At 38.1% G+C, this 57671-nt stretch carries 48 protein-coding genes (1 of these 48 running past the window's edge); 36 read left to right on the top strand and 12 right to left on the bottom strand.

The genetic code is table 11. The features are described 5' to 3' along the window. The 4 genes from BM000_RS16675 to BM000_RS12570 all read right to left on the bottom strand — a co-directional run. The coding region (locus tag BM000_RS16675; protein ID WP_177178300.1) for an NTTRR-F1 domain at positions 1-641 on the bottom strand (641 nt) is incomplete at its 3' end. Between the two features lie 160 nt (positions 642-801). Next, positions 802-1497: an N-acetyltransferase gene (locus BM000_RS12560; RefSeq protein WP_091498994.1), complete on the bottom strand. Its 696-nt coding sequence runs from the start codon at positions 1495-1497 to the stop codon at positions 802-804. 41 nt (positions 1498-1538) lie between these two features. Then, complete coding sequence (locus tag BM000_RS12565; protein ID WP_091498998.1) at positions 1539-2567, bottom strand: Gfo/Idh/MocA family protein; 1029 nt, start codon at positions 2565-2567, stop codon at positions 1539-1541. Beyond that, positions 2564-3667: a DegT/DnrJ/EryC1/StrS family aminotransferase gene (locus BM000_RS12570; RefSeq protein WP_091499001.1), complete on the bottom strand. Its 1104-nt coding sequence runs from the start codon at positions 3665-3667 to the stop codon at positions 2564-2566. The genes BM000_RS12565 and BM000_RS12570 overlap by 4 nt, the downstream gene beginning before the upstream one ends. 200 nt (positions 3668-3867) lie before the next feature. Between BM000_RS12570 and BM000_RS12575 the strand changes: the two genes are divergently transcribed. Both BM000_RS12575 and BM000_RS12580 read left to right on the top strand, forming a co-directional pair. Beyond that, positions 3868-5166 (top strand): nucleotide sugar dehydrogenase, encoded by a 1299-nt coding sequence (locus BM000_RS12575; RefSeq protein WP_091499002.1) that lies wholly within the window; start codon positions 3868-3870, stop codon positions 5164-5166. Positions 5167-5390: 224 nt separating this feature from the next. Continuing rightward, positions 5391-6857 (top strand): glutamate--cysteine ligase, encoded by a 1467-nt coding sequence (locus tag BM000_RS12580; protein WP_091499003.1) that lies wholly within the window; start codon positions 5391-5393, stop codon positions 6855-6857. Between the two features lie 82 nt (positions 6858-6939). Here the strand turns inward: BM000_RS12580 and BM000_RS12585 are convergent, their stop codons facing one another. From BM000_RS12585 to BM000_RS12595, 3 genes are all read right to left on the bottom strand, one after another. After that, positions 6940-8457 (bottom strand): ABC transporter permease/substrate-binding protein, encoded by a 1518-nt coding sequence (locus BM000_RS12585; RefSeq protein ID WP_091499005.1) that lies wholly within the window; start codon positions 8455-8457, stop codon positions 6940-6942. Position 8458: 1 nt separating this feature from the next. Further along, positions 8459-9406, bottom strand: a complete 948-nt coding sequence (locus BM000_RS12590) for an ABC transporter ATP-binding protein (RefSeq protein WP_091499008.1) — start codon at positions 9404-9406, stop codon at positions 8459-8461. Between the two features lie 262 nt (positions 9407-9668). Beyond that, positions 9669-10301: an FMN-dependent NADH-azoreductase gene (locus tag BM000_RS12595; protein WP_091499011.1), complete on the bottom strand. Its 633-nt coding sequence runs from the start codon at positions 10299-10301 to the stop codon at positions 9669-9671. A gap of 191 nt (positions 10302-10492) precedes the next feature. Between BM000_RS12595 and BM000_RS12600 the strand changes: the two genes are divergently transcribed. Further along, complete coding sequence (locus tag BM000_RS12600) at positions 10493-11068, top strand: TetR/AcrR family transcriptional regulator (protein ID WP_091499013.1); 576 nt, start codon at positions 10493-10495, stop codon at positions 11066-11068. A 166-nt stretch (positions 11069-11234) separates the two neighbouring features. On the opposite strand, the gene BM000_RS12605 is transcribed toward BM000_RS12600, so the two are convergent. Together BM000_RS12605 and BM000_RS12610 are read right to left on the bottom strand one after the other, a co-directional pair. Next, positions 11235-12131: a manganese catalase family protein gene (locus BM000_RS12605; protein ID WP_091499019.1), complete on the bottom strand. Its 897-nt coding sequence runs from the start codon at positions 12129-12131 to the stop codon at positions 11235-11237. A 15-nt stretch (positions 12132-12146) separates the two neighbouring features. Beyond that, positions 12147-12365, bottom strand: coding sequence for a YuzF family protein (locus tag BM000_RS12610; RefSeq protein WP_091499022.1), 219 nt, complete (start codon positions 12363-12365; stop codon positions 12147-12149). A gap of 611 nt (positions 12366-12976) precedes the next feature. Here BM000_RS12610 and BM000_RS12615 point away from each other — a divergent pair. The 16 genes from BM000_RS12615 (at position 12977) to BM000_RS16680 (ending at position 32405) form a co-directional block, all read left to right on the top strand. Further along, the gene (locus tag BM000_RS12615) at positions 12977-13999 is read left to right on the top strand and encodes a dienelactone hydrolase family protein (RefSeq protein WP_091499024.1); all 1023 of its coding nucleotides are present in this window, start codon (positions 12977-12979) and stop codon (positions 13997-13999) included. Between the two features lie 35 nt (positions 14000-14034). Next, positions 14035-16122: a glycoside hydrolase family 31 protein gene (locus BM000_RS12620; RefSeq protein ID WP_091499026.1), complete on the top strand. Its 2088-nt coding sequence runs from the start codon at positions 14035-14037 to the stop codon at positions 16120-16122. A gap of 68 nt (positions 16123-16190) precedes the next feature. After that, positions 16191-17345: a glycoside hydrolase family protein gene (locus tag BM000_RS12625; RefSeq protein WP_091499027.1), complete on the top strand. Its 1155-nt coding sequence runs from the start codon at positions 16191-16193 to the stop codon at positions 17343-17345. A 30-nt stretch (positions 17346-17375) separates the two neighbouring features. Next, positions 17376-18959 (top strand): glycoside hydrolase family 43 protein, encoded by a 1584-nt coding sequence (locus BM000_RS12630; RefSeq protein ID WP_091499035.1) that lies wholly within the window; start codon positions 17376-17378, stop codon positions 18957-18959. 5 nt (positions 18960-18964) lie between these two features. Next, positions 18965-19762, top strand: a complete 798-nt coding sequence (locus BM000_RS12635) for a hypothetical protein (RefSeq protein WP_245751666.1) — start codon at positions 18965-18967, stop codon at positions 19760-19762. 51 nt (positions 19763-19813) lie between these two features. After that, complete coding sequence (locus BM000_RS12640) at positions 19814-20683, top strand: ROK family protein (RefSeq protein WP_091499041.1); 870 nt, start codon at positions 19814-19816, stop codon at positions 20681-20683. Positions 20684-20814: 131 nt separating this feature from the next. Further along, a complete protein-coding gene (locus BM000_RS12645) occupies positions 20815-22182 on the top strand; it encodes a glycoside hydrolase family 28 protein (protein ID WP_091499043.1) in 1368 nt (455 codons plus the stop codon). A 143-nt stretch (positions 22183-22325) separates the two neighbouring features. Next, positions 22326-23111, top strand: coding sequence for a sugar phosphate isomerase/epimerase family protein (locus BM000_RS12650; RefSeq protein WP_091499050.1), 786 nt, complete (start codon positions 22326-22328; stop codon positions 23109-23111). Between the two features lie 120 nt (positions 23112-23231). Continuing rightward, positions 23232-24833 (top strand): response regulator transcription factor, encoded by a 1602-nt coding sequence (locus BM000_RS12655; RefSeq protein WP_091499054.1) that lies wholly within the window; start codon positions 23232-23234, stop codon positions 24831-24833. A gap of 301 nt (positions 24834-25134) precedes the next feature. After that, positions 25135-26478, top strand: a complete 1344-nt coding sequence (locus tag BM000_RS12660) for an ABC transporter substrate-binding protein (protein ID WP_091499057.1) — start codon at positions 25135-25137, stop codon at positions 26476-26478. 61 nt (positions 26479-26539) lie between these two features. Next, complete coding sequence (locus tag BM000_RS12665; RefSeq protein WP_091499059.1) at positions 26540-27439, top strand: carbohydrate ABC transporter permease; 900 nt, start codon at positions 26540-26542, stop codon at positions 27437-27439. After that, positions 27439-28269 (top strand): carbohydrate ABC transporter permease, encoded by an 831-nt coding sequence (locus tag BM000_RS12670; protein WP_091499063.1) that lies wholly within the window; start codon positions 27439-27441, stop codon positions 28267-28269. Before BM000_RS12665 ends, BM000_RS12670 begins: the two co-directional genes overlap by 1 nt. Positions 28270-28369: 100 nt before the next feature. Further along, complete coding sequence (locus BM000_RS12675; RefSeq protein ID WP_091499066.1) at positions 28370-29029, top strand: DUF624 domain-containing protein; 660 nt, start codon at positions 28370-28372, stop codon at positions 29027-29029. A gap of 60 nt (positions 29030-29089) precedes the next feature. Continuing rightward, positions 29090-30865: a sensor histidine kinase gene (locus tag BM000_RS12680; RefSeq protein WP_091499077.1), complete on the top strand. Its 1776-nt coding sequence runs from the start codon at positions 29090-29092 to the stop codon at positions 30863-30865. Positions 30866-31072: 207 nt separating this feature from the next. Continuing rightward, a complete protein-coding gene (locus tag BM000_RS12685) occupies positions 31073-32032 on the top strand; it encodes a glycoside hydrolase family 28 protein (protein ID WP_091499086.1) in 960 nt (319 codons plus the stop codon). After that, positions 31998-32405, top strand: coding sequence for a hypothetical protein (locus BM000_RS16680; RefSeq protein WP_143063943.1), 408 nt, complete (start codon positions 31998-32000; stop codon positions 32403-32405). Before BM000_RS12685 ends, BM000_RS16680 begins: the two co-directional genes overlap by 35 nt. Positions 32406-32470: 65 nt before the next feature. Here BM000_RS16680 and BM000_RS12695 read toward each other — a convergent pair whose 3' ends face one another. Further along, on the bottom strand, positions 32471-33304 hold the full coding sequence (locus tag BM000_RS12695; protein WP_091499090.1) for an AraC family transcriptional regulator: 834 nt from the start codon (positions 33302-33304) through the stop codon (positions 32471-32473). A 165-nt stretch (positions 33305-33469) separates the two neighbouring features. Here BM000_RS12695 and BM000_RS12700 point away from each other — a divergent pair, with 165 nt between their 5' ends. The 12 genes from BM000_RS12700 (at position 33470) to BM000_RS12755 (ending at position 50024) form a co-directional block, all read left to right on the top strand. After that, entirely contained in the window at positions 33470-34846 is a 1377-nt protein-coding gene (locus BM000_RS12700) for a family 4 glycosyl hydrolase (protein WP_091499092.1), read from the top strand. Positions 34847-35363: 517 nt separating this feature from the next. Further along, positions 35364-38477, top strand: a complete 3114-nt coding sequence (lacZ, locus tag BM000_RS12705) for a beta-galactosidase, LacZ type (RefSeq protein WP_091499095.1) — start codon at positions 35364-35366, stop codon at positions 38475-38477. Between the two features lie 131 nt (positions 38478-38608). After that, complete coding sequence (locus tag BM000_RS12710; protein WP_091499097.1) at positions 38609-39487, top strand: patatin-like phospholipase family protein; 879 nt, start codon at positions 38609-38611, stop codon at positions 39485-39487. A gap of 217 nt (positions 39488-39704) precedes the next feature. Continuing rightward, on the top strand, positions 39705-41153 hold the full coding sequence (locus BM000_RS12715) for a menaquinone biosynthesis decarboxylase (RefSeq protein ID WP_091499099.1): 1449 nt from the start codon (positions 39705-39707) through the stop codon (positions 41151-41153). Beyond that, on the top strand, positions 41140-42009 hold the full coding sequence (locus tag BM000_RS12720) for a UbiA-like polyprenyltransferase (protein ID WP_091499102.1): 870 nt from the start codon (positions 41140-41142) through the stop codon (positions 42007-42009). The genes BM000_RS12715 and BM000_RS12720 overlap by 14 nt, the downstream gene beginning before the upstream one ends. A 22-nt stretch (positions 42010-42031) precedes the next feature. After that, positions 42032-42610: a UbiX family flavin prenyltransferase gene (locus tag BM000_RS12725; RefSeq protein WP_091499105.1), complete on the top strand. Its 579-nt coding sequence runs from the start codon at positions 42032-42034 to the stop codon at positions 42608-42610. After that, complete coding sequence (locus BM000_RS12730; RefSeq protein WP_091499108.1) at positions 42610-43536, top strand: ABC transporter substrate-binding protein; 927 nt, start codon at positions 42610-42612, stop codon at positions 43534-43536. The genes BM000_RS12725 and BM000_RS12730 overlap by 1 nt, the downstream gene beginning before the upstream one ends. 115 nt (positions 43537-43651) lie before the next feature. After that, positions 43652-44743 (top strand): M50 family metallopeptidase, encoded by a 1092-nt coding sequence (locus tag BM000_RS12735; protein ID WP_091499110.1) that lies wholly within the window; start codon positions 43652-43654, stop codon positions 44741-44743. A gap of 12 nt (positions 44744-44755) precedes the next feature. Further along, complete coding sequence (locus BM000_RS12740) at positions 44756-45610, top strand: S66 peptidase family protein (RefSeq protein ID WP_091499113.1); 855 nt, start codon at positions 44756-44758, stop codon at positions 45608-45610. A 286-nt stretch (positions 45611-45896) separates the two neighbouring features. Next, the gene (locus BM000_RS12745; RefSeq protein ID WP_091499114.1) at positions 45897-46328 is read left to right on the top strand and encodes a MarR family winged helix-turn-helix transcriptional regulator; all 432 of its coding nucleotides are present in this window, start codon (positions 45897-45899) and stop codon (positions 46326-46328) included. A 41-nt stretch (positions 46329-46369) separates the two neighbouring features. Beyond that, positions 46370-48109, top strand: coding sequence for an ABC transporter ATP-binding protein (locus tag BM000_RS12750; RefSeq protein WP_091499116.1), 1740 nt, complete (start codon positions 46370-46372; stop codon positions 48107-48109). Beyond that, positions 48102-50024, top strand: coding sequence for an ABC transporter ATP-binding protein (locus BM000_RS12755; RefSeq protein WP_091499117.1), 1923 nt, complete (start codon positions 48102-48104; stop codon positions 50022-50024). The genes BM000_RS12750 and BM000_RS12755 overlap by 8 nt, the downstream gene beginning before the upstream one ends. A gap of 204 nt (positions 50025-50228) precedes the next feature. On the opposite strand, the gene BM000_RS12760 is transcribed toward BM000_RS12755, so the two are convergent. Both BM000_RS12760 and BM000_RS12765 read right to left on the bottom strand, forming a co-directional pair. After that, positions 50229-51476 carry an L-lactate MFS transporter gene (locus tag BM000_RS12760; RefSeq protein ID WP_091499119.1) on the bottom strand — a complete coding sequence of 416 codons (1248 nt, stop codon included), beginning with the start codon at positions 51474-51476 and terminating at the stop codon, positions 50229-50231. A gap of 287 nt (positions 51477-51763) precedes the next feature. Further along, the gene (locus BM000_RS12765; protein ID WP_091499126.1) at positions 51764-52279 is read right to left on the bottom strand and encodes a DUF3221 domain-containing protein; all 516 of its coding nucleotides are present in this window, start codon (positions 52277-52279) and stop codon (positions 51764-51766) included. A 540-nt stretch (positions 52280-52819) separates the two neighbouring features. Here BM000_RS12765 and BM000_RS12770 point away from each other — a divergent pair. The 5 genes in view from BM000_RS12770 to BM000_RS12790 are tightly spaced (at most 19 nt apart) and all read left to right on the top strand, a layout consistent with a single transcriptional unit that may run on beyond the window. Then, a complete protein-coding gene (locus BM000_RS12770) occupies positions 52820-53737 on the top strand; it encodes a hypothetical protein (protein WP_091499129.1) in 918 nt (305 codons plus the stop codon). A gap of 19 nt (positions 53738-53756) precedes the next feature. Then, complete coding sequence (locus BM000_RS12775; protein ID WP_091499132.1) at positions 53757-54386, top strand: hypothetical protein; 630 nt, start codon at positions 53757-53759, stop codon at positions 54384-54386. Further along, the gene (locus BM000_RS12780) at positions 54386-55522 is read left to right on the top strand and encodes a DUF4350 domain-containing protein (protein WP_091499134.1); all 1137 of its coding nucleotides are present in this window, start codon (positions 54386-54388) and stop codon (positions 55520-55522) included. Before BM000_RS12775 ends, BM000_RS12780 begins: the two co-directional genes overlap by 1 nt. Beyond that, the gene (locus tag BM000_RS12785) at positions 55519-56448 is read left to right on the top strand and encodes an AAA family ATPase (RefSeq protein WP_091499135.1); all 930 of its coding nucleotides are present in this window, start codon (positions 55519-55521) and stop codon (positions 56446-56448) included. Before BM000_RS12780 ends, BM000_RS12785 begins: the two co-directional genes overlap by 4 nt. Continuing rightward, a protein-coding gene (locus tag BM000_RS12790; RefSeq protein ID WP_091499137.1) for a DUF58 domain-containing protein crosses the window boundary here: on the top strand, positions 56402-57671 show its 5' portion. Its footprint extends 86 nt past the window's final position; 1270 of the gene's 1356 nt are visible here — the first part of the coding sequence; it begins with the start codon at positions 56402-56404; the stop codon falls past the right edge of the window. Before BM000_RS12785 ends, BM000_RS12790 begins: the two co-directional genes overlap by 47 nt.

Genomic DNA, 57671 nt, shown 5'->3' on the forward strand with positions numbered 1-57671 from the left:
GTAACCCCAGTTGCCCCAGTTGCGCCCGTCGGTCCAGTCGCCCCAGTTGCCCCGGTCGGTCCAGTGACGCCAATGCCCGTCGGTCCAGTCGGTCCTGTAGGTCCAGTCGGCCCTGTAGGTCCAGTCGGCCCTGTTGCACCAGTCGATCCAGTAGCCCCACCTCCTCCGTCTGCGCTTAATAGAGCCACATCGTCAATGAATATAAATGGAGTGTTAAGTGCACTACTTGGTTTACGAATGGTAAGCTGAGCTTGAGTCGTACCTGTAGGTGCAGCTGTAGTTGTTTGATAAATTTCGTTCCAATTATCATCGACAACAAGTGGTAGGGTATCATACTGAATAATGAAATCCAATCCAGTACCAATTACGTTATCGGCTGCATCTAAATATAATAATTCAATTTCGATAATTGGACTAGGTGGTGTAGTGAATTTAGCAAAAGATGCGATAAATTCAAAGCTGTCTCCTGGGCTAGCTTCGACCGTTTGCGAAATAAAAGCCGGAACAGTACTGTTTGCAAACCTTGCAGAGTAGAGCCCCGAATGTGATTGGGTAGCAAGTACGTTTGTGTTAACAAACGTCCAGCCAGTTAGATCACCTGTTTCAAATCCGCCGTTTACGATCAAGTTTTGTATAGACATGATCGACTTTCCTCCTCTCATATAGTTGAGCTAGAACTAGATTTACTAGAATGCTAGCTCAACATATACTATGTGGAAGTGAATGTTTGGAAAAGGCGATTATCTGAGAAGCTTAGTCCATTTTTGAAAAATATGTGAACGTACTGTAAAGGCGGAATCATTATTTATCAAGTAATTTACCCGCAACGCCAATTATTGTTTCGCGTGCGTTAACATCTTTTACGACAATAGCTCCAGCGCCAATAATTGCAAACTCTCCAATTGTAATATTAGGGAGCAAAGTTGCATGATTGCCAAGTTTAGCTCCTTTTTTTATAATTGGCCCTTTTAAGTTCTTACCGCCAGATTTCATATATTTATCATTCGAAGTAGAACAACAAGGACCAATAAACACCTCATCTTCAATAATCATATTAGCAGTAATATAGCTACCTGTTTGAATGGTAACCTGTTTACCAATTTGAGTTTGGTTTTCGATAATGGCTTGTCGTCCAATTACACTGTTCTTTCCCACCACAACTTGTTCACGAATACTTGCTAAATCACCAATAAAGACCTGATTGTTAATAATAGTACTATGATAAAGAACGCAATGATCGCTAATGATGACTTCATTACCAATCGTTAGTGGAAAGATTTCTTCATCTTTATTTGAAATCATATTTGCATTTCTTGCGGTTGATTTTCCAAGCTTGACATGGCTACCGATTAAGCAATTATCGCCAATAATCGTACCTGTTTCTATTATTGAATAATGACCAATTTTTACGTTATTACCAATAATAGCATCATGCTCAATAATGACTCCCTTTCCAAAGGTTACATTTTCACCTATTTGAGCTTGACTGCTAATCATTTTCCTCATCCTTTTTTCACTATTTTTTTTGGGGGAATTAATTAAGAGAATTTTAGTATTTGATTCGCTTGATCAGATTGATAAAAGCCGTTAATAACGTCTATTACCTTCTTAGCACCTTGCAAATCAATAACTGATTGATGACGATCATCTGTTAGTGATTGGTAGAAATCTTGATACATGTAATAACGATCGTCAAGATCATTAACAAGCGCATCTAATTTAGAAGAAGTAAAGGGTTGATTTTCTATAAAAAAATGATCCAATTGATTTAAGGCGTTACCACTGATTGAAAAGGTGGCATGACTATAAATTAAGTCTAGTCGATAGCCGATGTTGTGTGGCTTTGTCTGGATAGTAGCTGCCAAATTCCCCACGGCCCCGTTGTTGAATTTCATCATACCTAACGCTACATCATCAGTTTCCTTCCAAGGCGTGCAATTGACTGATTTACCATAAATCCAATCTAGATCACCAAAAAGCCAGATTAATAAATCAATGACATGAAGCCCTTGATTAATAAGCATCCCTCCGTCATAGAGCCAGGTGCCTTTCCAAGCTGCTTGATCATAATAGCTTTTTGGTCGGTTAATTAATATGGAAGCAGATGCCATTAATGGTTTACCTAAAATTTGCTCATTACGGGTTAAATTTTTTAGTTTGCGGAACAGTGGTCGATAACGCATTTGATGACAAACTAAAACCTTTTTGCTTTTTTTCAAAGCGCCTTCACTTATTAAAGCTATTTCCTTTGAAGAGAGTGCTAATGGCTTCTCGACCATAACATGCTTGCCAGCCTCGATTGCATCAAGCGCCATCTGTCCATGTAAAAATGATGGCGTCGTAATTAGCACAATGTCTATATCTTCTGTATTTAACATATCATTATAATCTTGATAGAGGAGAACGCCTTCTTGATCTGCTAATAATTGTTTAGCATTCTCAAGTTTTAAGGTATCGTGATCGACTAATGCCTGTATCTCAAAAGAGTCCGAGAGCCGATTTAGCGTTTCAATATGCTTCTGAGCTATAAATCCACAACCAACAATAGCTATTTTTAATGCTTTCATTTCTTTACCGACTTACGAAGAGCATGTAAAATAACATTTTGTTCTTTTGTTGTTAGGAAGGGGTGCAGAGGAATCGAAAAGATTTCATTAGATAATTGCTCAGCATTTGGGAAATGACCGACTTGATGACCGAGATATTTGAAAGCAGGCTGAAGATGTAGGCAACAAGGGTAGTATACGGCTGTGCGAATACCACTTTCAGCCAAGAATTGCATGATGTGATTGCGTTGTTTGCTTCTTATACTGAACAGATGGTATACATGCTTCCGATCCTCCTTTTCAATGATTGCATCTATTTGCTCAATCTTGTCAATTGCTTCTATATAATTGCTAGCAAGGTCTCTACGGGTTTTGTTCCAGCTGTCAATGTGCTGAAGAGATACTAGAATGATAGCAGCTTGAACAGCATCAAGTCGGCTGTTAAAGCCCAATTCATCATGAAAATACTTTTTTGCACTACCGTGTACTCTTAATACACGAATTTTTTTTGCTAACGCTTGATCATTGGTTGTAATGATGCCGCCGTCACCAATTCCACCGAGATTCTTAGTAGGAAAAAAGGAAAAACAGCCGGCATTTGCTAAGTTCCCGGCATACTTATTAACATATGTGGCACCGAATGCTTGGCAGGCATCCTCTATAACAACAAGGTTATGTGTTGTTGCAATGTGATTAATTTCATCCATATCAGCTGGCTGGCCAAAGATATGCACGGGTATAATAGCCTTTGTCCGCTCAGTAATGGCTTGCTCAATTTTCGACACATCGATCAGTCCAGTAGTTGGATCAATATCAACAAATATTGGAGTAGCACCAACTTGGGCAATTGCTTCTGCTGTTGCAATGAACGTAAAAGGTGTGGTAATAACCTCATCGCCAGCTCCAATGTTATAAGCTGAAAGTGTTAAGATAAGTGCGTCAGTTCCACTGGCAACCCCGATAGCTTCTTTAACACCAATTTTTTTGGCAATTTCTAGTTCTAACTGCTGAACATAAGGGCCTAGAATATATTGGCCGCTTTTTAGTACATTTGTAAAGCTGTCAATTAGTTCACCTTCAATTGTGGCGTATTGCTTTTGTAAATTTAGTAATTCAATCATTTACTTATGTGCTCCTTCCTTAATAAATCTCTCATTAACATATGTGCATGGTTCAATATCAGATACGGCTTGTATCTTGGTCCTGTCGCCTTGTTACGTAAAGATAATGGAAATGCCTTTTTTATAGTGGTTAGCGAACACCATAATGCTGCTACACATATAAAATAATAGATTTAATAATTAGGAAGGGAACTAGGGTAATGGGCGATAGAGATAAGTTACAAGATAGTAGACCAGTTGTGGGAATGGTAGGGCTGGGCTATGTTGGTTTACCAGCAATCATAGCTTTTGCAGAGAAGTATCAAGCGATTGGTTATGATTGTAACCCGCAAAAAATTGCTAGTCTAAAGAATGGGATTGATTATACCAATGAGGTAGGTGATGAGGCTGTTATCCAGACATCCTGTCAGTTTGTAAACTCACCAGCTTTACTAAATAGGTGTGACTATATAATTATTGCAGTCCCTACTCCAATAAATGCAGCACAACAGCCAGATCTTAACTATCTAGAAGAAGCTTCAATTGAAGTCGGGAAACACATGAAGCGTGGTGCAATTGTCATCTACGAATCAACCGTTTTCCCTGGCGCAACAGAAGAAATTTGCTTACCATTGTTAGAAAAAAATTCAGGGCTTGAGGTAGGTAAGGCCTTTTCAATTGGATACTCCCCAGAACGGATTAATCCCGGCGATAAAGAAAATACGTTTAAGACAATTAGCAAAATTGTCTCAGGCTATGATCTTGCTACTGCTCAGGCAGTTGAAGCACTATACCAAAGTGTTTTGGATGCTCCAGTATTTGTTGCCAATTCGATTAAAGTAGCTGAGGCTGCAAAGGTTGTTGAAAATACGCAGCGCGATATTAATATTGCCTATATGAATGAACTTTCGCAAATTTTTCAGCATTTAGGTATTGATACTCAGGAGGTTATCGAGGCGGCAAGTACTAAATGGAATTTTATTTCATTAAACCCGGGTTTAGTTGGTGGTCATTGTATTAGTGTAGATCCTTACTATTTAATTTGGAAAGCAGAGCAGGTAGGGTACAATCCCTATTTAATAAAAAAAGCAAGACAAATTAATGAATACATGGTTACCATTGTTGCTAATCAGGTTTTTTCCTTTGCGGCAAACAATCAAATTGAATTAAGTGACCTTCACGTAAATATTCTTGGTGTTGCCTTTAAAGAAAATGTAGGTGACCTTAGAAACGCTAAAGCGATTGAAGTTATCAAGAAACTTCAGGAACGCAATGTAAGACTCTCCATTTGTGATCCGTTGATTGATGATCAAGAACTGGAAAAATTAACAGGTGAACGAAATCAAACAGTTGCTTCACTCCCTGCTGCTGACATAGTTATGTTAATCTCGCCACATCAACAGTTAGTCAGCGCAATAGAAGAGAGCTTTCAATCATTGTGTAAAAATGAGCATACTTTGTTTATTGATTTAAAAGGGTGCATGAAACAGTTTGCGAGTCAGCAATACTGGACATTATAATTAACGAAAGAAACCTTGCTCTACTACTGAATAGGGTTTCTTTTGTTTTAGGTTTGTAAAAAAAGGGTATTTCACCATTAGTGATAAAGTTCCGTTTGTTCACGCCTAAAGTGGTTTTTGACTATTAAAATGATTTGCATTTAAAATGAGACAAGTAGCCTTTACATAAACTATAAAAAAGTATAAGTGAATACTGAGCATGTTGTTCGGTGAGGAGGAATGAAATGACTTGCTTAAATGAGCACCAGCTAATAAAGCAGTTTCCAGATCGACGTTCAAAACAGTTATTATTAAAGGGTCTGTGGGGAATTGAGCGAGAAACACAGCGGACCACTGAGATAGGTTATATATCAGAATTGCCCCATCCGATCTCTTTTGGTAATAAATTAACCAACAAGCAAATTACCGTTGATTTTTCCGAGAATCAGCTTGAGTTTGTTACAGCGCCTCATCCGTCACCAGAACTTGCCCTAAGGGAGCTAGCTGAAATTCAAGCTTATGCTGAAACTGAAATAGGCGACGAACTGCTTTGGCCATTTAGTATGCCACCTAGATTGCCAGATGAGGAAGATATTCCAATCGCAGTTTTCCCCGAGACTGACGAAGGGATCCAGAAAGAGATATATCGGCGTGGATTAGCTTTAAGATATGGGAAAAGGCTACAAATGATCTCAGGCATTCATTATAATTTTTCGTTTAGTCAAGAGCTGATTCAATACCTTTACTTAAGGTCAGGAGCGTCGTCGAGCTTTGTAACGTTTAGTAATAATCTTTATCTTCGGGTTAGCCGACAATTTATTAAACACAGGTGGTTATTGATTTACTTATTTGGTGCTTCACCAGTAGCGGATTCCAGCTACGACAGTGAGATGCAAAAGAAGCTTAATTATCAATGTGATTTAAAAGTTGAGAAGGAAAAGTTTAATAAATATGCGACGTCGTTGCGGGCAAGTCGATATGGTTATTCAAATGAAGTTGAGGCGTGCTATCAGGTCTCATACAATCACTTAGCCGATTATCAGAAAGATGTTAAGCGTTTATTAGCAACCCCATCAGCGCATTTTGCTAAGCTTGGTATGATGAGGAATGGGAAACAAGTCCAGCTTAATTATAATATCATTCAGAATGAGAGTGAGTTTTATGCACCGATTCGAATAAAGCAAAAGGTTAAAGGTGGGAAAACACAGCTTGATGCTATTATGAAAAGAGGGATAGGATATTTAGAGATCCGTACCCTAGATATTGATCCGTTTGATAGATATGGAATCCAGCGTGACACGATTCACTTTGTCCATCTATTTCTGCTTTATTGCCTATTAATTAATGATGAACAGCTAACAGAAAAGCAGCAATCATTGGCTAATGAAAACCATGAATATATTGCTCTATTTGGTCGGAAGCCTACCCTAAAGCTTACGCTAGCTAATAATTCTGCAATATTAGCGCAGGATTGGGCTAAGCAAATCCTTAATGAAATGTTTAAGTTAGCTGACTTTCTTGATACCGAAGCAGGTTTTTATCAATCAATTGTTCGAGGGCAATTGGAGAAGGTAGTTAATTACTCACTTCTACCTTCTCAAAGAATTGCAGATGAATTAGCAGCCTATCCCAATAGCTATCTTGAATTTGGTATCGACTTAGCTAAATTACATCAAACGGGGCACAGTGGTTGGTGCCGAGAGATTCAATAATAAATAGACGAAAAAAGAAGGGTGCTGATTTGCATCCTTCTTTTCATGGTGTTATTTATTGTATGATTTGAAGTTAACCTCATTAATCTAGTAAGCCTTCTTCACGTAAGAAGGTTTTTGCTACCTCTTCAGCACTAACACCTTCTTCGGCAACCTGATAGTTCATTTCTCTCATTTCATCATCTGAGATTAATCCACTAAGTTGATTTAAGATGTCAACGAGTTCCGGATACGCTTCCGCTGTTTCTTGCCGCATTAGTGGCGCTCCTTGATATGGCGGGAAGAGTTCTAAATCATCTTCTAGCACAAACAGGTCAAAGCGTTCAATTTCACTGTCTGTCGAATAGGCATCAATTAAGTTAATATCACCTTGCTCGACTGCTGTATAGCGTAAGCTTGGTTCCATGGTTTGCATATTCGGAAACTCAAGCTCATACAATGATTGAATGCCAAGATAACCATCTTCGCGATCGGAGAATTCAAGCGTAAAGCCAGCAGAAATGTCGCTTACGACCCGCTCTAAATCAGAAATTAACTCTAGCTCACGTTCCTCAGCAAATGAATTAGGCACTGCTAAAGCATAGGTGTTATTAAATTGCATAGGTTCCAGCAGGGCTAAATTAAATTGTTCTAACAATCCATCCCGTGCTTGACTATAAACCTCGTCACGATCATTGCTTACTGCGGTTTCGTTTAAGAACTCACTAATAACAGTTCCAGTAAACTCTGGATAAATATCAATATCTTCATTTTCTAGAGCGCTAAAAAGAAAGGATGTTCGACCAAGACCTGGTCTTACTTCAACAACGAAATCCGAATCTTGTTCAATTAATTCTTTATACATGTGAACAAGAATTTCTGGCTCTGTACCTAACTTGCCCCCAATAACAAGTGTATTTTGCTGGCTTCGGATAATGGCAGGAATAATAGCAATTACAATGGCAATCACTACTATACCGCCGATTGTCATTAGCGACTGCTTATAATTTAATTTCTCCAACTGTCTTAGTAAAAAATCAAAGAATAATGCCAGTAATGCAGCTGGAATGGCACCTAAAATAATTAAGGCGGTGTTGTTCCGGTCAATTCCTAACAAAATAATATCGCCAAGTCCTCCGGCTCCGATTAAAGCTGCTAGTGTGGCTGTTCCAACAATTAAAACCATGGCTGTTCGAATACCAGCCATAATGACTGGCATGGCAAGGGGAAGCTCGACTTTTAACAAACGCTTTCGTGTATTCATTCCCATAGCCATAGCGGCTTCCTTAAGTGAGGGATCAACCTCTTTAATACCTGTGTAAGTATTCCGTAGTATTGGGAGCAGAGCGTAAATAACCAGTGCAATAACAGCTGGCAAGGTTCCGATCCCAAAAAGTGGAATGAATAAGCCAAGTAAAGCTAGTGAAGGGATGGTTTGCATTACAGCGCTTAAGCCAATAATACCTTCAGCCAGCTTTTGTTTTCTTGTTAAATAAATACCCAATGGAATTGAGATAAGCACAGCAAACAACAGGGCTGTAAATGAAATCTGAATATGTTCAAACAGTGCTTGATATAATTGACTCTGTCTCTGTTGAAAAGCGGTTAAAAGTTCATTCATGTTAAACGTCCTCCGTTACATATTGAGCAGATAAAGCATCCATTAAAGTGACACGCTCAATTTTGCCAAATACATTGTCTTCCTCTTTAACGACAATGGCCTTGTGCTCAGCTAAAATTGAAATAATTGTTGCCAGTGGTGTGTCCGGGGCGTAGCTTGGAAAGCGATCTATTTCATTCATATCAATAGGTTTTATTAATTGCTCAATGCTAATTTCCTCACGTTGCTTAACACTACTAATAAAATCTTCAACAAAATCGTCTACTGGATTTTCAATAATTTCAGTTGGTGTACCCAATTGGACAATTTCACCATTTTTCATTAGACACATGCGATCAGCTAATTTAATGGCTTCATTCATATCATGGGTAACAAAGACAATCGTCTTGTTAATTTCTTTCTGTAGTTTTACCAAATCATCTTGAATTTTCTCACGACTAATTGGATCAAGCGCACTAAATGGTTCATCCATTAGGATAATATCAGGATCGGCAGCTAGTGCTCTAATAACACCAATTCTTTGCTGCTCGCCACCTGATAGTTCATGAGGCTTCCGATTCCTGTATGTATCTGGATCAAGCCCGACCATTTCCAACAATTCAGTAATACGATTGCTAATTTTTGTTGTTGACCATTTTTTTAATTCAGGCACAATTGCTATATTTTCTTCAATTGTCATATGAGGAAATAGCGCAATCTGTTGCAGGACATAACCAATGTTCCACCGCAATTCATTAATATTGTAACTACTTATTTTCTTTCCATCGATCAGAATGGTCCCACCACTAATGGGAATTAGCCGATTAATTGTTTTAAGTGTTGTCGTCTTTCCACAACCACTAGGACCAATTAGTACAAAGAATTCCCCTTTATTTATCGTAAGATTAAGCGATTTTATCGCTTCTGTTCCATCTTTATACTTTTTTTGAACATCATTAAATTGAAGCACTGTTTTTTCCTCCTTAGCTTGGATAATAATGAGTACCCTATTTTTGACGTTTAGAAACCTGCCGAGCAATTGCAAGATCACTGCCTAACTCACGTAAGGGTATCTGTAGTATTGTATTTAGAGAGAAAAAGATGTATTAATAAATAATGATTCGTTTAGAAGTTTATAACGTAGAGTATAAGAGAACGCTAATAAACGCAAAAAAAAGCAAGCATAGTGATCGATACATTCACCATGCTTGCTTTACCATGCCTATAGTTAATTAGTTGCCAAGCTTCTTCGCAACTGATTTGACCTTTTCAATACCTTCAGCGATAATTTCAGCAGCTTTATCTGGCTGTGAATTATGTCCTTCAATAATGACTTCATCAATGATTTCCATACCAAGTACACCATTAAATGATGTGCGCATGTAATTTACAGCCATTTCCATTGGTGCTAATTCTGGGGCAGAGTATACGCCACCACGCGCATTCAATAGAATAATTTTTTTCTCTGGCATTAATTGAACCATATTTCCTTCTGTGTCATACTTGAATGTATAACCAGCAGAGAAGACATAATCAACAAATGTTTGTAATTTAGCTGGAATGGTTAAATTCCATAATGGGAAAACGAAGGCAACTGCATCAGCATTAGTGAATAGATCACGCGCTTTCTGAACAGCATCAAACAATTGTTGTTCTTCGTCTGTTAATTGTTCATGAGCCTCTAATTTGAAAGCACCGGTAAACAACTCTTGGCCAATATAAGGAGTGTTTTCTTCATATACATCGTATGTTGTTACATTCACATTATTATTTGCAGTAACTTCCTCAATGAATGCTTCATACATCTTCGAGCTAACTGCTTGATCAGCAGGTCGGTTGTTTGCTTTAACAACTAATAAATTCATGTGTAAGTCCCCCAGAAATATTATTTTTTTACAGGTTACTTGTCTATTATTGAGCATATTAATTCAATTGTTAGTCAAGTATTGTATAATTTGTAGTGTAATAATATTTTTAATTCAAGACAACCAATAATTTTAGATATGTATCGGATAAACAACAGATTAACTAATATGTCGAAAAAGAGGTTAGTAAATTGAAAAGAAAAACAGACCCGAGAATTATTCGTACACGCAAATTAATTATGAATGCATTTGCTGAATTATCTGCCACTAAGTCTTTTAATTCGATTACGATTAAAAACATTACTGAACGTGCGACCATAAATCGTGCGACTTTTTATTATCATTTTAAAGATAAATATGACTTAATTGAACAGGCTCTTGAAGAGGACTTGATGCTGCACGTCATTAATCGGTTTACACAATATCAAGCATTAAATGAAGCGAGCTTAAAAGACGTGTTTCTATCTATTATCCATTTTCATGAAGAATTAGCTAAACAATGCAAAAAAAATTTCGATATTCATTACTCTTCAATTGAGACAACAGTTAAGCGCGAGCTATCAAACCAATTTTATCAGCTGTTACAAAAAGATAACCCGGATTTACCTGCTGAAAAGCTTAAACTGGCTACGGTAATGGTGAGTTGGGCTTTATATGGTGTGGTGGATGAGTGGAAAAAGAGTAAATCAATTCATGCGGAAACGCTTATCGAAACAGCATTACCCGTGTTACTGAATGGCTTAAGCAGTGTGATGAACAAAGGCTGAAGCACCCGATAAACAATGAAGCGACTGGAACGAAGCAACTGAGATAAAGGAATCACGCCACGGCAACGAGGTAATAACGTTAAATTGTTAGCTAGTGGAATATTACCACTAATTTCTTAGCTAATTAAAAAAGCGAACGACTAAGTGCGTTCGCTCAGTGGCAATTCTACATGTTTTCCATTAACCGTCTCGCAATGCGCTCATAATCGTCCCGATCTATTCCTGGAGCAAATTCCTCTGGCAAATCATCTAAGTTTGGGATGGGCGCGCCTTTTGGTGTTCCTTGTTGTACAAACAGCTGCTCACCGTTCTCAGGATTGTTTCCTTTCCAGATTTGCTTAATATCTGTGTAATCACCAACATCATTCCATGTATAGAGAACATTGTTAAGACCTTGTTCTTCAAATTTCCGAGCGTGATCAAACTTACTATTTGATAGATCAGGGATTGGGATCATTTTTTTGACATCAACACCAGTGGCGATTTCAAGTGCTTTTGCATAGGCAAGCACATGTGTTCCACCTCTTACTAATAAGTAGCCGATCATTTCTCGGGCAGTTTCGTGTTCTGTCATTTCGTAAACACGCATTTTATGGGTTCTTGCTCCAACTTCTAAAAAGAAATTGTGGAGGAGATCAAGGACTAAGTTTCCGCTATTAAATACATAATCACCTCGCCAAGGATTGCCCATTGAATCGCCAGCTAAAGCAGTTTGCGCTGTCGCAATAAATTGGTACGTATTGCGACTATCTTTCCCTGCTCTTAATGGCGTTACATCAGGATCGCCCGTATCAAAAGTATTGCCTCGAGAAAGTAAGTTTATTGCAGTTGAGACGAGCTCAACATGACCAAACTCCTCTGCGGTTATGCTAGCTACCAAATCATAAAATGGTTTAAGCTTATCCTTTCTTCTAAAATTGAAAGATTGATACATATAATTATTTAATGTTGACATTTCGCCAAATTTTCCGCCTAGCAATTCTTGAACTGCAGCCGCTGCATTTGGATCACCATGTTCAGGAATGGGTAAGGCAATTAACAGCTTATTCTCTCGCTTAAACACAATAAAGTCGCCCCCTTAAGACTGTGGAATAATCCAAACAATTTGTTGAATACGAATATAAAAAGGTGAGCCACCTGACTCTACAACAATGTGATCAGGCATAACTGCTTGAAGCTGTCCAGTTACTGATCCTTGTGTAGTTTGAACAATAACTGATGCGCACTCAAGTGATTGAAGCGTTTGATAGACATAAGTATCAATCGTACTTACTAAAGTTGGTGATTGCTCATTCATGTCATTACTCCTTTCATTTTTTATAACAATTATACATATGAATAAACCGGAAAAAACATGACACAATGCTTGAGGCTGGGGAGTGACTTAAGGTAAAGTAGTTAAAAGAAGACCTGTCAGGAGAAAAATAGATAACAGTTTTTTGAAAGCGTGTTCATAATATTTTATTGCATATATACACTTTAAGCTAGCTCTATTTCATGTCTTTGACTTGAATTTCCACGGTCAACCAGTAATTCAAACACAATTGACTGTTACTCAACCAATTAATCACGTCCGAGTAAATAGTGAACCGCTTGACCAGTTTAATTTAACAAACGGAATCTTAACGTTTACTTGCCATACGCATTCAGAAGGACATCCAGGTTAAAGAACTAAAAATCCTGCACATAACGCTTAAAAAACGACATTGAAATGCATTTGTTATTCGATTATGTTGAATGGAGAGCGATCTGAGTGTAGATAACGTAAGAATCAATCAGTGGGGTTTACTTTATCATCCACTAGGTGTTAGCACCGCAGCCATGCATTTAAAGGTATAACCAAAGTACGGCCTCTGAACGAATTGTGCCTTTAACTAACTATTAATCTGTAATAAAGGGTGGGTGAAAATGGACAATGCACTAAATCAATTTCTTGAAATACTTTATGCCGAGAAGGTAGCTCTGTATAAAAATAAGTCAGCTTCTCACCGAACAAAGGAGCAGCTGATAAAAGGGTTGCAGCAACGGTTAGGCTTCCTACCTAAAGAGCTAATCAATCAACCAGAGTTACTAACAGATTGTGAGGAAGAACAGAACTTTAATGGCTTTTCTCGAAAGCGAATACGCTATTTAACTGCAAATGCACTTGAGGCAAATGCATACATCTTAACACCTGACAACGCTCTGGATAGTGAACAGCTCCCGACTGTGATCGCCTTGCATGGCCACGGTTATGGCAATAAAGAGGTGGTTGGTTTAACGGCTGAAGGATATGAGGACGACACCAATGGAGGGATTCATAATCAATTTGCTATTAAATTAGTTAACCAAGGTTTTAAAGTAATTGCTCCTGAATTAATTGGAATTGGTGGGCGAATGCTCAAGCAGGATCTAACTGAACAGCGCTCATCTTCGTGTGATAAGCTGACACGAGCGCTCATGCTCAGTGGTATTACGCTAGCGGGTTTGCGTGTTTATGAGATTACTCGATTGCTTGACATTATCAAGCAGTTTAATGACGTTGATCAAAGTCGAATTGGCATAATGGGCTTTTCTGGAGGTGGGCTAGTTGCTGGTTATAGTTCTATTTTAGATAAACGTATTCAAGCCACCGTATTAACGGGTTTTACCAATACCTTTAAAGGCAGCATCTTGGCTTCGCAGCACTGTATTGATAATTATCTGCCCGATATTTTAGCCGTGGGTGAATTACCAGAACTTCTTAGTTGTATAGCTCCACGCCCATTATTTATTGAGAGCGGTATCAATGATCCTATTTTTCCAATCGCAAGTACAAAAGAAGCGGTTGCTTTTCTTGAAAATGTTTACCGCCAAGAGGTGGAGCAAGCAAGTTTTGCTTATGAATTTTTTGAGGGGCGACATGAGGTCAAAGGGGACACTGCTATCATGTGGTTAAAAGAGAACCTATAAATATCTGAATCTTAACAGCTGAACGGAGGGTGCTTATGCATCAAGTGGTAAAAGGAGTATGGCGTTATTGCCATGGTGAAACAGAGCTACATACTCCAATAAAAATGCGGAACAAACCAATAAGTGAGAATATAGAAAATTTAGCATCAGCGAATCAGGCGCCAATTAATCAAGCTGACATTAAAGTGGCGCAAACATCCAGAGGATTAAAAGTCGAATTACCGTTACAAGCAGATGAACAGATTTACGGATTTGGCTTGCAGCTACATCGGATGAATCACACTGGTCGCAAAAAGCATATTCGTGTAAATAGTGACCCAATTGCGGATACAGGTGATAGTCATGCACCAGTACCATTTTACGTTTCCAATGCTGGGTACGGTGTGTTAGTCGATACGCTGCGGTACTGTACATTTTATACCGGTACAAATCTAAAAAAAGGTGAGTCAGAAGGGCGGGCAAATGAGGTTCATAAAGTAGGGACGTCAGAAATTGAGTTATATGGATACGAAAAAACAGAGGGGGATCGCCAAGTATTAGTTGATATTCCAGCTGCTAAGGGGATTGATATCTACATATTCGAGGGTCCGGACCTATTAAGTGCAGTGAAGCGCTACAACCTGTTTTCTGGAGGTGGAACGTTACCACCTCTCTGGGGGTTAGGGATGTGGTATCGAGCCTACAGTGCTGCTAACAGTAAGGATATTAAGCGTTTAGCTGAAGAACTGCGGCAAAGTGAAATGCCGGTTGATGTATTTGGCTTTGAACCGGGCTGGCAAACAAAAGCCTATTCGGCGTCATTTGTATGGGATAATAATCGTTATCCGAATTATCAAAGCATGATTGATACGTTAACTAAGCAACATTATAAGGTGAATCTGTGGGAGCACATTTTTGTCCATCCTACTTCACCGATGTACCAAGGACTTAAACCTTTCTCTGGTGATTTTGAAGTTTGGCAAGGACTAGTTCCGGATTTAGCAGTGGAAGAAGCAAAAAATCAGTTTGCAAATTATCATCTGAAAACATTTGTTAATAAAGGGATTTCTGGATTTAAGCTAGATGAATGCGATAGCTCTGATTTTGTTCATTCTAACTGGTCATTCCCTGATCTTAGCTACTTTCCATCTGGGTTAGATGGGGAGCAAATGCATAACCAGATTGGGTTACTTTATCAAGATACAATTGAACGCCCCTTTGAACAAATAGGAAAAAGAACATGGTCACAGGTCAGAGCATCGGGCGCTTTAGCAAGCCCATACCCATTTGTACTCTATAGTGACTTGTATAACCATCGTGATTTTATTAGGGGCGTTGTTAATTCCGGGTTCTCCGGTTTACTTTGGACTCCTGAGGTACGAGATGCCTCCTCGCCAGAGGATTTAATAAGACGGATTGAAGCGGTTATTTTATCGCCAATGGCATTATTAAATTGTTGGCGCTTACCCAATCTGCCTTGGCTACAGGTAGATCTTGAGAAGAACGTCAACGGTGAATTTGACAAAGGATATGAAGAAACACGGGCTATCTGTAAACACTTGTTTAAATTTAGAATGTCGTTAATTCCATACTTGTATGCCGCTTTTTCTAGCTACTATGAAGAAGGAACACCGCCATTCCGAGCTTTAGTTATGGATTATCCGGATGATCCGCAGACATTCACAGTGGATGACCAATATATGATGGGCGCTAATCTACTTATTGCCCCGCTTATATCAGATCAAACGAAAAGAGAAGTCTATTTACCTACAGGTAGCTGGTACGATTTCTGGACTAATGAGCTACTTGAAGGCAATCAAACACTAACGATTAAGCCAAAGCTCGGTCAGCCGCCTATCTATGTGAAAGAAAATACACTGCTACCATTAGCCAAGCCGGTTCAATATGTTACAGACCAAACAGTATTTGAATTGGTTGTAAACGTTTATGGCGCTCAGGCGCAACCTTTTTCTTTACATGAAGATGACGGCGAAAGCTTAGCGTATAAAAATAAGCAAAGCAATCAAGTTATTTTGCATTGGAATGCTAATTCGGGTGGGCAATTAGAAAGAGCTGGACAGTTTGAATCAGAGCGTTATCTTGTAACTAAGTGGCGAGTTGTGCATACAGAAAAAAATACTTAGATAAATGAATTTCAGAAATGATGACAGAAGTTCCAAATACAAAACTTAAGAAAAAGGATGCTGATAACATGTTGAAAAATCAAGATAAAGCATGGCAAGAAAGTGTTAAGCAAAAGATTGTTGACAAAATGTCATGGGTTAGTGAGAAGTCGAAAAAGAAAATACCCTATACAACTATTGATGGTGAGCATGATAATCGCATTGTCGATAATCCAAACGGATCACCAGATGATGGCATAAACTGGTGGACTAATGGGTTCTGGGGCGGCATGATGTGGCAGCTTTATCACCTCACCAAGGATGAGAAATATAAAGGCGTTGCTGAATTCTCAGAGCAGCAATTAGATAGTTGTTTTGAAAAATTTCATGGCTTACATCACGATGTGGGTTTTATGTGGCTTCCAACTAGTGTGGCAAATTATCGTTTAACAGGGAATAAGACCTCAAGAAAACGTGCGTTACATGCTGCCAACTTACTTGCAGGGCGCTATAATCCTGTAGGCGAATTTATTAGAGCTTGGGATAACCATGATAACCATGATACGAGAGGATGGGGCATTATTGATTGTATGCTTAATTTACCATTACTGTATTGGGCATCTGAAGAAACAGGTGATCCTCGCTTCAAGCAAATTGCCATCAAACACGCTGACACTGCAATCCCGGCTTTTATCAGACCAGATGGCTCAGTTAATCATATTGTCGAGTTCGATCCTTTTGTTGGTGGTGTTGTTACGACTCATGGTGGGCAAGGTTATGAGCAAGGTTCATCATGGTCGAGAGGACAAACATGGGCAATGTATGGCTTTATTATGAGCTATATTCATACTAAAGATGAACGTTACTTAAATGCTGCTAAACAAACAGCCCATTATTTTATGGCTAACCTACCCGAAACGGGGCTTATTCCGGTTGATTTTAGACAACCAAAAGAGCCTCTTATTGAAGACAGTACAGCTGCGGCAATTGCTTCATGTGCCTTGCTAGAACTAGTCAGGCATGTTCCCGACTTTGAGCAAGCTATGTATTACAATGCTGCGATCAAGTTATTAAAGACTTTAGACCAACAACGAACAGATTGGACTAAAGCTAATGATTGCATGGTTACCCATGGGACAGCAGCCTATCATGCATCCGAACATCATACGTCAATCATCTATGGTGATTACTTTTTTATCGAAGCTATTCTTAAATTAAGCAATGAAGACTTATATATTTGGTAAAGTACTTTTCCATAGAGAAGGATGATTATTATGTTAGATAATCCAATTATTCGCGGATTTAACCCAGATCCCTCATTCATTCGAGTTGGAGACGATTATTACATTGCTACCTCTACCTTTGAATGGTATCCGGGGGTGCAAATTCATCATTCTACCGATCTAGTTAATTGGCGAATTTGTGCGAATGTTCTAGACAGACAGTCACAATTAGATTTACGGGGAACAGTTAGCTCGGGCGGAGTCTGGGCTCCTAATCTTAGTTATGATCAAGGAACTTTTTATTTGGTTTATACTGATGTGAAGAATAGAAAAGGTGTCTATAAGGATACCCATAATTATCTCGTCACAGCACAGGAAATTACTGGACCATGGTCTGAACCAACCTATCTTAATAGTAGTGGCTTTGATCCAGCCTTATTTCATGATGATGACGGCCGTAAATGGCTAATTAATATGTGCTGGAACTTTAGGCGACCAAATCGAAAGTTTGATGGCATACTCTTACAGGAATTTAATGAGGAAAAAGGTAAGCTTATTGGCCCAATTAAGAAAATTATTGAGGGGAAAGATAATTGGGTTACTGAAGGTTCAAATCTATATAAGTATAATGGCTATTACTATATGTTGTTGGCTGAAGGTGGAACTGGTTTTAATCATTCTGTCACAGTTGCACGAGCAGAGACAATTGGTGGGACTTATCAGCTTGATCCTAGCTCACCACTTTTGACGGCGCGTCACAACCCAGATCATCCCATTCAGAAGGCTGGTCATGGTTCCCTTATTCAAACGCAATCAGGGGAATGGTATATGGCATATCTATGTGCGAGACCTTTACCAGACAAGATGTGTCCACTAGGTAGAGAAACAGCTATTCAAAAATGCTACTGGTCTGAAGATAATTGGTTGCGGTTAGCCGGGGATAGTCAGCTGCCATTGGCACGTATTCCTGAACCCGATCTTCCGAAATCTACGCGAACGAGCTTGGCAAGCTATGATGATTTTGGTCAATCGGAGCTTGCACTCCACTTCCATACTTTGCGCGTACCCGCAAGTGAAGACTGGTTAAGCTTAACAAAACGTCCGGGCTTCTTAAGATTGAGAGGGCGTGAATCATTAACTTCGTTGTATGATCAAAGTGTTGTTGCTCGGAAAGTCCAGCATTTTTATTGCGACGTAGAGACGGCTGTTCTGTTTGAGCCAACCAGTTTTAATCATATGGCTGGTTTAATCTGCTTATTTGATGAGGACGATCTCTTTTACTTGCGTCTAAGCTATGACGAGGACATTGGCAAGCATATTAATGTTATTTGGCATGAAAAAGGACAGTACTATGAAGATTTCGACAGTAGAGTAGCGCTTGATGACCTGACAATATGTTATTTAAAACTCACAATTAGACTGGATCGCGTCCAGTTCTTCTTTGCCACTAAGATCAGCGAATGGCAGCCAATTGGACCTACTTTCAATTTTGGTCAGCTTGGTGATGCATTCAGTGGCAAACTTGGTTTTACCGGCGCATATGTCGGCATGTGTGCCCAAGATATTGCTAATGGTCAGCAATATGCCGATTTTGAATTTTTTCATTATAAGGATGACGTAAAAATTGAGGAGTGATGAACGTGATTACGATTCAAGTAATTGACAAGAATAATCAAATTTTAAAAACTAAAACTGCCGCACAACGCGTCTTTTTAGATTATTTAGCTCCATATCAAGAGGGCGATAAAGTTCAGATTGAGCTTAATCAGTCGAACCGATATCTCGTTGCCCAGTTAGACGAAGCTTTACTCCCTTCTTTAATTTATGTGCCGAATAAGACGTGGACTTACAGCATTCCAATTGACGAAAAAGCGCGTGAAGCATACTCAAGCAAGGTTTTTGCTGGCACTAGACACTACTTGACAATTCGTGAAGCAACAGTGGATGAACAGGCTAACTATCAGAATTTAGCACTTAATGCCCATGATCAAAAGCAGGAATCAGGTGCTTATCCACATGCAACAGCAAATGTTGAAACCAGAAACGATTCAACCTTCTTTGCTAGAAATGCAATTGATGGTGTGTTTGCTAATGAGGATCATGGTCCTTACCCTTATCAATCTTGGGGAATTAATCAGCAACAGGATGCTAAGATCAGAATTGATTTTGGCCGGTTGGTTAAGTTGAATAAACTAGCGCTTACCTTAAGGGCGGACTTTCCACATGACAGTTATTGGACACAGGTTACGGTAATTTTCTCTGATGGTTCTCAAGAAAAAATTAGTTTAGCTAAAAGCAAAGATCCTCAGTTTCATAGCATCGAAGAAGTTAAGCATGTTAGCTGGCTTGAACTTCAGCAATTAATTAAGGCAGATGACCCCTCACCTTTTCCTGCCTTAACACAATTAGAAGCCTATGGATACAATTTAGATAGTTGAGAAGTAAACAGGTAATGGGCGATCATTTGTACGTTAAGGAGATGGGGTAATATGGTTTATGGTGCAATAGAGGCTGGTGGGACTAAATTTGTTTGTGCGATAAGTTCAGATGGACAAAGCATAGCCGAACGTGTTTCCATTGCAACAACACAGCCGGAAGAAACGATGGCACAGGTGTATCAATTTTTTGATCAATTTAAGCTGACTGCAATGGGGATTGGCTCATTTGGTCCAATTGATAGTAATCCCTCCTCAGCACAATACGGACAGATCTTGTCAACACCAAAACAGGGCTGGTCATCATTTGACTTCCTAGGTGCAGTTAAAAAGCGTTATTCAATTCCAGTTGCTTGGACAACAGATGTAAATGCCGCTGCTTATGGTGAAGCCAAAAATGGTAGTGCACAGGATGTTGAGCACTCTATTTACCTAACGGTGGGCACGGGCATTGGGGGTGGCTTCGTTAGTGAAGGTGTTATTAAAGAAGGCATCGGCCATGCAGAGATGGGCCATATCTTTGTCGCTAAACATGAAGGAGATTATTTTGATGGTATCTGCCCTTTTCACAAAGGTTGCTTAGAAGGGCTAGCTTCTGGATCAGCTATTTCAGCGCGCTATCAAAAAAAAGCCCAAGAACTTACTCTAAATCAGGAAGTTTGGGAGCTTGAAGCGTTTTACTTAGCGCAAGCGGTTTACAACTATTCGCTCCTCCATCGGCCCGAGAGAATAATTCTTGGTGGAGGGGTTATGAAGCAAAAGCAATTGTATCACCTTATCCAAGCTCAGGTCGATAAGTTAAATCAAACTTATATTAGCTTACCAGATTTAGCTAGCTATGTTGTCGCGCCTGCCTTAGGGGACAACGCTGGTATTATCGGATGCTTAATACTGGCACAAGAGCAAATTAAGTTAAGTAATTAACCCAGCTTTCGCATCAACATAGTAAGGTTCAGCTAAACTTGCTCAAGCCTTGATGACTATTTTTAGTATGCGAAAGTTGAGTAATGAACGCTTAGTCGTAAACAGCTTGCTAAAAGAAAGGAAGGAATAGAATGGCATTATACAAAGTTACCGAATTTGGTGCTAAAGGAGATGGTCAAACGGTTGATACCGTCGCGATTCAAGCAACTATTGATTACTGTCACGAGCATGGTGGTGGGCAGGTTGCATTTGCGCAGGGCACGTTTGTCATGGGAACAGTCTTTCTTAAATCTAACGTTTACTTACACATAGATGCCTCAGCTACTATTCTAGCCAATCCGGATATCTCAGATTATCCTGACCATGTCCATTATAATCGCTACGTAAACGAGACCGAAATGGATAAATGTCTTATCTATGCAGAGGATGCTATGAATATCGGTTTAATTGGTTTAGGTCGTATTGATGGCAATGCAGAAGCTTTCCCAAATGAGGGAAGTATTTACCGACCGATGATGGTCCGCTTTTTACGCTGTCAACATATTCATTTAAAGGACCTACGTTTGCATAATTCAACCGCTTGGACGACAGCATTTCTTGATAGTGAGAATATTTGGTGTGAAAATTTAGATATTAATAATAGCAAGCGCTATAATGGCGACGGATTAGACTTTGACGGCTGTCAATATGTATTTATCACCAATTGTAAAATTAAAGGAACTGATGATAATCTCTGCCTGCAATCAAGTAGTACCGCTTACCCGATGCGTCATGTCCATATTACTAACTGCTATTTCACATCAATTTGTGCAGCTATTAGAATTGGCTTAAAGTCAATTGGCACAATCTCCAATGTAACAATTAGTAACTGTACCTTTGAAAATGTCTGGCGTGAAGGTGTGAAAATTGAATGTACGGAAGGGGGGCAAATTACCGATATTATGGTGAAGGGTCTAGTGATGCGCAATGTTAGGCGTCCGATCTTCGTGCTACTAAATAATCGTCTTGATCGGATTGGATCGTCTGTCGGGTTAACGAAGGTACCAGAGATTGGCACAATGGCGCGGATTCATTTTTCAGATATTATGATGACTGACGACGAAGAAATGACTAATACGCATTATCGATTTACAGATGATGTAATGGGTGAGCCCTCCTTCAATGGTATTAGAGTTGATGCAAATACGGATTATCCAATTCAAGATTTAACAATGAATCAACTGATGTACACTAGTATTGGTGGCGTTACCGCTACCGCTGTAGATAAGCAATATCCACAAGTATGGGATATGCGTTATGATCATCCAGAACAGGTTTCAGAAAACTATTTTCCAAACTGGAGTCGAACAACTTTTTTTGATATTCGACATGTAGATCGCCTCGTATTAAGTAGGATCAGGCTACGTGCTTTGCGTCCTGATTCAAGAGATTCATACTTGATAACGGGATGCAACGTGTTAGCCCAAGATATTGTAGAAATTGAAAACAATTCACTTTAATCAGATAAATGTATTAAAAAAAGTGGACAAGAATAACTTGTCCATTTTTTTCATCATTTAAGAAGTGATAAACAACTCGCCTATGGCTCCGAAATATTACGATTAGTAGGTTGCCACAGGCGAGAATGGAGGTGATAAAAACTATGAGTGGAACAATTGGATTATGCTCGGTAACCTTCCGTGATAAGGAGGTTACCGAGATATTGCAATTAATGAGAAGGGCCGGGATCGGAGTTGTTGAATGGGGAGGAGACAGGCATGTTCCACCTGACAATCAAACGTGGGCTAGCGAAGTACAGCGTTTGACAAAGGAGAGCGGGATAAGAATTGCTTCTTATGGATCGTATTACAGATTAGGACAATCCAACTCGTTTAAGCCGATACTTGAAACAGCACTTTGTTTAAAAGCGCCTTCAATAAGAGTTTGGGCAGGGAATGTAGCAAGTAATCATACAACTTATCTTGAGCGGAATCTTATTGTTCAAGATGCAATTAAAGTCGCTACTTACGCGGCGTATTATGGCATTACTATTCATATTGAGTACCATGACCACACATTAACCGATACAGCTGAAAGTGCAGCTCTATTAATGAAGGAGATTAATCATCCAAATGTTAGGTTGTATTGGCAGCCAGCGCTTAACTTAACGGTAGAGCAGAAGCTAGCAAGTATTCAGCAGACTTATCAATGGTTAGCGCACATTCATGTTTTTCATTGGCAAGCATCGCAAATCAGAAAAGCGCTTAAGGAAGGTGAAGCGGAATGGTTTAAATACCTCAATGCCCTTTTGGGAAGAGATGAGTCAAGGTACTTTTTTTTAGAATTTGTCAAAAGTGATTCTGTCGATCAATTTTTAGAAGATGCTAGGACACTAAAGCACTGGTTGTTACTTGCTACTTCCAAGACACGTCGTAAGCTTGATTGCTAAAAAAACCACAGATAATTATTAAAAAAACCACGCTTACGTCAGATTGCTGGTGATATAATTTGAGTAGAAACCCATTTTTTTAAAAAATTGATTGCTTACCAAAAAAGTGAGGGAGATAACATGCTTAGGTTAGTAATAGCTGATGATGAACCGATTATTTTAAAAGGAATTAAAAACATGATCGCTAAAATGGATACACCGATTGAAATTGTCGGAGAGGCAAATAATGGTGAGCAACTGTGGCAAATCACAAAGGAAAACAATCCTGATTTAGTCATTACCGATATCTCAATGCCGAAATTAACTGGCACTGAGTATATTAAAAAACTTAGGCAAGCTGGATTGGATCAAAAAGTTATCTTTGTTAGTGCCTATCAGGATTTCAAGTATGCTCAGAAGGCAATTGCTTATCAAGCAATAGACTACATTGTAAAACCGATTCAACAAGAAGAGCTCATTCTTAGAATTAAAGAAGTAAGCCAGCTACTAAGTGAAGAGGAGAGCAACCATAAGCAAAAGCAAGAATTAAAACAGTATAAGGCTCATGCACAGCAAGCAAAGGTAGCTAAGTCACTTTACGAATACGTCAAGAGTGGTGAGCTTTCGGCCTTTTTCAAAGCAGACTTTGAACAACTGATTACCAGCTATCGATTATCTTACGCTGCTATTCTTTGTATACGGGTTGAGGACACTGTTGAAAAGCTGTCTCAGCAAAGCATTTTTAAGGAGAATGAAAGCCGGTTGCTACTCTTTTCTGTAAAGAATTATCTTGAAACCTTCCTTAGTAATGAGCTACAAGGCATGCTCTTAAATTACTATGAATTCGAACATTGCTGTTTAGTTAATTTTTCGGATATGAATGCTTTGTTAGAAAACTGTGAAAAGCTAAAGGACAGGTTGTTTAAGGATTTAAATGTTCGCGTCATTATCGGCATTGGTGATAAAGTTCGTGGTGCTGAGGCACTTAGTCAATCCTATTGTTCAGCTGTTAAAAAGGCAGACCTTTATTACTTTGTTGCACCACAACAAATTATTACGGCGCTGCCTAAACGTAATGAAACGACTGGTGTAACAAGTGAAACCTTGACAGGTCAACGACAGCAATTATTTAATGCCGTCATCAGTTTTAATCAGCAAGAACAAGCTGCTGCTTGCACTGCTTTTTTTAACTGGGTTCGCACCGTTGCTAATGGTAATAAACGTGTAGGTATTAGTATTACGTTTACCGTCATTAGTGAATTACAAGAAGAATTATTACAAGTTGGACTTACACGCGATCATGTAACAGATAATAATACGTTGTTAAACAGTCTAAATCAAACAGGTACTTTCGTTGACTTACAAAACTATAGTATTGAGCTTGTCAACACTTACATTAATGACTTAAAGCTTGCCCTTAACGATGAGCATGTGCAAATTAGACGTGTGAAAGAGCATATTAATCAACACTATAATGAAAATATAACATTAGAAAGCATGGCTTCCCTTTTTCATATGAACGCGTATTATTTTAGTAGCTTCTTTAAGAAACATACGAAGGTCAATTTCAAAAAGTATCTAACAGACATTCGGATGAGGAAGTCTTTAAATTTGCTGCTAAACACAAATATGTATATTTATGAGATAGCTGAAAACGTCGGCTATAATAATGTCAGACAGTTTAGCGATATGTTTAAAAAGTACTACGGTAAGTTACCAAATGAATATAAAAAGATAACTTAGCTCTGTCGATGTGTTTACTAGCTAAGGTCTGATTAATTTACCTATAATTATCTTACTAGTATTTTTAAAAGGTAACGTATTAATTTATAGAAAGGTCGGACTAAACAATATGGAATTAAAGTAAAGCACAATGCAAAGAAATGGAGGTTATTTTTTAGCAGTAAATGAGTCCTTAAAAAACAGCATTCTGAACTGAAAAAAGAGCATTTAGTATCGGATAATGCTGTGCTAAAATTCAGTTAAAGCTAATAAATAAAAGCTATTAGCTCAGATTATTAGAAGGTTTAGGGAGGGTTAATGAATGTTAAAGAAGTTAGGTTTTTTAATGTTACTCGTGATGACGGTAGTGGGCCTTATTGCTTGTGGATCTAATGGCACTGATAAAAATGAAAGCGTTTCAAATGATGGAGGGACAGATACAGATAGTGAAGCTGGTGAAGATGCACTAGAGCCAGTAGAGATTGTAATGATGTATGCAATTGGTGATGCACAATATGCTCAAGCTGTTGCTGGTCTTCTTGAGGATTTTCAGAATGAATATCCACACATTACAATTGTCGAAAACAATTCAGGAACAGGCTCATATTTAGAAACGATGACAACTGCTGATGCAGTAGGGGAGTTTCCTGATATTATGGAAATGCGCGATACCCAGTTGTTTGCAGACGCTGGGAAATTAGCACCAATCCCTGAAGAATTACATTCTTTATTTCCAGAATTACCAGAGATAAACGGTGAGTACTATGTTGCGCCAGGTAGCGCGCAAATGCCACTAGGTATTATGTATAATAAAGATATTTTTGAGGAATTAAGCTTAGAAATTCCAACTACATTAGACGAATTTGAAGAGTTGAGTTTAACAATTAAAGAGTCGGGTGTCTCACCAATTGTTGTTGGTGGTGGTGATCTATGGCACATGGCTTTCTGGATTAATAAATTTCTAATTGATCACTTATACGCAGATAACCCAGATTGGCATGCTGATCGGGTTAATGGTGAAGTTAGTTGGGCAGATGAGAATGTAGTTGAAGCATTTACAGAGTTAAAATCAATTTGGGATCAAGACTTGGTTGATTCTGGTTGGTTAAGTACACCAGATAACCAAACTATTTCACTGCTTACGACTGAGAGAGCTGCAATGCTTTACTCTGGCGTCTGGATGATTAATCAAATAATTGAAGCAAATCCGGACTTTAATCTAGGATTCTTTGCTCTTCCTGATACTGAGGGAAATATTAGTACCGTAGGGCTACCAGCACCTGCCGGTTGGGCACTATCTACTGAGGCAGCTCAAGATGAAGCTAAAGTTGATGCTTATGTGAAGTTCATTGAATACATGTTTGCTGAAGAGAATTATGAACCATTTTTAGCTGCAACTAGTGGCGTGTCATCTACTCATGACCAAATAACATATGATGCTCCTGAAGCTTTTGAATCAGCACTTGAAGTATATAATGATCCTAGTGTGACTAAATCGCTAATGATTAATCAGTTCTACGGAGATAACCTTATACCGCCGCAATTTAGAGATTATTTCTATAAGGTTATTCAAGAAGTACTTTTAGAACAGTATTCAATTGAAGATGCGCTAGAACAAGTCGATCGAGAATGGGATGTATTATACGAAGCTTGGCAGGCTGAATAAAAATACATCATGATATGGTGAGCCTACAAGGGTTCACCATTCTTAATAAGGAGTGAAGAAAATGCTTGCGATAAAAAAGGGTAATAAAAAGAAATGGTGGCGATCCTATGCTTTCTACTTTATTCTTCCATCGTTACTGTTATATTTGACCTTTGTGTTTTTTCCAACTATTAGAAGTATCCCGCTTAGCTTCACCAACTGGGATGGATTATCGGATCCACGGTTTATTGGTTTATCAAATTTCGAACAGATTTTTACAAGCCAGCGTGTACGAAATGCACTTACCAATACCTTATTGCTAACTGTCTCACTTGTCATTCTTGAGAATATTGTCGCATTAGCGCTAGCTTTAATTGTAGATAATGTTTTTAAAATGAAAAATATGTTTCGAGTTGCCTTTTATTTACCTGTACTAATTAGTGGGATAGTAATGGGATTCATTTGGAGAATCATCTATAATTATAATTTTGGTGTTATTAATCAATTTTTAGAACGAATAAACTTAGATTGGTTAAAGTTTGACTGGCTTGGTGATCCTGATTTGGCACTGTTCTCAATTGTTATTGCAACAGTATGGAAGTCATCAGGGTATTTTATGATTATTTATTTAGCTGCACTCCAAGGGGTACCACAAGATTTATATGAAGCTGCTCGCATTGATGGTGCTAATCGCATTCAACAATTTCGTAAGATTACTTGGCCACTTCTTGCCAGTTCGGTAACCGTTTGCGTAATTTTATCAACAATTAATTCTCTTAAAGTTTTTGATCAAATTGCTATTATGACTGATGGTGGTCCAGGTTTTTCAACAGAGACCTTAACTTATATTATTTTTAAAGTTGCCTTTGCTGAAGGACGACCAGGGTATGGAACAGCATTAGCCCTTGTTCTGTTCATTATTATAATGTTGATTACGATTGTACAAGTGAGAGTGATGAGAAAAAGAGAGGTGCAGTTATAATGCGAAAAGAAAAAAGGGCAGCAGATGTAGTACTTCTTATCGTTGCGATTTTATTCTCAATACTGTTTTTATTTCCACTATTATTTAGTTTTATTTCAGCATTTAAAACGAACGGTGAAATTCTTTCAGATCCGTTAGCCTTGCCAAACGGACTTTATTTTGATAGTTTTAAATTTTTAATTTATGAGACAGGGTTTCCTAGAGCAGCACTTAATAGCGCAATTCTCACTGTTTCTGCAACCGTTTTACAAGTAGCTATTATTCCAATGGCTGCTTATGGAATAGCTAGAAATCCAAACAAGTGGACGAACCTTCTTTATTTGTTCTTTCTATCTGGAATGATGATTCCGTTTCAAGTTTATATGATACCTTTATTTAGACAGCTTCAATCGATGGGTCTTTATGGCCACTTAGGTGGACCAATTGTATTGTATATTTCAGGATCCGTTAGCTTTGGCGTGCTTTTGTATACCAGTTTCTTAAAAAGCATCCCAAGAGATATTGAAGAGGCTGCTGAAATAGATGGTTGCTCAAAGGTTGGTATCTACTGGAGAATTATATTTCCACTTATGGGACCAGTTACAGCAAGTATGGTTGTACTTAATGGGCTCGGTGTATGGAATGATTTCTTAATGCCTATGCTTGTTTTGCCGTCAAATAAACCACAAACAATTATGGTTGAAATATATAAATTTGTTGGTGAATTTTATACACGTTGGGACATGATTTTTGCAGGTACAATTATCGCTGTCATTCCAATTATCATTGTATTCCTATTTTTACAAAAGTATTTTATTAAAGGAATTTCTTCTGGGGCAATGAAGGGATAGTAAGAGTGTTATCTTAACTTAAGAGCTATTTGAAAAGAGATATGGCTTGAGTTTACGTAGCAGGCTGTAGTAAGGCATTACTTACATTGAGGTGTTAACTATGCTGCATATGATAAATACCCTATTGAAATGGATAGTCAATGGCATAATACTTAATGTATTATGGCTATTGACTGTTTTCCCAGTTATTTATCTAATTTATAATTTATTCTTTATCGAGAATAGTCAGGTCTTTTTTATTAATTTTGCAACAATCCTGGTGCTCATTCCGTTGACTGTTTTTCCGGCCACCATAGCAATTCTAGCAGTTGTGAGAAATTGGTTTATTCATGGACAGGATATTGTTCCAATTCGACTATATTTTAAGTATGTTAGGGAGAACTATCGAAAGAGTCTGCTACTGGGCATGCTTTTTTCTTTTTTAATAACGAGTCAAGCTTCTTCGTTATGGCTTGGCCTATCAAAGGATATCATTCTATTAACAATTGGGGCCATTGTATTGCTGTTATTTTTAATAGCAATACTTATCTTTTCACTTGCTTTTAGTGTTGATCAACATTTAACAATCCCAACACTAGTAAAAAACGCGATTCTATTAACCTTGGCTAAACCTATTCATGCTGTAACATTGGTCTTAACGAACACAATTCTTATTTATCTCGGTCTACAGTATGCCATGTTCGTAGCACCCTTTGTGTTAGCGACAGCATGTAGTATCTTTTCTTTTTATTATTTTAAACAGCTGGCAAGATTTGTTTAATGATTGATGTGGCAATATGCTAAGATAGCATTAGGTCATAGTTAAGGTGAGGGGATTTGCATGAGGAATTTTGTTCAATTTAAATTAAATGTGTTTGCTAAGTTTACACTTGCTTTTATTACAGTAGGGATTATTCCAATTGCAATCCTTACATACATTGCCCTTACGACTGTTGCTAACGAAGTTGAGAATCACACAAAAATAAACTATGAACAGAGCTTAGACTATGCCTCAATTCGAATTAGAGATTTATATAAAAACTATAATCACTTAACAAAGCAAATGTATTCCTATCAGTCTACTGAGCTACGCTATCTGCTTGGTATTCTACAGGATGATCAGACTGATGAATATAGCGTAAATATCGCAATTCATGATTTCCTAAGAATAATTTTACATGCTGATCCATATATAGGAAATGTGATTATGGTCCCTACCCATGATCGGATTCCAAGGTCTATTTCACGAGTTTCTAGGGTACTCATTCCTAATTTGTTTTATTTGCATGAAGAGTATGAAGAATTAATTAAAGAAAACTATAATCAATTGACCATTTTACCTTTACATAAAGATACCTATTTTATGGGGGGATCACAGTACGTATTAGTGTTTGCACGTAATTTGCTTGATATCGCTAGAACCATTACACCATCAACACCTATTGATGCAACAATCTATGTATCTGTTTCTGTGCAAGCATTTGCTGATGTGTTTAATGAGTTAGAAATGCTGAAGGATGACTATATTTACATTTTAGACAAAGATCAACAACTTATTTATACCAATCAAAAAGATATCGTGTTAACTGACCTTGATTATACATCTGTTCCAGAAGGATTTAGTAAACACGTCAAAGACATTAGTGATCCTGACTGGCGCATCATTGCCCACACAAAGGATCACAAGTTTGTTGAGCAAGTGTCTCATACATATGCGTTAATATATGGTGTGACTACGGTTACAATTGTGGCTTTGCTTGTGTTTTCAATCTTTTTCTCTAGAAGTGTTAGTTACCCAATAAATAAAATGACTAGGTTAATGAAGCAGGTTGAACTCGGTAATTTAAATCTAGAAATAAGTGTAAATCGAACAGATGAGATTGGCTTACTAGCTAATGGTTTTAATAAAATGGTCAAAAATCTAAAAAGTCATATTAGTAAAGTTTATGTAGCGCAAATTAATCAAAAGCAAGCAGAGTTAAATGCCTTGCGTAGCCAAATTCAACCCCACTATCTATACAATACTTTAGAAGTAATTAGAATGAGTGCAATTGATGACGGGAATACGCAAGTGGCTGAAATGATTAATCATTTGGCCAATCAATATAAATATATCACCGAGCATAGTAGTGAGCTTGTAACGATTAGAAGAGAACTAGAGCATTTAAAAAATTATATGGATTTAATAAAGTTTAGATATGAGAATAACATAACTTTTAGTATTGAAGTAAAGGATGAGTGTATTTATAGCATGCTTGTGCCCAAGCTTTCAATTCAGCCTATTGTCGAGAATGCAGTCATACACGGTTTACTTCCTAAAGGGAAAGGTGAAATTCTTGTTGTCTGTGAGCAAATAAATGATCAGCAAATAAAGGTACTAGTATTAGATGATGGAATGGGTATGTCAATAGGTATGGTTGATCAGTTAAATCGTTCAATGATAGAGAAAGGGATAAAAATTAAACGAAAGGGAAGTGGCATCGGACTTAAGAACATTGATAGTCGATTAAAGGATCAATTTGGTTCTGAATATGGTATTGCCATCTCAAGTAGAGAAAATATTGGGACAATCGTTTCAATTATGCTACCCATCATTCTAGAAGGTGAAAATCAATAAGCTTCTAGCAGTTTCAGCGCAATTAATAATGCTTTTTTGTCGCTAGAAAGTAGTAGACAGACAGGTGTTAATTAAAAGTATGAGCGCGTTTCTAATTAATTCTAAGTAAATCTATTTATTGCAGTTTAACTGACTGTAAGGCTCCCACAGATTAAAGGTTCCCTTTCTCGGATCGTCATATTAATTAGTTTAAGAGGTGTAAATCTTATGAATACAACAGTAAATATAAGGGATTATGGAGCTTCCGGAGATGGCGTAGCAAAAGATACAAATGCTCTACAAGTAGCAATTAATCAGTGCTACGCTGCCGGTGGTGGTATCGTTGATTGTCCAGCTGGAACCTATCTTTGTGACAGTATTGAATTAAAAAGTCATGTTTTCTTAAATCTATTGCCAGGTGCAAAAATTCAGGGGAGTAAAGATGTAGCTGGATATAATCTTAACTATTTAGTTTACGCAGAGAATGCCTGTCATACAGGGATTATCGGTTATGGTGAAATTAACGAGGGGGATACATTCTGGCAAGAAGAAAAAGATCTTAACCAAAATGTCCTCTGGCGAAAAGGATGGGGAGAAGTAGCCGCTTATTATCGAAAGTCGACTCCGCGTCCACAAGGCTTAATCTGTTTTGAAAACTGTAAACAAGTTCGCGTTCATAATATTTCACTAACAAATTCTCCAAGATGGACGCTCCATCTTTTGAGCTGTGATGATGTTTCAATTCATGGTGTTACAATTAATAATCCGCTGTATGGTCCAAATACAGACGGTATTGATATTGATGGCTCTCAAAATGTCACGGTGTCTGATTGTCGGATATATACAGGTGATGATGCAATTGTTATAAAAACCACAGGTGAAAAAAACTATAACACACCGGTTCGGAATATTACGGTTACCAATTGTGTTCTTACTACAACCTGCAATGCATTTAAAATTGGTACCGAAACACTCAACAGTATTGAAAATGTTGTCTTTACCAATTCTGTTGTTCATTCAGATGCACAAGCTCCTTATCACTATCAAGCAATTTCGGGAGTTTCAATTGAAACAGTCGATGGTGCTAATCTTGCTAGTGTATCGGTATCAGGCATTGTCATGAACAATGCTCGCTCCCCAATTTTTTGTTCGCTTGGGCAACAGGGGGAGAGGACAAGATCACCCTAAACCTGGATCAATAAGAGATATACAGATAAGCAATATCCAGGCATCCGGTGCTATCTTACCTTGTATTATTTCTGGAATTAGAGACAAGAAAATTGATCATGTTACCGTTAAAGATTTAAACATTCGCTATACTGGTGGTGGAATGGATACAGTGATAAATACTAAAATTCCCGATTTACCAGCTGACTATCCTGAAGCAGTTATGTTTGGTCGTTGGCTACCTAGTTATGGATTGTTTTGTCGCCACATTAGTAGTTTGGTGTTAGCTAATATTAATATATGGTTAGATGGGGATGATCCTCGTGAAGCAATAGAACTGACCGATATTAACCATTTAAGTCAGCATGCTATTCGTATAAACGCAAGGTCTTAATGAAAGAAAATTTACAAAACTAAGAATGGTAATATTGCATTAAAACCTGTTACTATAGCTAATCATTAATGAAACTTTGAAGGAGAAACTTTAAAGTATTTCTTAAAAGATTTAGAGAAGCTAAACTGATCAGGATAACCAAGTTGCTCAGCTATTTCTTGAATCGTATAGTTTTTACTATAAAGCATGTCACGCGCTTGATTCATTTTAATCTGATAAATATAGCGTCCAGGCGTCACCCCAACTAATTTTTTAAAATAGGCGATAAAATATTTCTCCGAGACACCTGTTATGTTAGCAAGGTCACTAATTCTAATTGGTGAATTTACATTATTTTGAATATAGTCAAAGACTGGTTTTAAGGTATCAAGTGTTCCAGTGTTTGCTTGATTACTAAAGTGCTGGCTAAACAGTCCATAATAGACCCCAGTATCATAGTGCTCAATAATCTTTGCTAACAAGAAAGTGAGCGCCGCTTTAAGGCGTAGCGAGGATAGCGGCTTCTTTATGCGATAATCATCATAAACATTGAGGAAGCCAAGTAGCTCTTCTTCAACAAGCTGACCTGATAAGATGCCTGAAAGGTGAAAGTTATCGAGAATATGTAGCTGCTCACTTATGCCAAAGTCAAAGTGAGTGTAAACAATTTTGCAGCCATTCTCTTTAGCAGTTGCGGTATAGGCTACTTTTGGACTAAAGAGAACAAGCTCGCCTGCTTTAGCGTTATGGATCGTATCTTTAATTTGAAGTTGAATTTCCCCCGCTGCAATAAACCACAGATCATAATCTGGATGTTTTCGACTTTCAAACCAATCAGCAGAATGCGTTACTTCATTTACACCATTAATACGCAGCGAAATGAACTCGGATAACGTATTAAAAATATTTAATTCGCTCATAGCAGTACCTCCAAAAAAGTGACCATTTATTTAATAGTATATCAAAGTGTTCGTCAATGCCACTATTAAACCTTACTATATGACATAATATTAATACTCTAATCCATTCCATTTAAAGCGCTACCATTTATAATTTAATTTAGATAGACGTAGGAGGAGATAATTATGAGTAAAGCTAAACCAAAGGTTGTTGTAATTGGCGCTGGGAGTCTTTTTTTTGGGAGACAAGCAATTTGGCAAATGGTGCATTCAGAGCATCTAAATACGGGCACCCTATCATTGGTAGATACTGATGAAGTTCGGTTAAACAAGTTAGTGAAATTGGCTAAGATGGTCGTTCAAGAGAACAATGTCCCGTTAAAAATTGAAGGATCTATTGATCGAAAGGAGGTACTCAGGGATGCTGACTTTGTTGTACTAAGTTTTGCTGTCGATACGGTTAAGTATCGCGGAATTGATTGTGCTATTTCTGAAAAATATGGCATTAGAATGTGTTCTGGTGATACGATTGGTCCTGGTGGTATTTTTAGAGCAATGCGAGAATTACCGGAAATTATGGCCTGTGCCAAGGATATTGAAGCAATTTGTCCAGGGGCATGGGTAATTAATTACATTAATCCTTCAGCACTACACGGTATCGCTTTAAAACGCTACGCCCCTAACTTAAAAACATTTGCTTTATGCGATACACACCACATGCCGTTTAAAAAAATGCTTTACGCAGAACGTGCTGGAATTGTTGATCAAAGAGCAGACTATAATGAGCAAATTGATAAAAACTTTAATATGAAAATTGCGGGTGTTAATCACTTTACATGGTTACTGAAGGCAGAGTATAAAGGTGAAGATGTCGTGCCTAATATTGCTGAGTCAATGCGAATTGCTGGTGAGGAAGAGACAGTTGGTGGAGATACAGGAGCAAAAGCCTTATTTAACGATAAGATTAGCTACCAGTTGTTTGATATCTTTGGTGTTGTTCCTACCTGTACTGCTCATACCAAGGAGTATGTGCCTTATTGGCAAGGCTTAGGTAAACAAGAAGATGACATTCCACCGCTTTCAATTTGGGAAACCGAGGAGCGCTATCAAAGACATGACGAAATGTGGGAGCAAATTGACCAATTTATTAATGGCTCAATTCCGATAAGTGAGTTTATGGCTACATTTGGTCCTGATCATGCTACTGACATTATCGAAAGTATGGTAGCGAATACCAAGAAGAAATTCTTTATTAATACCGTTAATCAAGGTGCCGTAACTAATATGGCTGATGATGCCTTCTTGGAATTACTTAGTGAAGTTAGCATGGAAGGCGTTACCCCTCAAGCTGTAGGCGAGATGCCACGAGGGGTCAGAGGTATGCAAGAATTAATTTTAGATACGCACGAATTAACCGCAGAGGCTGTTATTGAAGGAAGTCGAGTAAAGCTTAGACGTGCCATGCTAACAGATCCACTGGTCAATTCAATTGCAGATGCAGATCAAATTATTGAGGAATTATTAGCCCTAGAAGCTGATGTAATACCTAGTCATTGGTATTAATCAAACTAATTAATTAATGTCAAATAGTATGCTGATCGATAATGACCTATTAGTCAGCGTGAAAACTAAATAACTTAACGATAAAGCGAAAGATAGGCTGCTCAATAAGCCTATCTTTCGTTTTTTGTAAACACATCACTATTTTTTTCAAGGTGACCTAACTTTGCTAAGCCAACACCACTTTTGTCGCGCGTTCTGCGATAAAGGTTAACTGTAGGCAGCCTTGTAAAAAGAATCCATTTCTTTTCGGAACGACAGAGCACGCCAAACGAATAAGACAGTTAACATGGGTATTGAATACGGGTCCTCCCAAACACGGTTAAGGCTTCATGACTATTTTTTAGTACACGAATGATGAGTAGATTATATTATTTACTTTAAACAAAACTTGTTTGCCTACTGTTGGAAATGGTAAATAGCTTAAAAAACCAAACATTTGTCCCAAAATAACTCCTTCTCATGCACTCGCTATGCTTATATGATAAATAATATCTTTGCTAAAAGGAGTGCAACTACCATGACAAATAAATACATTTATAGCCCACCAACAAATGGCTACCCAGAATGGAATAACAATCCCGAGATTTTTCAATTAAATAGAAGAACAGCACACGCGACATTAATGCCGTATACTAATTTGCAGCAAGCGCTAGCGGGAGAACGTACAAAATCGCCAAACTATCAGTCTCTAGATGGCAGTTGGCGATTTGCATTCTATGAGAAGCCAACTGAAAGGGTGAAGGGTTTCTTTCAAAATAATTATTCAGCTGAAAGCTGGGATCAGATCGATGTCCCGAGTCATTGGCAGCTTCAAGGCTATGATTACCCCCATTACACAAACACTGTCTATCCATGGGTTGAAAAAGAGGACATAAAGCCCCCCTACGCTCCAACAAGTTATAATCCAGTTGGTCAATATATTCGGACCTTTGAAGTAGATGAAACGTGGTTAGATAATCCTGTTTTTTTGCATTTTGAAGGCGTTGAATCTGTCTTTTATGTTTGGGTTAATGGTGACTTTGTCGGTTATAGTGAAGATTCATTTACACCAGCCGAGTTTGATTTAACACCTTATTTAATTTCAGGAGCAAATAAGATAGCGGTAGAAGTATACCGGTGGGCAGATGCAAGCTGGTTAGAAGACCAAGATTTCTGGCGCTTAAGTGGAATATTTCGTAGTGTTTATCTTTATCGTGTTCCGTTCATTCATATTGATGATTTCTTTGTTAAAGCAGATTTGGATGATACCTATCAGCATGGGCAATTAAAGATTGAGCTAAAACTGCTAAACTATTTAAAAAGTAATAGCCAAGCTACTGTACAGGCGATGCTCTATAATCAAGAGCAACAACCAGTTTTCAATCAACCACTTGAAGCTAAAGTTACGTTAACAGATGAACAATTTACAGAACTGAATTTTGAGTCAGTTGTGCGTCACCCCCTTAAATGGAGTGCAGAGACCCCAAATCTTTATACGCTTGTTATGACGGTAATTGATAGCACGGGTTCTGTATTAGAGTTAGAAAGTTGTCAGGTTGGCTTTAGACGATTTGAACTTAAAGATGGTTTAATGAAAATTAATGGGCAGCGCATTGTGTTTAAGGGTGTCAATCGTCATGAGTTTTCTGCTGATCGAGGTAGGGCGATAACAGTTGAGGATATGGTCCATGATATTCAATTAATGAAGGCATTTAATATTAATGCTGTTCGTACCTCGCACTATCCTAACAACCCAATTTGGTATGAGCTATGTAATCAGTATGGTTTATATGTCATTGACGAAAACAATCTAGAGACACATGGTACGTGGACTTATGGTCAGGATGATATTTATGATGCCATTCCAGCGGGTTTACCGGAGTGGACTGAAAATGTTTTAGACCGTTGCCATTCGATGTTTCAGCGCGATAAGAATCATCCGTCCATAGTGATCTGGTCGCTAGGTAATGAATCATTCGGTGGTGATAACTTTATAAAGATGCATCAGTTTTTTAAAGAGCGAGATCCGTCGCGTTTGGTTCATTATGAAGGTGTGTTTTTGTATCGACCTTCTGAAGCTGCATCTGACATAGAAAGCACGATGTATGAATCACCTAATCAAATTGAGGATTATGCTAAAAGGGCTAATGAAGGATCAAAACCATATATTTTGTGTGAGTATGCCCATGCTATGGGTAATTCTGTGGGTAATCTTTTCAAGTATACGAATTTGTTTGACCAATATCCCATCCTGCAAGGGGGATTTGTCTGGGATTGGCGTGATCAAGCTCTTTGGAAAAACAATGAAGCTGGAGAACCCTATCTAGCCTATGGTGGCGACTTTGGTGAATCACCTCATGATGGGAATTTTTCAGGAAATGGCCTACTATTTGCTGATGGTGTGATGAGTCCCAAAATACATGAGGTCAAGCGTTGTTATCAAAACGTGGATTTTATTGCTATTAATTTAATGGACGGTAAGTTTAAGCTTATTAATAAATATCTATTTACTAATTTAGCTGTATTTCAGCTTGAATGGCAGCTACTTGAGAATGGCTTAATTATTCAGTCTGGGACTTTATCGGTTGACGTTGAACCCAATGAGCAGTCAACCATTACTATACCATATCAACAGCCTGAGAAGCCAGACAGCAATAGTGAATATGTTTTAACTATAAGTTTATTGGAAAAACAAGCACAACAATGGTGTGAACAGGGACATGAAGTAGCCTTTGAACAGTTTATTCTACCAATTTTTCCAAAAATAAATAAGCCAGTTCAATTTATTCAAAAATCATTAATTTTTGAGGAAGATGCTCAAGTTATTAAAGTGATTTCTGATAAGGGATTAATAGTTTTTTGTAAAGAAACAGGCTATATTAAGAAAATGAAGGTGGATCAACATGATGTGATTAATCAGGCCATTCAGCCATTCTTTTGGCGACCGCTGACTGACAATGATAATGGAAATAAGCTTGGAGAACGTAGTGTAGCTTGGAAGTATGCTAGTCAATATCAGAAACTTGTTTCGCTAAGTTATCAAAGCACTAATTACACTATAGAGATAAAGACTACACACTTGTTAGAGGATGCTAATTCTTCAATCTTTACGACGACATATACGATTGATGGTGAGTTGGCGATTAACCTAGCATGCTCTCTAACCCCAAGGGAAGGATTAGCTGAAATTCCTGCTATAGGCTTATTTTTCACTATGCCTGCTCAATTTGATCAAGTCACTTGGTATGGTAAAGGCCCCCATGAAAGCTATTGGGATAAGCAAAAAGGGGCAAAACTAGGCGTCTATAGTGGGAAAGTTGCTGATCAATATGTACCTTACTTAAAACCGCAGGAAAGTGGTAATAAGGTGGCTGTTCGAAATGCTCAGATTGTAAATGCGCAAGGCATGGGCTTAACAATAAATGGTCAACCATTAACTGAGCTTAGTGTGCTCCCCTATACACCGGATCAGCTAGAACAAGCAAATCATCACTATGAATTATCTAATAGTAATCATACCGTGGTGCGTTTAAATTATGCGCAGATGGGTGTAGGTGGCGATCATAGTTGGGGTAAGAAGACACATCCTGATTTTACATTATTTGCTAATCGAACGTATTATTATAATGTTACCATTAAGCCAATTAGGTAAATAATAAAGTCATGTAAGGGAAAACACCTTATGTGACTTTATTTTGTTATTAAACAATTCTATCCTCCCATTCGCACTATAAACTTATTTTTGCTATAATTGGTAATTAACTAAAAGATAGGAGGCTGTTTATGCTAACCAACTATGGTCTAGTTTTAGAAGGCGGAGGTATGAGAGGCTTATATACAGCGGGTGTGCTCGATTATTTTACTGAAAAAAACTTGTATTTCAACTATAATATTGGTGTTTCAGCGGGTGCTTTGAATGCGGTAAACTATTTGGCTCGCCAAGCAGGGCGAAGCAGGGATGTTAATGTTACTTTTGCAGGCGATGCGCGCTACATGAACTATAGAAACCTTCTAAAAGGAAAAGGCATGTTAAACATGGATTTTTTATTTAATGAAGTTGCAAATGAACTCATTCCATTTGACTTTGAAGCTTTTAATGCTGCTCAGGAACGACTAATTATTGCAACGACTGATTGTGTTACCGGCGAAGCTGTTTACTTTGAGAACGATAAAAGTGTTGATGTCTTGCTAGCAGCCCGTGCATCAAGTAGTTTACCACTTGTGGGTGTACCGGTGGAGCTAGCTGGTTATACACTACTGGATGGTGGCATCGTAGATCCTATTCCCATTAGAAAATCGGTTCAAGATGGGAATGAAAAGCATTTAATTGTTTTAACACGTCCAAAGGGCTATCGAAAAAAAATGTTTCGTGCAAAAATGACTTCTCGTTTGATGTATCCAAAGTATAAGAAGTTAATTCAAGCACTTGAACAACGACATCATGTGTATAATGAAACACTTAATTATATTGAACATTTAGAAGCGGCTGGTGCGGCTTACGTCATTAGGCCTGAGCTAACTGAGCAAGTAAAGCGTACCGAAAGAAACCCTTCCAAGATAGCATTTATCCATCAAGCAGGCTATGAAGCAGCTAAAGTGAACTTTGGTGAGCTAACTGCTTGGCTGGGCCATCAACCTACAGAATCTACATATATTTACTAACCAGGTTTTTTAAAAAAAGATTAAATTAACACCACAATGATTGATTGCAATCAAATCATTGTGGTGTTTTATAGTGTTTATTAATATGGGTGCCTTGTCGCAAACTAACATTAAGCTATTAATACGACAAAATTGTAGTTAAATTGTCAATTTTACAAGCGTTGTGAGCGAATGATATCTGTTAAAATTTAAAGTTGAAATAGAATGGAGGTTTACTATGGCATTTAAAGATCTACAAGATTTCATCGCAAGCTTGGAAAAAGATAATGAGTTAAAACGGATTAAGGTTGAGGTGGATTCAGAGCTTGAAATCACTGAAATTACTGATCGAATTTCTAAAGAATATGGACCAGCTTTATTATTTGAGAAAGTTAAAGGTTCACAATTCCCTGTCCTGATTAATGCACTGGGAAGCTATGAGCGTATGAGCAAGGCACTAGGGGCAGGGTCATTAGATGAAATTGCCGATGGCATTGGTGATTTTATTGACATGTCAAACTATCTAGGGCTAATGAAGAAGATTAAATCATTACCAAAGCTATCTCGTCTTGCAACAGTATTCCCGATAAAGTCCCCAGGAAAAGGAGCATGTCAGGAAGTCATTGATTTAAAACCAGATTTGAATAAGCTGCCAATATTAAAGTGTTGGCCAGGAGATGCTGGACGCTTTATTACTTTGCCACTGGTTATGACAAAGGACCCTGAAACAGGCATTCAAAACACTGGCATGTATCGTCTCCAGGTGTTTGATGGGCAAACAACGGGGATGCACTGGCATTTACATAAAGACGGTCGCGAAATTTATGAGAAGTATCGTCAAACGGGTGGTAAGATGCCAGTGTCTGTGGCGCTAGGCTGTGATCCAGCAATCACCTATTCTGCAACGGCTCCGTTACCTAAAATGATTGATGAGATGATGTTTGCGGGTTATTTGCGAAAAATGCCGGTTAAACTTGTGAAATCCATAACAAATGATATTTATGTACCAGCAAGTGCGGAATTTATCATTGAAGGGTATGTGGATGTGAATGAACCGTTACGAACAGAAGGGCCATTCGGTGACCATACTGGATATTACTCTTTAGCTGATCAGTATCCAGTCTTTCATGTTACCTGCATCACGCATAAGAAAAAAGCTGTTTATCCAACTACAATTGTAGGTAAGCCGCCAATGGAGGATTGCTATATGGGGAAAGCAACCGAGCGTATTTTCTTGCCATTGCTAAAAATGCAATTCCCTGAAATTATTGATCATCACTTCCCTTTGGAAGGTGTTTTTCATAATTGTGTCATTGTCTCAATTAGAAAACGTTATCCCGGTCATGCCAAGAAAATAATGAGTTCACTTTGGGGCTTTGGCCAAATGATGTATACCAAAATGATCATTGTTGTTGATGAGCAGATTAAACCAAGTGATGTCTCAACAGTCGCATGGAAGGTCTTTAATAATATTGATGCAAAACGTGATCTTGTTATCTCAGAAGGTCCGTTAGATGCTCTTGATCATGCATCGAACTTACCACACCTAGGGCATCGTTTAGGGATAGATGCAACTAAGAAATGGCCGACAGAGGGCTACACAAGAGAGTGGCCAGAAGATATTCAAATGTCAGAGGAAGTGAAAGCACACGTTTCACAAAGGTGGCAAGAATATGGTTTGGACTAAAGGGTGGAATCGGATTACCGAATATGGAACATTAGTCATGTTCTCACACACTATTTTCTCATTATCCTTTGCATTGATAGCAATGTTACTTGCAGCTAATGGACTTCCAGAAGTAACAACCTTTTTTTGGATTTTAGTCGCCTTTTTAAGCGCTAGAACAGGGGCTAATGCACTTAATCGCGTGATTGATGCTGAGATTGATGCTAAGAATCCTCGTACAGCAGATAGACAATTGCCACAGGGGCAGTTAAATAAAACAGAGGTGCTTATTTTCACCTTATGTTGTTTTATTGTTATGCTAGCTGCAGCTTGGATGCTCAACCCGCTTTGCTTTTACCTAGCGCCAATTGCTTTGTTTCTCATGGTTATTTATTCGTATACAAAACGATTTACCTGGATGTGCCATGTTATCTTAGGCATTAGTTGCGCTGCTGCACCAGTTGGTGCATGGCTGGCGATAACTGGTGAAATGTCATGGTTAGCTCTATTTATGGGGGCAGCCAATACGGCCTGGGTGGCAGGCTTTGATATTATTTATGGTGCTCAGGATTATCAGTTTGATAAAGCCAATGGGCTTCGTTCCATACCAGAAACATTTGGTCTTAAATATGGCTTATATATTTCAAGTAGCTTTCATGTTGCAACAGTCTTTTTCTTGCTAGCTGTTGGTTTTTTAAGTGAAGTAATTCACATTTGGTATTTCATTGGTCTAGCCGTTATTGCTGTTTTATTTATTATTCAGCATCAAATGATTTCACCGACAAATTTAAAAAATGTCAAGATAGCATCTTACGGTATTAACCAGCTTGTAAGCATCGTTTTTTTAGTATTTGGGTTACTAGATATATATTTTTAACATGTAAGGGCGGAGGGGTAAAATGGAAAGAATTGTGATTGGTTTGACTGGTGCCAGCGGGAGTATCTATGGAAAGCGGCTCATTGAAGTACTACTTAAGCAGCAGATTGAAACGCACGTTATTTTAACAGATACAGCCCAAAAAGTGTTTACCTACGAAATACAGCAATCCGTTAAAAGCTGGCTGAAGGAACTTCAAGAAAAATACGCGCATTTTCAGTTAGAAAGAAATGATAACCTCTTTGCAAGGGTTGCAAGTGGCTCTTATCATTATGACGGCATGGTTATTTTACCTTGCTCAATGGGTACGTTGGCCGAAGTGAGTCATGGTTTAGCGAAGAATTTACTTTGTCGGGCAGCAGACGTTTGTTTGAAGGAAAAGCGTCCGCTAGTCATCGTGCCAAGAGAAACACCGTTAAATGCAATTCACTTAGAGAATATGCTTAAGCTAGCGAATCAGGGGGTTACGATCCTACCAGCGATGCCAGGATTTTACCACCATCCTACATCATTGGAAGCAGTGATTGATTTTGTTGTTGGAAAAATCCTTGATCAGCTTTCGCTTAAACATGACTTATATAAAAAATGGGGGGATGAATAATGAAAAAGCTACTATGCTTTTTAACGATCAGCATTCTGCTGATTTCAGGCTGTACAAAGCAAGCTAATGCCGACAATCTTATGCCTTTAAGCTTTGGGGCTATCTCTTCTATAGATGTTTTACCAATAGTGATAGCAGAGGAGAAAGGGTATTTTGAAGAAGAGGGACTAGCTCTGAATTTGGAGTTGTTTACGAGTGCGAATGATCGTGATGCAGCTTTCATCAGTGGGGAATTAGAAGGGATGATATGTGACATGATCGCGATTAATCTCTATCAAAATAGTGACGTTGATGTAAAGATTACCAGTGTAACAAATGGTGACTTTCAACTGATTGGACGTAAAGATGAAGCACTTACTGATCTAAATGATATTGTCGGTAGAAAAGTTGCCATATCTGATAATACATCAATTGAATATGCTTTAGATAAAATGGTTGAGCATGCAGGTTTATCAATTGATGCCCCTGAGAAGGTCATTGTTCCAGCACTACCAGTACGATTAGAAATGCTCAGGAATGATCAAGTTGATGTTGCCGTGCTTCCTGAACCATTTGCGTCACTTGCTCTTCAGGATGGCTATAAGCTATTGGGGAGTGCTCATGAATTAGGTTATTATACATCAGTTACTGCATTTACGCAGGAGGTACTTGAGGGAAAGCAAAAGGAAGTGGAAAGCTTCTTTTCAGCCTATAATAAAGCAGTTGATTATTTAAATAACCACCCCGTTCAGGATTACGAGGAAATTATTTTTGACGTTGTTGGTTATCCAGAGGAAATGAAGGGCTCAATTCATGCGCCAATTTTTGAAAAGCACGCTCTTCCCACTGAAAGTGACATCGCAAATGTTATTGACTGGGTTAAGGAAAAGGGACTTGTTGACCATGACTTACAGCCAGCTGAATTACTGGCAAATTTTGATTTTTAAGAAAGCTTCACCACCTTGTTGGTGACAAGCTAATAACCTTTGCTCTTGGTAATCAAGCTGCCGTATCTTATAATAAGAATAAGCTCGCTATTGTTATGAGAATTGGAGGAAGTATATGAAAAAGTATAAAAGAACGATAATGATTGTTATTTTCATTGTATGCTGTAGCAGTATTGGCATTGCTATAGGTGCTTATTCTGCAATGAATGATATATCATTTAACTTTAAGTTTATTGATATTATAGTTGGCTATGTATTTCTATTAATCTCACTTTTTTTAGCTATTAATTTTCATGAATTCGGTCACTATCTTATGGGAAAGAGCTTGAATTATCGTTTGCTTATCTATAGAATAGGTTTTTTATCTTTCAGTTATGAAAATGGAAGAATGAAGTTTGAAATTATTAACAATAAAGGGTATGGTGGTTTATGTGCGATGTTGCCACCTCGCGAAACGAATCCATCAGATCGGAAGCATCTTCTCTATTTTAGTGGTGGCGTACTGGCTAATTTTATGACGGGGATGCTTACTTTAGGAATTAATGTTTTTGTGGAGACTAGTAGATATGAATCGTTTTTCTTAATTGTATTCTCAATCTGCAGCATTTTACTTGGAGTAATCAATCTCATTCCATTTAAAACTAGTGGTAACCAATTAACTGATGGCAAAATTATCTGGGGAATCTTAAAGAAGGACGCTAGCGTATCTGCAATGCTTACTGCTTTTAAGCTGTCAGTTCAACTTGGCAGTGGCACTCGGCCACGAGAATTAAGGATGGCCGATATCGACCCATATATTGATGATGAGCCAGCTATTCTTATCTATAAGTGCTTTTCATTACTTGATGCTGGGGAAATAGATCAATTAGGGCTGTTGAGCAAGCTCATTATTTCAAGATTGTCTGATATGTCAACTGTTATCTTGCCTGCTGTTTATGGTGAGCTAGTTATGATTGGCTGTATGACTAATGATCACCAACTGATTGAAACCTATTATCCGCTTGTCGAGAAATCGCTTGCTAAGGACAAGGATGTTAATGGCCAGCGGATAAATGCTTATTATCAGGTCAACCAAGGTAATGTAGAGCAAGCACAAGAACATATTAGTAACGGAAAAGCCGTTGCCGGCAAGTTTCCTATTGCAGGTCAGGCAATTATGGAACTAGATCTATTAGACAAGTTAGCACAAATCATTAAGGGAAAATGAAGGGATGATTTTATGCTTAAAAAGGGCGATAAAGTAGGATTTATCGCATGTTCGGATGGAAGAACAGCTAACCAGCTGGAGCAGATCAATAGAATAGAGCAACAATTTGTTGAGTGGGGCTTGCAAGTGATCAGAGCTACTACATTATTTCAGCAAGGGCAATTGAATTGGTTAACATCGCCAAGACAACGGGCACAAGAGCTAATGGTGTTATATAAATCTAGGGATGTGAAAGCGATTTTTGACCTTTCAGGAGGTGATAGTGCAAATCAAATCCTTCCTTTTATTGACTTTGATCTGATTCAACAGAATCCCAAGCTTTTTTTTGGTTACAGTGATCTAACAGTCCTGCTAAATAGTATCTATACGCAAGCTAATGGTAAAGTCTTTCATTACCAGTTGATGCATCTTGAGCATAATTCAGGAAAAGAGCAGCTCTATCAACTTTTATTCGCAGATAATTGTAACCCTCAGTTTAAGCTAGAATGGATTAAAGGTAATTATATGGAAGGGATAGTCGTTGGTGGTAGTATTCGCTGCTTCTTAAAGTTAGCTGGAACGCCTTTGATACCAGATCCTTTAAATAAAGTACTATTTTTAGAAGCGTTAAGTGGCAAGCCAAGTCGAATTGCATCGTATCTGGCTCAACTAGATCAGCTAGGGTACTTTGCGAGCATTAATGGTCTATTACTTGGTTCCTTTACCGAGCTGGAGCAAGAAAGTAATGGAAAGGCTACTCTGCTTGCCTTAATAGCATTTTATGCTGACAAATACAAGCTGCCAATTGTTAAGACCAACCAACTAGGTCATGGTACAAATAGTCATATATTACGAATAGGTTATCCGCTTGTCTTGGCAAAAGAATAATTTTACAAATATATTAATGCTCAATCCTAGAGTTAGGGTTGAGCATTTTTTTGCTGAAGTTAATTTTATAATTGTCGATCTGAGTTGGGCTCAGAGGATTTGAATTAGCATGATTTAGAGTTCTTATTAGCTTTGGTATATTTACTAGTCTTTTTCATAATGATATCAGCCAACAATAGTTAACATAGGAAATTTCTATAATCGAAGTAAATCAGTTGACAAACAGAGTAAATAACGCAATAATAGATAGCATGCTATGTAAATGTGTACAAAGGAGGTTGCCTAAGTGACGAAGGATTTCTTCTTTCAATTGCGCTTGGTCTATTTTGCTCTTGAGCGAGAAAAAAACAGCTATTTTGAGAAAGAAAACTTAACGGCATCGCAAGGTGATATTTTGCTGTTTCTTGCTGGAGCTAAGTGGCGTGGGAATGAGGTTAATCAAAAGGATATTGAGACACATTTTCGCTTAACTAATCCAACCGTAACAGGTCTGCTAAATCGGTTAGAAGAGAAGGGATTTGTTGTCCGAGTTAAGAGTGAAGTAGATGCGCGTCAAAAATACATTCATTTAACTAAAAATGGGATTAGTGTATTAAAACGGTTTAAAAACCATAAAGAATTTTTAGATGAAAAAATATTTAAAGGGTTTAAAAAAGAAGATAAGGCTGACATGCTTGATAAAATGCACGTCATATTAGAAAACTTAAAAAACGAATAAAAGGCTAGCTTATTTAATTTTACAGGTTTGGGGGTTAACAGATGATAAGAAAACTATTGGCTTTTCTAGGCGAATACAAGCGACAAACAATTCTTACACCAATTATGGTCACAGGAGAGGTAGCGCTTGAACTTATGATTCCATTTTTAATGGCACGTATTGTTGATTATGGTATTTTAGGTGATGGAGGCATGGGCTATACAATTCGAGTTGGGTTGTTAATGATTTTAATGGCTGTGCTTGCCTTGGTCTTTGGTGGATTAAGTGGGAAATATGCTGCCGAGGCTGGAATGGGTTTTGCCAAAAATATTCGGTCTGGCTTATTTAAACAAATTCAAACATATTCCTTTGCGAATGTAGATAAATTCTCAACAGCAACACTGGTAACAAGATTGACAACGGATATAACTAATACCCAAAACTCGTTTATGATGGTAGTGCGAATGGCTGTAAGAGCACCAATCATGTTAATTGGCGCAACGATAATGGCTGTTTCAATTAACCCGCAGCTGTCATTGATCTTCTTAGCGGCTATTCCTGTTCTGTCCATTTCATTGTACTTAATCGGAAAGAGTGCGCATCCTCGATTTTTAGATATGCTTGAGAAGTATGATGGCTTAAACGAAAAGGTACAAGATTTTATTGTTAATATCCGCGTTGTTAAAGCTTTTGTTCGTGAACAACACGAAGAGAAGAAATTTATCGCTGATGCTGAGAAAGTTCGTGATGCGCAGCTCCGAGCAGAAAAACTCGTCATTTTAAATATGCCAATTATGCAGTTTACAATTTATACGAGTATTATTGCAATAATTTGGTTTGGTGGAAACATGGTGATCGCTGGAACCTTTAATATTGGTGAATTATCAAGCTTTATTATGTACATTCTTCAAGTTCTAATTTCATTAATGTTAATTTCGATGGTCTTCATTATGCTAATCATTTCCAGAGCATCCTTCTCTAGAATTATTGAAGCGCTTGAGGAAGAGCCTGTCTTAAATGATAAGGATAGTGATGTTAACCTTACCTTACAAGATGGTAGCATCACATTTAAGAATGTTAACTTTAGTTACAATGATGATCCTAATAATTTGGTCTTGAAAAACATTAATTTTACGGTTGAATCTGGCCAGACAATTGGCATTATCGGTGGGACGGGATCATCTAAGACAACGCTGGTGCAATTAATTCCGCGCCTTTATGATGCCTTAAACGGAGAAGTGATTGTTGGTGGTCATCATGTTCGAGATTACAAGCTCAAAACATTGCGTGATCAGGTTGCAATGGTTTTACAAAAAAATGTTTTGTTCACAGGCACAATTAAAGAGAACTTAAAATGGGGTAATGAGCAAGCCACTGATGAAGAAGTTATTGAGGCGGCCCAGGCTGCTCAAGCTCATGACTTTATCATGGCCTTTCCAAATGGTTATGAAACTGAGCTTGGCCAGGGGGGCGTGAACGTTTCTGGTGGGCAGAAGCAGCGCTTGACGATAGCTAGAGCCCTGCTCAAAAAACCTAAGGTAGTCATCTTAGATGATTCGACTAGTGCCGTTGATACAGCGACAGATGCAGCGATAAGACAAGTGTTTGCAGAGAAGTTGAACGATGTAACGACGTTAATAATTGCGCAACGGATTACATCTGTGGCAGACGCAGATAAGATTATTGTTATTGACGATGGCGAAGTTAATGGGTTTGGTTCACATGAGGAGCTTATTAAAACAAATGAAATATATCGTGAAATTTATGAATCGCAGAGCAAGGGGGTGAATGATAATGAGTAAAGCAGCTAATGCTACCAAGCCAGCTCGTGGACCGATCGGAGGTCCACGGGCACCTAGAAAACCAAGTAACCTCTGGGCTACAGTGCTACGAATCGCACAATACATGCGAGATGATAAATGGATTTTATTCGTTGTATTTGTTTCAATTATTGTAAGTTCACTCGCCAATGTCATTGGGATTTCTTTCTTACAGGTCATTATCGATGACTATTTAGAACCGCTAATTAATCAGCCTAACAGTGAGCTCATGGGGGGATTCGTTTCTGTTATCTTTCTAATTGGCTGGATTTATCTAATCGGAGCGATTTCTACCTATGTATTTAATCGGTTAATGGTTGGTGTCTCAACACGTACACTATACAAAATTAGAATTGATTTGTTTCAGAAGATGGAAGCATTACCGATTAAATACTATGATACACATACACATGGTGATTTAATGAGCTTGTATACCAATGATATTGACACGATGCGTCAAGTATTATCGAATAGTGTGACAAGTTTTATCACCTCGTTCATTACTGTTATCAGTGTCTTCATTATGATGCTCGTTTTTAGTTGGCAATTGACAATTCTCGTGCTTGTTATGTTAGTGGTTATGCTTCTTGTTGTCAAAAAGGTTGGTGGTAAGAGTGCTAACTACTTTATTAAACAGCAACAAGAGTTAGGTCAAGTCAATGGGTATATAGAAGAGATGATTGAGGGGCAGAAGGTTGTAAAAGTGTTCTCGCGTCAAAAACGTGTTCTTCAAGATTTTGAGGAACTAAATGAACAGCTTCGTGTCAGTGCAACTTGGGCAAATACATTTGCAAACATTTTGATGCCAATAATGATTAATTTGTCATATGTGCTTTATGCAATTACTGCCATGGTTGGGGGCGTCCTGACAATTATGGGGGCTTTATCATTAGGGACAGTCATTGCATTCTTACAGTATACCCGTACGTTTTCAATGCCGATTACGCAAATCTCTCAGCAATTAAATGCAGTTCTAACCGCCTTAGCTGGTGCTGAACGTGTCTTTAAAGTAATTGACGAAAAACCAGAACTAGATGAAGGTTATATTACCATGGTACCTGTCGTAATGAATGGGGATGGTACAGTTAATGAAAGTAACGAACGTACCGGACACTTTGCTTGGAAAGAGGTACAGGATAATGGCTCTGCAGTATTAACAATTGTGCGTGGCAATGTTGTTTTTGAAGACGTGACATTTGGTTATGAAAAGGATAAAACGGTTTTAAATAATGTCTCGCTGTATGCTAAGCCTGGTCAGAAAATTGCGTTTGTTGGTTCAACAGGTGCTGGAAAAACAACGATAACCAACTTAATTAATCGCTTTTATGATGTGCCTTCAGGAAATATTAGTATAGATGGCATTGAAATTAATAAAATTAAAAAGTCAGACCTACGACAAGCTCTATCAATGGTTTTACAAGATACCCACTTGTTCACGGGTACTGTTAAAGAGAATATCCGTTATGGACGCTTAAACGCAACGGATGAAGAAGTGGTTGCTGCTGCTAAGCTTGCAAATGCAGATACGTTTATCCGACACTTAGATCATGGCTACGATACAGTGTTAAAATCGGATGGAGGCAACCTATCTCAAGGTCAACGTCAGCTATTAGCAATTGCACGGGCTGCAATTGCAGAAACGCCTATTCTTATTTTAGATGAAGCAACCTCTTCCATTGATACAAGAACTGAAGCATTAATCCAAAAAGGAATGGATCGGTTGATGGAAGGTAAGACATCGTTTATTATTGCCCATCGTTTGTCTACAGTACGATCTGCAAATGCAATTATGGTATTAGAACATGGTGAGATTATTGAACGTGGTGACCATGACCAGTTAATTGAGCAACGTGGTAAGTATTATCAATTATCAGCAGGGATGTTTGAGTTAAGTTAACAATGCTTTGGTAATATGCTTCATAATAACAGCCTCTTATTCAAGTCTTTAAAAACCTTGAATAAGAGGCTGCTTAAATGTAGTAAAATATAAGAAGTATGAATGAATCAGTAAATTTTCATTAGTTTTTAGTGTTAGGCGTAATCAAAAACCATCTCTAAATGAATGAGATGGTAAAAGGGATGGTTTGTTCAGTTAATGTAATTAACTGGCGTGCTGTTGTTTTTTATTTGTTGCTTCCCGAATTACAACCTTCATTAAAACGGAAATAATAAAAGCAATGGCAATTAGAGTAGCAAAAATGTAAAAGGCAATACTATAACTTCCAGTTGTGTCATAAACAAAGGCGACAAGCAATGGTCCAAAAACGCCTGCACAGGACCAAGCAGTAAGTAGTAAGCCATGAATAGCACCGAGCTGAATAGTTCCAAACAAATCGCTTATAAAGGCAGGGAGCAGTGCAAAACTTCCACCATACATTGAAATAATAATAAATATCATTACTTGTAGCAACAACGCATTCGTCACATTTGGCAGTGCAAGAATAAGAATAAATTGAGCACCGAAAAACATCATGAATACGTTACTACGTCCCAATGTATCGGAGAAAGCAGACCAAACAATCCGACCTCCACCATTAAATAAGCCCATTATACCTACCATAGCTGCGGCTTCAGTTGCAGTCATTCCCGCTTTATATTGAGCAAAGGGGGCAGCCGTTGAGATAAGCATAATGCCGGTCGAAATATTGATAAACATCATAACCCAGAGTAATTGAAACTCCCTGGTTCTTAACGCTTGCTTTGCATTAATTTGTCTCAAGCTAATTTGACACGGCTTTGATTTTTTGCCTTCCTGCGCATTTTTAAATGATGACATCCAATCTTCTGGAGGCTTGCTAATATAGCTTGCACCGATAAGCATCAGCGAGAAATAGATAGCTGCCAAAACAAAGAATGTATTGGATAGTCCAACTATATTGATTAAATACGTAATAAAAGGGGCAGCAATTAAAGACCCGGCGCCAAACCCCATAACAGCCATCCCTGTTGCTAGTCCACGTCGATCTGGGAACCATTTAACCAGTGTAGAGACAGGGGAAATATAGCCCAAACCTAACCCCATTCCACCAATTACACCGTACCCAAGATAAAATAAGGAAATGGATTGTGTGTACACACTAAAGCCTGTAATCAATTGTCCTAGGCCAAATAATATGGCAGCAATTGTGGCAGATTTCCGTGGTCCCCATTTCTCAATGTACTTACCGAACGAAGCAGCCGATGTACCTAGTAAAGCAATTGCAATAGTAAAGGCAACTGTAACTGTTTTGTCGCTCCACCCTAACTTTTCAAACATTGGTAGTTTAAGAACGCTGTAAGCATAAACAGAACCAATTGATAGGTGGATGGCAATAGCTGACAGTGCTATAAGCCAACGATTTTTTTTCATAATAACCTCCATGATGAACAAACCACAGCCATAGAAACTACTATATCAAATTTAAGTGTAAAAAATAGTGAACAATTTGTGAAATTATTATATTTGAGTAAATTTAATAATTTTTCTGTTCATTATTAATTCAAATATCTTTTTTATTCATTTCTTTTTCATATTCGTTAGGTACTTATTACCAGTCAACTCTAATTTTGCAGATTAAAAGGATGAACAAGTATTACACTACAACATCATGCCAGTAATTAAGTATAGAACTTGACTGTTGTTTTTATTAATCAGAATTAGAGATTTAAAGGGTCAGGTAATTCGATAGATATGATTTTTTCACTCCATACTTCAAATAAATTAACATTCCAAATCAATTTATTCTTGTCAAATAGAATCGAGCGGATAGCATAACGTTCATTTGGGTGGAAATCAAGCTCGGACAGGACGGTCGTTAGAGCCTCAGCTTGTGATAACGATGCCCCCTCTGGACGATGCTCTTGATGAATGTTAAACTCCTCAAGTTTTGAAACGGCAGGATAAGATTGATTAACCTGATCGTACCAAACATCAATCTTATCACCCGAATTAATTTCAGAAGGTGGATTATTAAACCAGATCATTTCATAGAATTCAGATACCCCACCGTCCTCACTTAGATCCTTTGCCTTACTGCTTGCAACAAGAATACATGATTCTGTAGCTTCAATCACGTAGCCGGTCAAGTCAGGCTCCCGAATTGTGTCTTTACGGCAGCCAATTAAGAGAAAGATAAAGAGGAGCATGGTCAGTAATTTTAAATTATGTGTCATGGCTTCATCACCTTTTATGTATAATAATTGTCTAATTTTAAAGAAATGTCCGAGTAATTACGCTTAAAATACGTATCAAGGCATGCATTATTGGAATGAGAGGGCTGTATTTTTCTGTTAAGATAAAGTTAAAAACGATTAATACCGTGGCAGTTTAACTAATTTATTTGCACTGCTTCTAATCACCGTTTATCAGTACCCGATCTTTATCGTAGTACAAGCCTATTATTGTTGACTTGTAAGCATTTAAAATTAATTTAAGCGTATTTATTGCATTAATTGATGCTATAAAAAAAGGGTGTTCTCCTCATTTAAAGAAGCTATTACGTTGTATGAGGAGAAAATAAGCTTGTTTACTAATGTTTAAAGGGGAGATTTAAACATGTAATAGCTCTACTCCTATTAGACGTTTAATAAATAAAAAAGGTTTCAAAGATCTAGTAAACTATTTGTATTTTTCAGAAAAATAAAATTAACTGCATAGTTAACCATTTAATGTTAAAATAAAGAGCAGATAATTATTTATAAAGGAGAAATTTTATGGAAAGAATTTTTTCGCGTCCAAAACGGTTTGGAGAAATTTTAGACTTAACCTTTCAAGTTATTAGAAAGCATTTTAAAGAACTATTCTCTTTATTGTTCCTATTTACGCTACCTATTATTGTTATTCAAGCGCTAGCTCAACTAAGTTCAGGGAGAGGCTTTATTACTGACGTACCGCTAGCTGATAGTTTTATTGATCAAATCTTTATTGCTATCGATACGCTAGAGTTTGAGCAAATTATTTCACCAGGCGAGATTATAAGTAGTAGCTTTATCATTTTATTTGAAATTTTAATTGTACCTGTATCATTTGCATCAATTATTTTACTTGTTAAGAAAGTAAAGGATAATGAAAATATTCAAGTAAAGGAGATAATTAAGCAGGCGTTTAGCCGCTATGGTGCATTAGTTGGTAGTTCCTTTGTCTATAGCCTTATTGCAATTGTTCTCATTACGTTGTCGATTTTTATTATAACATTTATTTCAATATTTGTTATTGAAGCAAACCCGTTTGTAGGTCTTGGATTATTTTTCATTCTATTAATAGGGTTAATATTCATGCTAGGCTTACTGCTGGTGAGGTGGAGTATGTATTTAGCTGTTTCACTGTTTAAACGAGTAGCGCCAGGGATAACTGAAAGCTTTCGAATAACTAGCGGGAGGGCGTGGATGACTTTTTGGCTATTCCTCACTTTATTTATAATAACAGGGTTTATTGAGAATTCATTTGGGTTTATCGCTATATTTACCGGTCAAAGTGTTCTTTATACGCTAATTTTAAATCTTGTTAGTATTTTTGCTCGAATGATTTTAGCAGTAGGTTATGCTGTGATCTACTTTGATTTAGAAGTAAGACATTCTGCAAATGATATAAAAGGGATGATTGACGATTATCACAATCCGTCAGAGGCTTAAATAGATAGGTGGAAATAGGATGAATGAGCACGAACAATTACGACAGACATTAGAACGCATTCTTGCCCAAGATACATATCAGGCCTACTATCAGGATCAACGTAATATCTTTCAACGTATTCGTGATTGGCTATTTGAGTGGGGTGGGAAATTGCTGGAGCGCTGGTTTGGTGGGCTTAGTCCGAGTCAATCTGTTGGCGATGCGATTATTGTCTTATTACTTATTATCGTAGGTATCTTTTTGATCGTTTTAATTGGTTTACTATCAACTAATATGCTAAGGCGCTATCAATTGAAACGCAAACATGGTTTAGCCTTAAATAAGCTAGATCCTGCTTCAGAGGAAGACTACTGGAAACAATTTGATCAAGCGATCCACGAGCAGGATTTGCAAAAAGCTGTTCGGATTCGCTTTATTTTGGCATTATTCGTATTAGACAAGAACGACTTATTAAATGTGCAAAGTTGGAAAACAAATTGGGATTACTTTAATGAATTGAGTGGACATCACAAAACGATTGCGACACAATTCTATCAAGTGGCTGTGTATTTTGAATCCGTTACATATGGCAATAAGCCTGTTCATTCAGCTCCCTTCGATCAATTTTTGAAGCAGGTTGAACAGCTGGAACAGGAGGAAGATAATTAATGAAGAATTGGCTAGCAAATAAAAGATCAATCATTTTATTCTTGGTGCTTTTTCTTGTGTTACTTATTGGAAGTGTATTATTGACTGAAGAACCGCTAGAAAATTATCCGGCTTTTGATGTTTCCTCACCTTCTCCAACTGGGGTGAAGGCCTTCGTCGAAGCTTTACAAGAGTCAGGCTTTCAAGTCGAACGTTTGGCTAGAGATATTGCTTATCTTGAAAATGAGTCGTTAACTAATGATGCCATTATTATGATTGAGCCAAGTTTTCAAGTTGATGAGCAGGTAAAGAATGCTTATACACAATATCTTGACTCAGGAGGGACGATATACTTTTTTGGAACTGAACCCACTGCTTTTTTTGAGGTTGAGACGCATCCTATCGATCAATTCAGTGATGAGACGGTAGTAGAGGGAGCTATGGGGCAGTTTGAGGCAGAGGTATATGGTTGGGAAAGGATTGAAGCAACTGAAGAAGATCAAGTGATCTTAACTGATGAGCAAGGGATATTGGCAATTGAACGTCAGTATCAAAATGGTGGTAAGCTTGTTGTCGTTGTTGAGCCAGTGTGGCTGACCAATCAAGCTATTTTAATTGATGATCATCTTGATATTTTAATGGGAATCATAAATTTCCATCAGCATCATCAGGTGTGGTTTGACACTTTTCAATATGGAAATTACTATCAACCAAGGTTTGATCAAATTTATCCCGCACCTTTCCTGGCAGTAGCGATCGGCCTGCTTATCTTAAGCACGTTATGGTTATGGATGAGTGGTAAACGCTTTGGTGTGGCTCGCGATCGCAGGGATCAAGTAGTAAGATTTGGTGATGAACGCATTCGTGCGATTGCTAATTGGCAAATAAAAGGAAAGAACTATCAGCAAGCGTTAATCATTCAAGTTCATTATTTAAAACAACTTATTTTTGAGCGGACTGGTACACCAGTTACAGCTAGCTGGTCAACTTATCAGCAGGTTCTAGAAAGACTATTACCAGAGAAGACGAATAAGTCAATTAGTGATTTTAATAACCAATTGCAGGCCCAGCTTAATAAGGAACATGCTACCAAGCAAGAATTTGTTGAATGGACCAAGCGTATTGATCAGATTCGAGGAGAGGTTGAGCAGACATGAATGAACGATTAGTAAAACTATTGGAGCAATATCAAACAAGAATAATTGGGCAAGAGCAGAATTTGAAATTCTTACTTACAGCACTTCTTGCAGATGGACACGTATTGATTGAAGGAGTACCAGGCACTGGTAAAACACAAATGATTAAAACATTAGCGCTGTTAGTTGGTGGTGAATTTAATCGCATTCAATTCACCCCAGATTTATTACCAAGTGATATAACCGGAAGTAAAATATACAATATGAAGGAAGGCAATTTTCAAACATTGAAAGGCCCAATCTTTACCGATGTTTTGTTAGCAGATGAAATAAATCGTACCCCTGCTAAGACACAGGCTGCTTTACTTGAGGCAATGGAAGAGCGCCAGGTGACCATTCAGGGTGAAACCTATCGTTTATCAGAGTTGTTCTTTGTAGCGGCAACACAAAATCCAATTGAGTATGAGGGGACTTATCCACTCCCTGAAGCGCAGCAGGACCGATTTATCTTTAAATTACTAGTCGACTTTCCAAGCTTAGAAGATGAGACTAGTGTACTACAGCACGTTATTGTTGATTCGATCAAGCAAGAGCAACCGACTAGCCTATTAACCGAGATTGAGCTAGCGGAATTAAAAGCAGAGGTTAAACAGGTTACCATTCAAGCCGAAATTATGAAATATATTGTTGAAATTGTAAGAAGAACCCGCGAGCATGATGGTATTCAATATGGAGCGAGCACAAGAGCGGCAATTGCGATAGCCAAAACCGCTCAGGCATGGGCATTTCTGGCAGGGCGTGATTATGTTACCCCTGATGATGTTAAAACTGTTGTTAGACCCTGCTTAAGACATCGGATACAGCTTTCACCATATGCTGAGTTGGAAGGGACGAATTTAGATGAAATTATTGCGACGCTTGTGGGCGCAGTGCCTGTTCCAAGATAGGGGCATTATTCCAACAAAACAGTTGTTATCTATTCTATTAATAGCAACGGTCGTAATGACCGTGGTCAGCTTGTTTCGTTTTTCTTTTTGGGCGTTTCTTTCAACAGCTGTGATGCTTGTCATCGTCAGCTTAGTAGATCTATTCTTTTCTCCTCACCGCTCATTAGTGACTGTTGAGCGCACTGCGCCTCTTGAGGTCGAGCGGAGGCAAGAAAGCATGCTTACGGTAAAGATTACAAATGCAAGCAATCAAGTCGCATATTTACGTTGGACTGATGATTTACCTGAATCAATTACCAGCACAAGAGGCGAACGGGTGCTTCTACCAGCTAACGATCACGTCCAATGGCTTCAGCCTTTTGTTGCTTCTGAGCGAGGGTTGGTTAGCTTAAGTCATGTATATCTAAGGTATCGTAGTAAGTTGGGGCTATGGGAAAAACAACGTACCTATCAGCTTAAAAGTAACATGAAAATAATTCCGAACATGGAGGCATCACGTCAATATTTAGCTAGTGCACAGAAGTATTTACTTCATGAAGGAGAAAAGGTTAGAAAGCAGAAAACGGGGTTCGGCGAGTTTTCAAAAGTGCGGCAATATGCAGTTGGCGATGATCCCCGCAAAATAAATTGGCATCAATCAGCAAAGCTTCAAGAAATGATGGTCAATGAGTACGAACCAGAGCATGGCAAACATGTCGTCATTATGATTGACTGCGGTCGCATGATGGGGGTGGAGCTGGAGCGAGGTAATCGTCTTGAGACACATATAGAGGCAGCTCTAACTGTAGTAACAGCAGCACTTAATAATGGTGATTATGTATCAGTGCTAGCATTTGGTAAATCTGTTACAACGTTTGTGCCTGCTGGTAAAGGCTTGGTCCACTTACAAGTCATCTTAAAAGCGATTTATAACCTATCTGTTGAATCCAATGAATCAAATTATGGCTACGCCTTTCAGTATATTCAAGCACATCATCGAAAAAGAAGTATGGTCATTTTGTTTAGTGACATTCAGCAATTCTTTTTAGATGGACAGGCTTTGTTTTTTATGCGTCAGCTAAAGAAGCGTCATCTTTTTTTAATTACGGGTGTAGAGAACCAGTGGTTGCAAAAGAATGTCCAGCTCGCAACTGAGAATGCTCATCATGGCATGCGAAAAGCTGTTGCGCAGCAACAGCTTTTACAAAAGAGGCAAGCAATGATTCGTTGGCAAAAGCAAGGCC

The sequence above is a fragment of the Amphibacillus marinus genome (assembly GCF_900110345.1).
Lineage (GTDB): Bacteria > Bacillota > Bacilli > Bacillales > Amphibacillaceae > Amphibacillus_D > Amphibacillus_D marinus.

Bases quoted from the DNA above. Each gene is read 5' to 3' on its own strand.
- BM000_RS12740 (WP_091499113.1), top strand. From the start codon at position 44,756: ATGCTTAAAAAGGGCGATAAAGTAGGATTTATCGCATGTTCGGATGGA.
- BM000_RS12670 (WP_091499063.1), top strand. From the start codon at position 27,439: ATGCGAAAAGAAAAAAGGGCAGCAGATGTAGTACTTCTTATCGTTGCG.
- BM000_RS12775 (WP_091499132.1), top strand. From the start codon at position 53,757: ATGAATGAGCACGAACAATTACGACAGACATTAGAACGCATTCTTGCC.
- BM000_RS12625 (WP_091499027.1), top strand. From the start codon at position 16,191: ATGTTGAAAAATCAAGATAAAGCATGGCAAGAAAGTGTTAAGCAAAAG.
- BM000_RS12620 (WP_091499026.1), top strand. From the start codon at position 14,035: ATGCATCAAGTGGTAAAAGGAGTATGGCGTTATTGCCATGGTGAAACA.
- BM000_RS12785 (WP_091499135.1), top strand. From the start codon at position 55,519: ATGAATGAACGATTAGTAAAACTATTGGAGCAATATCAAACAAGAATA.
- BM000_RS12675 (WP_091499066.1), top strand. From the start codon at position 28,370: ATGCTGCATATGATAAATACCCTATTGAAATGGATAGTCAATGGCATA.
- BM000_RS12580 (WP_091499003.1), top strand. From the start codon at position 5,391: ATGACTTGCTTAAATGAGCACCAGCTAATAAAGCAGTTTCCAGATCGA.
- BM000_RS12570 (WP_091499001.1), bottom strand. From the start codon at position 3,667: ATGATTGAATTACTAAATTTACAAAAGCAATACGCCACAATTGAAGGT.
- BM000_RS12730 (WP_091499108.1), top strand. From the start codon at position 42,610: ATGAAAAAGCTACTATGCTTTTTAACGATCAGCATTCTGCTGATTTCA.
- BM000_RS12585 (WP_091499005.1), bottom strand. From the start codon at position 8,457: ATGAATGAACTTTTAACCGCTTTTCAACAGAGACAGAGTCAATTATAT.
- lacZ (WP_091499095.1), top strand. From the start codon at position 35,364: ATGACAAATAAATACATTTATAGCCCACCAACAAATGGCTACCCAGAA.
- BM000_RS12780 (WP_091499134.1), top strand. From the start codon at position 54,386: ATGAAGAATTGGCTAGCAAATAAAAGATCAATCATTTTATTCTTGGTG.
- BM000_RS12695 (WP_091499090.1), bottom strand. From the start codon at position 33,304: ATGAGCGAATTAAATATTTTTAATACGTTATCCGAGTTCATTTCGCTG.
- BM000_RS12710 (WP_091499097.1), top strand. From the start codon at position 38,609: ATGCTAACCAACTATGGTCTAGTTTTAGAAGGCGGAGGTATGAGAGGC.
- BM000_RS12685 (WP_091499086.1), top strand. From the start codon at position 31,073: ATGAATACAACAGTAAATATAAGGGATTATGGAGCTTCCGGAGATGGC.
- BM000_RS12720 (WP_091499102.1), top strand. From the start codon at position 41,140: ATGGTTTGGACTAAAGGGTGGAATCGGATTACCGAATATGGAACATTA.
- BM000_RS12560 (WP_091498994.1), bottom strand. From the start codon at position 1,497: ATGATTAGCAGTCAAGCTCAAATAGGTGAAAATGTAACCTTTGGAAAG.
- BM000_RS12650 (WP_091499050.1), top strand. From the start codon at position 22,326: ATGAGTGGAACAATTGGATTATGCTCGGTAACCTTCCGTGATAAGGAG.
- BM000_RS12595 (WP_091499011.1), bottom strand. From the start codon at position 10,301: ATGAATTTATTAGTTGTTAAAGCAAACAACCGACCTGCTGATCAAGCA.
- BM000_RS12735 (WP_091499110.1), top strand. From the start codon at position 43,652: ATGAAAAAGTATAAAAGAACGATAATGATTGTTATTTTCATTGTATGC.
- BM000_RS12755 (WP_091499117.1), top strand. From the start codon at position 48,102: ATGAGTAAAGCAGCTAATGCTACCAAGCCAGCTCGTGGACCGATCGGA.
- BM000_RS12665 (WP_091499059.1), top strand. From the start codon at position 26,540: ATGCTTGCGATAAAAAAGGGTAATAAAAAGAAATGGTGGCGATCCTAT.
- BM000_RS12615 (WP_091499024.1), top strand. From the start codon at position 12,977: ATGGACAATGCACTAAATCAATTTCTTGAAATACTTTATGCCGAGAAG.
- BM000_RS12680 (WP_091499077.1), top strand. From the start codon at position 29,090: ATGAGGAATTTTGTTCAATTTAAATTAAATGTGTTTGCTAAGTTTACA.
- BM000_RS12630 (WP_091499035.1), top strand. From the start codon at position 17,376: ATGTTAGATAATCCAATTATTCGCGGATTTAACCCAGATCCCTCATTC.
- BM000_RS12610 (WP_091499022.1), bottom strand. From the start codon at position 12,365: ATGAATGAGCAATCACCAACTTTAGTAAGTACGATTGATACTTATGTC.
- BM000_RS12715 (WP_091499099.1), top strand. From the start codon at position 39,705: ATGGCATTTAAAGATCTACAAGATTTCATCGCAAGCTTGGAAAAAGAT.
- BM000_RS12750 (WP_091499116.1), top strand. From the start codon at position 46,370: ATGATAAGAAAACTATTGGCTTTTCTAGGCGAATACAAGCGACAAACA.
- BM000_RS12700 (WP_091499092.1), top strand. From the start codon at position 33,470: ATGAGTAAAGCTAAACCAAAGGTTGTTGTAATTGGCGCTGGGAGTCTT.
- BM000_RS12660 (WP_091499057.1), top strand. From the start codon at position 25,135: ATGTTAAAGAAGTTAGGTTTTTTAATGTTACTCGTGATGACGGTAGTG.
- BM000_RS12725 (WP_091499105.1), top strand. From the start codon at position 42,032: ATGGAAAGAATTGTGATTGGTTTGACTGGTGCCAGCGGGAGTATCTAT.
- BM000_RS12760 (WP_091499119.1), bottom strand. From the start codon at position 51,476: ATGAAAAAAAATCGTTGGCTTATAGCACTGTCAGCTATTGCCATCCAC.
- BM000_RS12770 (WP_091499129.1), top strand. From the start codon at position 52,820: ATGGAAAGAATTTTTTCGCGTCCAAAACGGTTTGGAGAAATTTTAGAC.
- BM000_RS12765 (WP_091499126.1), bottom strand. From the start codon at position 52,279: ATGACACATAATTTAAAATTACTGACCATGCTCCTCTTTATCTTTCTC.
- BM000_RS12645 (WP_091499043.1), top strand. From the start codon at position 20,815: ATGGCATTATACAAAGTTACCGAATTTGGTGCTAAAGGAGATGGTCAA.
- BM000_RS12655 (WP_091499054.1), top strand. From the start codon at position 23,232: ATGCTTAGGTTAGTAATAGCTGATGATGAACCGATTATTTTAAAAGGA.
- BM000_RS12565 (WP_091498998.1), bottom strand. From the start codon at position 2,567: ATGAAAGCATTAAAAATAGCTATTGTTGGTTGTGGATTTATAGCTCAG.
- BM000_RS12575 (WP_091499002.1), top strand. From the start codon at position 3,868: ATGGGCGATAGAGATAAGTTACAAGATAGTAGACCAGTTGTGGGAATG.
- BM000_RS12640 (WP_091499041.1), top strand. From the start codon at position 19,814: ATGGTTTATGGTGCAATAGAGGCTGGTGGGACTAAATTTGTTTGTGCG.